We start from the raw sequence: 56,335 nt of genomic DNA on the forward strand, positions 1-56,335 counted from the left end.
GGCTCCCGGGCCCCCCGCCGGGGGCGGCCGTAATTGAGCGCCCGCCCGCTGGGGCCCGCAGCGACACGGCGGCCCATCGCGGCACTTCCAGCGGAGCGCTCAGTCAGTGATCGGGCGTCAGACTTCCAGATCCTCCTCGATCTTCTTCAGCTGGTGGCGGGCCATCGCGAGATTGGCCCGCTTGGCGTCCAGGACCAGGTAGAGGAAGAGCCCGTTGCCGCCGCGCCCGCTGATCAGACGGAGCAGGTGGTACTGGTCGGACAGGGTGATGAGGATGTCCTCGATCTGCGCCTTGAGCCCGAGGTGCTCCATGGTCCGCATCTTGGCGCGCACCACGTCGGTGTTGCCGGCGGCGGCGACGTTGAGGTCGAACCCCTTGCTTCCGCCCAGCGTGCCCAGCGCCATGCCGCTGGTGTAGTCGACGAGCGCGACTCCGTTCGCGCCCTCGATCGAGGCGAGACACTCTTTGAGGGTGGTTTCGGTGTTGGCCATGCTGTACTCCTCGGTTCCTCTCAACTTTCCGTGGTGGTGCGCGCGTTGGTGGTGGTTGGGCCGCGCGCCGATCTGGTCCGTACCGTGGGGGTCTTGGCAGCGTTGCGCACCGGCGGCTTGACGGGTGTCTTGGCGGACGTCCCGTCCGGCGTCGGGGCCTCCGTCTTGGCCTCGGTCTTGGCCGGTGCCTTGGCCGGTGCCTTGGCCGCCGCCTTGGTGGAGGCGGTCCGTGCCTGCCGCGCCTGTGCCTCGTGGGCGTCGACGAGCTCCCCGATGCGGGCGGCGGCCCGGCGGCCCTCCAGATGCAGCCGGCCGACGTTGACGCGGTCCTGCGCGAGCAGGGTCAGCACGGCGCTCTCACCGGCCGCGTACGTGGCGACGTAGCCGTACCGGCCGCGTACGAGCAGTTCGCGGAACTCGCCCTGGCCGGTCGTGTCCGCCATCCGCACCGCGACGCCGAGGGCGGCGGCGGTCAGCGCGGCCACCACCTCCGGCTCCACGCCGGGGGTGTCGTGGGCGAGGACGAGGCCGTCCACGCCGGCCGTGAGCGCGCCGGTCAGCTGGGGCACGCGGGCCCGCAGTCTGCGCAGTTCGTCGAGTATCTCGGGCGCGGAAGCCATCAGCTCGCTCCTCTCGGCCCGCGGTCGTTGCCGTTCAAAGGGCCTCCAGCGCATCCCTGAGCCTCTTCAGCAGGGTGATGTCGGGGTCGTTGACGCGGGGCAGGGTGATGCCCGGCGGGGGGTCGGGGGCGGGAGACGTGGGGGATGCGGGCAGTCCTGGGGCATCCGGGGCTCCTGGTCGCCCGTGACGGGGAGGGGACGGGGACGGGGATGGGGATGGGGATGGCGAGGGGGACGGGGGTGCGGTCTGCGGGTGGTGGTGGGGGAGCGGGGGCGGGAAGAGGGCGGTGAGCAGGCCGGCCGCGGCGAGGCGCCGGACGTCCACCAGGGTGTGGAAGGCCTGCCGGCCCAGCTCGCGGGCGATGTCGGACGCGGTGCGCACGCCGTCCGCCAGGGCCAGCACCGCGCTCTGCCGGGCGGTCGGGGCCGGCGCGGCGACGGTCTCGGCCCGGCGCAGCGGCGCGCCGTCGGTCAGCGGGTCCGGCCACAGCCGGTGCAGCAGCTCCCGGCGGCGCAGCGTCTCGCGCTCGACCGCGTCGACCGGGACCGGCCGCAGGGCGCCGAGCCAGTGTCCGGCGCCGTACCGGAAGTGGCCCGGGGTGCTGCTGGGGGCGAGCGCGAAGTAGGCCGCGTCGTACACCGCCTCCAGATGGCACAGCTCCAGCGCGCCGCGCGGGAGCCGGCCGGCGTCGAGCAGCAGACGGGCGACGCCGTAGTCCTCGTCGGCCCGGTCCACGGCGTCCTGCCAGACGGCGGGGGAGAGGGTGCCGTGGGACAGCAGCAGTACGTCGAGGCCGGGGGCGAGCGGGCTCTCGGCGTGCACCACCCGGCCCTCGGCGAGGTAGAGCGAGCCGCGCTCGCGCTCCAGGACGCCGGTCGCCCGCTCGGCCGCGAGCCGGGTCAGCATCGGCGACAGCCCGCCGCCGTCCCGGGCCCCCGACTTCTCCCGGATCGGCAGCCGGGGCGGCGGGGTCGTGCCCGGCGGAGTCGTTCTCACCGCGGTCACCCCAGCACCAGCCGGCCGGCCATCTCGCCCAGCCGGATCCGGGCCAGCGCGAGATTGCCGTCCGCCCGGCCCAGCCACACATGGAGGAACACACTGCTGTCGAAGGACGTCGGCACGAAGCGCAGCACGTGGTAGCTGTCCCGGTTGCTGATGATCAGATCCTCGACCGGGGGGTCGACGAGCCCCGCCCCGACGCCCCCGCCCGCTCCCTCCGCGCCGTCGACGTCGTCGGGGCCGACATAGCCGTCCGGGGTGAACGCGCGCTGCTCCGAGGTGAGCCGGGCGACCTCCGCGGCCTCGGCGGCGGCCGCCTCGTGGTCGCCGCCGGGGAACTCCCCGACCGCGCCCAGGGCGAGCCCGCTGGTCCAGTCGACCAGCGCGGCGCCCCGGGCGCCGGGCAGCCGCATGGCCTCCAGTAAGCACTCGTCGATTCCGGGCACCGTTGGCTCCCCTCCCGCCTGCGGTTCGGCTCAGTGATGAAGACGCTACGCAACGTATGCGCGAGGGGTGAGTCTTCTGGCATTTTCCAGCGGAACATGCGCGGCGGTGACTAGGGTGGGTCGGCTGTCCACGTTTCGGGCCCGCGGGGCCCGCGTCGGCGTCCCCGACGGGCCTGAGGTCTGCGGCGGCCCTGACGCCCCATGCGTCACTTCGTGTCACTTCAACACCGTGCCCACCGGCGTGCGTCAACGGCGTGCGCGGCGTGCCGGGGTGGTGGCGGCGACGGTGCGCGCCCCGCTGTGCTCTCTCGCGCCCTCTGCGCATCCGCAGCCGCGACTCGGCGCCCTCATGTATTGACTAGCTCTATTCAGGCAGTCAGGATGTGAATAAGGAAAGCAACAATCCGGCTAGGAGGCAGACCATGTCAGGACCCCGCCCCGTACGAGCGCCCCGCGGTACGGAACTGAGCGCCCTGGGATGGCAGCAGGAAGCCGCCCTGCGGATGCTGCAGAACAACCTGGACCCCGAGGTCGCCGAACACCCCGACAAGCTCGTCGTCTACGGCGGCACCGGCAAGGCGGCCCGGGACTGGCGCTCCTTCGACGCGATGGTCCGCACGCTGCGCACGCTGAAGCAGGACGAGACGATGCTCGTCCAGTCCGGCCGCCCGGTCGGCGTCATGCAGACCCACGAGTGGGCCCCGCGCGTCCTCATCGCCAACTCCAACCTCGTCGGCGACTGGGCCAACTGGGAGGAGTTCCGCCGCCTGGAGGCCCTCGGCCTCACCATGTACGGCCAGATGACCGCCGGTTCCTGGATCTACATCGGCACCCAGGGCATCCTCCAGGGCACCTACGAGACCTTCGCCGCCGTCGCCGCGAAGCTGCATTCAATCGGTAAAGGGGTCAACGGCACCCTCGCCGGGACGATCACCCTCACCGCCGGCCTCGGCGGCATGGGCGGCGCCCAGCCCCTCGCCGTGACGATGAACGACGGCGTCGCCATCTGCATCGACGTCGACCCGCGCGCCATCGAACGCCGCATCGAGCACCGCTACCTGGACGTCAAGGCCGACTCCCTGGAGCACGCCCTCCGACTCGCCGTCGAGGCCCGCGACCAGCGCAAGCCGCTCTCCATCGGCCTGCTGGGCAACGCCGCCGAGCTGCTCCCGCAGATGCTCGCCGAGGGCGCCCCCATCGACATCGTCACCGACCAGACCTCCGCGCACGACCCGCTGTCGTACCTGCCCGTCGGCATCGACTTCGACGACATGGCCGACGCTGCGGCCAAGGACCCGGCCGGCTTCACCACCCGCTCCCGCGAGTCCATGGCCCGGCACGTCGAGGCCATGGTCGGCTTCATGGACGCGGGCGCCGAGGTCTTCGACTACGGCAACTCCATCCGCGGCGAGGCCCAGCTCGCGGGCTACGACCGCGCGTTCGCCTTCCCCGGCTTCGTCCCCGCCTACATCCGCCCCCTCTTCTGCGAGGGCAAGGGCCCCTTCCGCTGGGCGGCCCTGTCCGGCGAGGCGTCCGACATCCACAAGACGGACCGCGAGCTGCTGAAGCTGTTCCCGGAGAACGAGTCGCTGCACCGCTGGATCAAGATGGCCGGCGAGCGCGTCCACTTCCAGGGCCTGCCGGCCCGCATCTGCTGGCTGGGCCAGGGCGAGCGCGACAAGGCGGGCGCCCTCTTCAACGACATGGTCGCCGACGGCACGCTCGCCGCGCCGCTCGCGATCGGCCGCGACCACCTCGACTGCGGCTCCGTCGCCTCCCCGTACCGCGAGACGGAGGCCATGCTCGACGGCTCCGACGCGATCGCCGACTGGCCGCTCCTCAACGCCATGGTGAACGTCGCCTCCGGCGCGTCCTGGGTCTCCATCCACCACGGCGGCGGCGTCGGCATGGGCCGCTCCATCCACGCCGGCCAGGTCTCGGTCGCCGACGGCACCAAGCTCGCGGGCGAGAAGATCCGCCGCGTCCTGACGAACGACCCCGGGATGGGCGTGATCCGGCACGTGGACGCCGGCTACGACATCGCGGAGCGCGTCGCGGACGAGAAGGGCGTGCGCGTCCCCATGCGCGAGGGTGACGACGCGTGAGCTTCCACAGCATGTGGGCGGAGCTGCTGCCGGTCGGCCGCAGCTCCGCCTCCGGCGGCTACCGGCGCTACGCCTGGACCGGGGCCGACGCCGACTGCCGCGCCTGGTTCAAGGACCAGGCGAAGGCGCGCGGACTGGCCTACGAGGTCGACCGCAACGGCAACCAGTGGGCCTGGCTCGGGGATCCGACGGCCGGGGACGCGGTCGTCACCGGGTCCCACCTCGACTCCGTGCCCGACGGCGGCGCCTTCGACGGCCCCCTCGGCGTGGTCTCCTCCTTCGCCGCCCTGGACGAACTGCGCGCCCGGCAGGCCGAGTTCAGCAGGCCGCTCGCCCTCGTCAACTTCGGCGACGAGGAGGGCGCCCGCTTCGGGCTCGCCTGCGTGGGCTCCCGGCTCACCGCCGGACAGCTCACCGTGGACCAGGCCCACAAGCTCACCGACGGCGACGGGGTCACCCTCCCGCGGGCCATGGAAGCCGCCGGGTTCGACCCCGACGCCATCGGCCCGGACCCGGAGCGGCTCGCCCGCATCGGCGCCTTCGTCGAACTCCACGTGGAGCAGGGGCGCGCGCTGGACCTCTCCGGCGACCGGGTCGGCATCGCGAGCGCCATCTGGCCGCACGGACGCTGGCGGTTCGACTTCCGCGGCGAGGCCAACCACGCCGGCACCACCCGCCTGGTGGACCGGCGCGACCCGATGCTGCCGTACGCCGAGACCGTGCTCGCCGCCCGCCGCGAGGCGCGGCTCGCGGGAGCCGTCGCCACCTTCGGCAAGATCTCCGTCGAGCCGAACGGCGTCAACGCCATCCCGTCCCTGGTGCGCGGCTGGCTCGACTCCCGGGCCGCCGACCAGGCCACCCTGGACACCGTCGTCGGCGGTGTGCAGGACGCGGCGCGCGACTACGCCGAGGTCCACGGCATCGACCTGGACATCGTCCGTGAGTCGTTCACGCCCGTCGTCGAGTTCGACCACGCCCTGCGCGACGAACTCGCCCGTATCCTCGGCAGGGAGCAGGAACCCGAGCTGAAGATCCCCGTCCTCGGCACCGGGGCCGGACACGACGCCGGCATCCTCTCCGGGGACATCCCCACCGCCATGCTGTTCGTGCGCAACCCGACCGGCGTCTCGCACTCCCCGGCCGAGTTCGCCGCCGAGGACGACTGCGTGGCCGGCGTGCACGCGCTCGCCGACGTACTGGAAGGACTGGCCTGCAGGTGACCTCCACGCAGCGGACACGGACGTACTGGCTGGAGCACGCCTGGCTCGACACCAACGTCGAGCCGGGCGTCGCCCTGGAGGTGGCGGACGGCCGCATCACCGCCGTCCGGACGGGCGTCGACGCCCCGCCGCCCGGCGCCGAGCCGCTGCGCGGGCTCACCCTCCCCGGGCTGGCGAACGCCCACTCGCACGCCTTCCACCGCGCCCTGCGCGGCACCGTCCAGGTCGGCTCCGGCACCTTCTGGACCTGGCGCGAGATCATGTACTCGATCGCCGACCGGCTGACCCCGGAGACCTACCACCAGCTGGCCCGCGCGGTGTACGCGGAGATGGCGCTGGCCGGCATCACGGCCGTCGGCGAGTTCCACTATCTGCACCACGCCCACGGCGGCACCCCCTACGCGGACCCCAACGCCATGGGCGAGGCCCTGATCGAAGCCGCCGCCGACGCCGGCATCCGCATCACCCTCCTCGACACCGCCTACCTCTCCTCCGGCTTCGGACAGGCCCCCAACGCCCACCAGCTGCGCTTCTCCGACGGCGACGCGGACGCCTGGGCCGAACGCTGTTCACTTCTCAAGGAACGGGATCACGCGACGATCGGGGCGGCGATCCACTCCGTACGGGCCGTGCCCGCCGACCAGTTGGAGACGGTGGCGCGCTGGGCCGAGGAGCGCCGCGCGCCGCTGCATGTGCACCTGTCCGAGCAGACCGCCGAGAACGACGCCTGCCGGCACGCCCACGGCCGCACGCCCACCCAGCTGCTCGCCGACCACGGCGTCCTCGGCCCGCGCACCACGGGCGTCCACAACACGCACCTCACCGACGAGGACATCGCCCTCCTCGGCCGCTCCGGCACCGGCACCTGCATGTGCCCGACGACCGAACGGGACCTCGCCGACGGCATCGGCCCGGCCGTGGCCCTCCAGGCCGCGGGCTCACCGCTCTCCCTCGGCTCCGACAGCCACGCCGTCATCGACCTCCTCGAAGAGGCCCGCGCGATGGAGCTGAACGAGCGCCTGCGCACCCGCACCCGCGGTCACTGGACGGCGGCCGCCCTGCTGCGCGCCGCCTCCGCCGACGGCCACGCGGCCCTCGGCAACCCGGACGCGGGCGACCTGGAGGCCGGCGCGGTCGCCGACTTCACGACGATCGCCCTCGACTCGGTCAGGACAGCGGGCCCGCTGCCCCGGCTCGGCGCCGAGACGGCCGTATTCGCGGCGACCGCGGCGGACGTCCGGCACACGATCGTCGCCGGACGGCACGTGGTGCGCGACGGGGTGCACACGCTCGTCCCGGATGTGCCGCAGGCTCTGGCGCGGGCCGTCGCGGCACTGCACAGCTGATCACCGCTTCCCTGATCACCGATTCCCGCCCGGCCACCCACGAGGACACCATGAGCAGCACCGGCACGACGACCGTCATCACCAACATCGCCACGCTGGTCACCAACGACCCCTCCTTCGGTGACGGTTCCCCTCTCGGACTGATCCGGGACGCGGCCGTCGTCATCGACGGCGACCGCGTCGCGTGGACCGGTGAATCAAGCAAAGCACCCGCCACTGACAATCGGGTCGACGCCGGCGGCCGGGCGGTCCTGCCGGGCTTCGTCGACTCCCACTCCCACCTCGTCTTCGCGGGCGACCGCACCGAGGAGTTCAACGCGAGGATGTCCGGCCGCGGCTACACCGCCGGCGGCATCCGCACGACGGTGGCGGCGACGCGCGCCGCGAGCGACGAGGAACTCGAGGCGAACGTCGTCCGTTTCCTCGCCGAGGCCCTCCGCCAGGGCACCACCACCTTCGAGACGAAGTCCGGCTACGGCCTCACCGTCGCCGACGAGGCCCGCGCCCTGCGCCTCGCGGCGCAGCACACCGACGAGGTCACCTACCTCGGCGCGCACATCGTCTCCCCCGACTACGCCGACGACCCGGCCGGATACGTGGCGCTGGTCACCGGCGAGATGCTCGACGCCTGCGCCCCGCACGCCCGCTGGATCGACGTCTTCTGCGAGAAGGGCGCGTTCGACGGCGACCAGGCCCGGGCGATCCTGACGGCGGGCCGGGCGAAGGGCCTGCACCCGCGCATCCACGCCAACCAGCTCTCCTACGGCCCCGGCGTGCAGCTGGCCGTCGAACTGGACGCGGCCAGCGCGGACCACTGCACCCACCTCACGGACGCCGACGTCGACGCGCTGGCCAGCGGCGCGACGGTCGCGACCCTCCTGCCCGGTGCGGAGTTCTCCACCCGCGCCCAGTGGCCCAACGCCCGCCGTCTGCTGGACGCGGGCGTCACCGTGGCCCTCTCCACGGACTGCAACCCGGGCTCGTCCTTCACGTCCTCCGTGCCGTTCTGCGTCGCGCTCGCGGTGCGGGACATGGGGATGACCCCGGACGAGGCGGTGTGGTCGGCGACGGCGGGCGGCGCGGCGGCCCTGCGCCGCACGGACGTGGGCCGGGTGACCCCCGGCGCCTACGCCGACCTGACCCTCCTCGAAGCCCCCAGCCACGTCCACCTGGCCTACCGCCCGGGCGTCCCCCTCGTCTCGGGCGTGTGGAAGCGCGGCCGCCGCGTCGTCTGAGCGGTGTCGGCCCCGGCCGCGGCGACCGACCGCCCCCACCCCGTCCCGACGAGCACCAGCACCGTGCTTCGAACCCGAGCCACCCGGCCGGTCCCCGCGAGCGCGATGTCGACGGCTGCCGCCCACACCGGCTCGGTGCCCAGCAGCAGACTGCCCCGTAACGGCGAGGTGGGGCGGACCACCCACTGTTGTGCGCCTGCTTCCAGTCGGGAAGTTCTTCACCTGCGCGGTGCCGTGGGGCATCAAGAGGCCGGTTCCTGGGTAGCCGCCGTCAGCGATCGTCATGGTCTTGCCGACGACGGCCTTCGCCCCGGATTCCTCCCGTGCTTTACAGTCGGCGCGGTTGCCGGGAAGGGGACGGCCGACCGCGACGACCATGCGGCTGTCCGCGTCGATGACAACCTGATGGTTGGTGGAGTACCGGTAATTCTTGGACTGTTCAGCCACCTTGTGGTCGCGGGTGGGTACCAGGGCTCCGTCCACGATGAGCACGGTGCATTTGCGGAACCTGATTCGGGGCTGGAGTGCGAGCAGAGGGCCGAGGTGGTCGACGATGCGGTCGGCTGACGACTTCGAGACCCCGAACAGCGGGCCGAGCTGGCGCAGCGTCAAGTTGGTTCGCCAGTACGCCGTGACCAGGAGTATTAGGTCCTCCAGCGGTAGGCCCCATGGCCGACCCCGGCGTGCGGCGTCAACTCCCTGCCGTCGCACCGAGGCCACCAACTTGCCGAACTGGCGCGGGTTCAGCCCGCTGAAGGGAACTATCCAGGACGGCACCGCTGCCGTGATCAGACCCGCCACGCGGTGATCATTCCAGCCCTCCCGCCGTCGCGGGTCCCGTTTCCTCGGCCCAACGTCGACTCCAGGCGTCCAGCGGACTCAGCGCCTCGACAAGGTCCTGGCCGAGCTGGGTGAGGCGGTAGCCATCGCCGTCCAGGGCGAGCAGGCGGGCGCCGGACAGCTCCTCGATCCGGGTACTGAGCACGCTGGAGGACATGCGCTCGCATCGGCGCTGCAATTCACGGAAGCCGGCCGGAGCTTGACTCAGTTCCCACAGGATCCGCATCGTCCAACGCCGTCCGAGCAGGTCGAGTGCGGCCATCACTGGACGACCGGATTCGGATCCCCGCACTGGCACACCCGGACGTGGCGCTCTGGCTTCCATACTCACTCCTTGCGCTTCGGTTCTCGAAGCATCATAGTGATTCGAAAATCGAAGCAGGAGATGCCGAGATGACACGCATCGAACCGCTCACCCCGCCCTACACCGCCGACGTCGACCGGGCGCTCCGCCGATGGATGCCGCCGGGTGTGCCGCACGAGCCACTCGCTCTGTTCCGCGTACTGCACCGCAACCCGGAGCTGGCCTCACGAATGTTCGCCCTCGGCGCCGGACTGCTGAGCCGTGGACTCCTCCCCGCTATAGACCGGGAGATCGTCATCGCCCGCGTGACCGCGCGATCCGCCTGCGCTTATGAATGGGGCGTCCACGCCGCGACCCTGGCGCCGCAGGCCGGACTCAGCCTGGAGCAACTCCGGGCAACTACCCAACCCGACGCGGCAGTCCGTGCTCCATGGTCGCCACGCCACACGGCACTGCTCCACGCGGTTGACGAACTGAACGACACAACCCAGCTCACACAGTCCGCCTGGGATGCCCTGCGCATGTACTACGAAGAGGCTCAATTACTTGAACTGCTCGTACTGATCGGCTGGTACCAAACCATCAGCTGTCTGGCCAACGGGCTCCTCCTGGAAGAGGAACCCTGGGGTACCCCGTTCCCCACACGGTGACTACGTTCCGCCCCCATCCACCACCGCGGCGCTGGTCGGCATCGGAGCCATGGCGATCACGACGCTGATAAGCCTCGCTCTCGCCCGCCGACGCTCGTCCGAGACCAACCCGTAAGTCAGATGCACTCATCCCCACACTGGAGGTTCCATGCCCAAGGGCTACTGGGTCAGCGCCTACCGCGCCATTTCAGACCCTGAGAAGCTGGCTGCTTACAACAAGCTGGCCGCTGCGGCCGTCAAGGCCGGGGGCGGCCGGGTCCTCGTCCGTGGCGGTCGGGTCGTGGCACATGACGCCGGAATCGCCGAGCGCACCGTCCTGATCGAGTTCGACAGCTTCGAGCAGGCCGTCGCGGCGCACGAGAGCGCGGCCTACCAGGAGGCGCTGGTCGTCCTCTCCGGCGGCGTCGAGCGCGATTTCCGCATCGTCGAAGGCATCGACTGACCGAGGTCCAGTCGGATCTTCACTGAAGTTCATTGCGGGACAAGCCTTGGGTTCGGGCTGTCCCGCCCATCCACGCCCCTGCAGTAGCCGCCGCGGCGCTCGGGGATCAGCCGCATGCCGCGCGTGTCGCCCGGCGCGAGGCCGATCGTTTTCGGCGCGCCCCCGATCTCGCTCGACGGCCGCAACGGCGGCCCTGAGGGCTCCGGGTCGACGGCGTACGTTCCCGGTTCCATGAGGGTGGGAAGGAGTTCTTCTCAGAGCGTGTGATCAGCATGCACGGGAAGCGCGACCTGCGACACGGGGGCGGTCGACACTGCGTCGCACCGCGCACATACGAACAAGGCCAAGCGGTGCGTCCTTTGTCAGAGGGACTTGGTGCGTATGGCATGCAGGAGGTGGGTGACGGGGGTGGGGGTGGCGGTGAGGACGGTGGTGGGGTCGTCGGATTCGCGGAGGTGGAGGGTGGCGGGGGTGGAGGCGAGTTCGAGGCAGGAGTCGCCGTCTCCGGGGCCCGAGTAGGACGACTTCAACCAGTTGTCCGGGGTGCCCATGGGGTGCCTCACAGCTCATTCGCCAGCTTTTGGATGAAGTCGCGGGACCGTTCGGCCTCAAGCGACACGGCTTCCACCTTACGGAAGAGCGTTCGATATGCGCTGAGCTGGGCTTCGGAGTCGATGAAGGCTGAGCCTTGAGGGCCATCGCGTACGACGGTGTCCAGCTTCGGCACGGGGCCTTCCGCATACGTCATGGCGTTCGCGGCACCGGTGAAGCCCTCCAGCGCGAACGGGATGACGCGTACGGTGATGTGGGCTGCTTCCGAGAGTTCGAGAAGGTGCCCGAACTGGGCTCGCGAGGCGGAGCGGTCGCCGACCATGATGCGCAGCGCCGCCTCGTGGACGACCGCCTCGTAGGAGCCTGAGAGCATCTCTTTGCGGCGCATACGGTGCTCGACGCGCAACTCCAGTTCCCCCGCTGGGAGTTCGGGAATCCGATCGGCGAAGACCGCGCGAGCGTAGTCCGCTGTCTGGAGCGGGCCGGGGACGAACAGGAACTGGGCCTCCCGCAGTGACGTGGCGTGGTGCTCCAGTTCCGCGAGGTCCAGGAACGGTGTGGGCAGCAGTCCTCGGTACTCCTCCCACCAGCCGCGCGTTCGGTCCGTCGCCCACGTGACCAGCGCGTCGACGAGTGTCTCGTCGGTACACGCGTACTGGGCCGCCATGCGCCGGAGTCGCTTCTCGCTCACGCCCGTCAGCCCGGCTTCGATCTGGCTGATCTGCGGGCCGCTGACTCCGAGCAGTGCCGCTGCTTCCCGGGAGGTCAGGCCGGCTGCCTCCCGGAGTCTGCGCAGTTCGGTCGCCAGGCGCATCTGACGTGCCGTCGGGTCCTGCCGCAATGCCATCGCGTGCCCCTCTCAACGCGCCCGTGGGCGCGACTCGTTCGGGGTCAGATTACGCGCTCCGCTTGCGAAACTTAAAAAGTTAGGTCTACCGTCGGTGATGAAACCTTCGCGTTGCGTAAGGGGAATCCCGCCACCTCCTGCCTACTTGGAGCTGACCCATGCCTGAAACCGTCCCCGTCCCCGACTCCTGGGAGTACTCCCTTTACATCCCCACCGATCCCAGAGCCGTCACCGTCTGCCGCCGCACCCTTCGGCTGATCCTCACCCTGCACGGGCTGGCCGACCTCGTCGACACCGCCGAGCTGCTCGCCTCCGAGCTGATCTCCAATGCCGTCCGGCACACCAAGGGACCCGCCTGTCTGCGGCTCCGGTTCCGGGACGGCGTCCTGCAGATCGGGGCCTGGGACGCCGACCCCGAACCGCCCGAACCGCCGCGGCGGCTGGAGGAGGTCGGGGACGCGGAAGGCGGGCGGGGCATGGGGTTGGTGCGGGCCTGCTCGGACCTCTGGCACTGGCAGCCGCTGTCCCGGTTCGGGCATCGGGGCAAGCTCGTCTGGTGCGAGTTGAAGGCCGCCTAGGCCTCGCCGCCTCGCCGCCCCGCCCAGGCCTGAGCGGTCATCAGGTCGACCCCGCCCGCCACCGTTGGTCCCCCGCGTCGTCCAGCGGGTTCAGGGACACGCCGCCGCTCGCGTCCGCCGTCAGTGCCGTCTCTCTCGCGATGGCCGGGCGGATCGTTCCGTCGGCGTCGACTGTGAAGCGCAGGTTGTCGCCGTGGTCGCCCGCCACCGACGCGCAGTCCCACACCCCCACGCCCTTGTCCACGGAACCCCGGCTGTCCAGGCAGAAGTCCTGGTCGGCCAAGGACTGGAAGACACCGCGCGCCGCGTCCACCCGCCACCGTTGGCTGGGGGAGGCGGAGCACGGCGCCGTCACCACGTCCGTGCCGTTGTCGAAGTCGCCCGCCACCTCCAGGCACCGCCCCGTGGCGACGTTCACCACCTGGGCGAACGTGCCGCCGGGCGCGTGCGTCGGGGAGGGCGTGGGGGTCGGGGTGGGTCTCGGCTTCGGCCCGGCCGGACTCGGGGACGCCGAGGGGGACGGACCGGCCGGCGTGGGCGAGGCCGAGACGGTCGCCGTGGCCGTCGTCGTCGCCGTGACCGTCACCTGCGGGGCGCTCGACGGGCCCGTCACCACCGCGCCCGCCGAGTTCTGCGCGTCGTCCGAAGGCCGGAGCAGGAGCACGGCCAGGACGGGTATCACCGCCACGCCCAGCGCCGCCGAGACCAGCACGACGCCTCGGGGCGCGCGGCGGGCGGCGGTCGGTTCCCCCGCCGTGGACGACTCCCGTTCCTCGCGCGCGTACGCGGCCCCGCCCCACGGCAACAGCCCCTCCGCCAGCGCCCCGCGAGGATCCTCACGCAGGGCGTGCTGCTCCTCGTAGGCCGTGGCGCAGTGCGGGCAGTGGGTGCGGTGGGCCTCCAGGTCGGGGCTGTGCCGCGCGCCCTGCGGGCGGACCGACTCCTCGATCAGCCGGCGGAAGTCCGCACAGCGCGGATCGTCGGAGGCGGCCAGGCGCAGCCGCAGCGCCGTCTGCGCCAGGGACTGGAGCGCGGGGGCCGTTCCGTAGGTGACGTCCTGGGTCGTCAGGCCGAGCAGACCGGCCGTGCGGCCGACGGGCTCGCGCTCCAACACGCCGTACCAGACCAGGCCTTGGGCGTCGGAGGGGAGGGAGCGGAACGCGGTGAGCAGCGGCGGCTTCGGGCCGCCGTGGGCCGCAGTGTTGAGGACCAGGAGAAGTCCGGCGTCCAGTCCGCCCGCCCGGTCGTCCGCGGCCCAGCTCGCCGCGACCTGTCCGGTGAGCAGCAGGAGCCGGTGCCGCCAGGGGCTGCCGGAGTCGTTGCCGCGGGCCGTCTCCCGGGCCGCGAGCGTGAACGCCTCCGCCGCCAGTCGCCGCGCGGCCGGCTCGCTCGTCGTGCACAGGCGGGCGTACGCCAGGACGGCCGGATGGTGGCGGGCGCGCAGCTCGCGCAGCGCCGGGTAGGCCGTGGCGGGGGCGGCGCGCAGCAGCTCGGTGAGGTGCGCGTCGGAATCCATGAGGTCGCCTCCGATGCTGACGTACCAGTCAGTCTGGGGTGGAGGCGACCTTAGTGGCGACCGGCGTCCCATGGGGAGGTTTCCGGGGGTAACCGGAGCGGGTGCGGGGGCGGCGCCCCGGGGCCGAGGGCGCCCGGGACGCCGCACCCGCGCCGTCCGCGTCCGTCCGCGTCCGTCATTCCTCCAGCGTCAGCCCGTTCCGCAGCCGCACCAGCGTCCGCGACAGCAGCCGCGAGACGTGCATCTGGGAGATGCCGAGTTCCTCGCCGATCTCCGACTGGGTCAGGCCGGCGACGAAGCGCAGGGAGAGGATCTGCCGGTCGCGGGACGGGAGTTCGGCGATCAGCGGCTTCAACGACTCGACGTACTCGATGCCTTCGAGGCCGTGGTCCTCGTAGCCGATGCGGTCGGCGAGGGCGCCTTCCGCGTCGTCGTCCTCCGGTTGGGCGTCCAGCGAGGAGGCCGTGTAGGCGTTCGACGCCGCCATGCCCTCGACGACCTCGTCGTGGGAGAGGTCGAGGCGCTCGGCCAGTTCCGCGACGGTGGGCGCGCGGTCCAGCTTCTGGGCCAGTTCGTCGCCCGCCCTGGCCAGGTCGAGCCGCAGCTCCTGGAGTCGGCGCGGGACGCGCACCGACCACGAGGTGTCACGGAAGAAGCGCTTGATCTCGCCGACGATGGTCGGCATCGCGAAGGTCGGGAACTCGACGCCGCGCGCCAGCTCGAAGCGGTCGATCGCCTTGATCAGGCCGATGGTGCCGACCTGCACGATGTCTTCCATCGGCTCGCTGCGGGAGCGGAAGCGGGAGGCGGCGAACCTGACCAGCGCGAGGTTCAGTTCGACCAGGGTGTTACGGACGTACGCGTAGTCGTGCGTGCCCTCTTCGAGGGACTCCAGGCGCGCGAACAGGGTCTTGGACAAGGCCCTCGCGTCGACCGGGCCGATCTCGTCGTACGGGGGGATCTCCGGAAGTCCGGCGAGGGCGTCGGTGGGGGCGACGTCCTGCACCGCGTTCTGTGCGATGGGTTCCAGATGTGCTTGTTCCGGAGGGGGTGTCGACGTCGCTCCGCGGGTAGGCGGTACATGCGGTGCATGCGGTGCATGCGGTGCGTCGAGCCGGGGTGACATGGATGTCCTCCATCGTTCTCGGCGTATGGCTGCCGAAGCCAGTGAGCGCACTACGGTGTGCGGCGCCTCCAAAGCCGGCCGTGGTTCGGTTACGTGTCCCTACTAGCCCTACCCGCTTTACTCGACCGATCGCAAGTGGCTTTTGTGGAGTTATGTCCGTTTGTGTGTGATTGTTCGGGTGTTGGGCGTGCGGGTCCAGGGCGTAGGGTTCGAGGGCGTCAGCAATCAGTTCTCGACCCCAGGAGAGAGACGGCATGGACCGCGGGACGGTCGGCAGCGCACAGTCTGGCCGGCTTCTGGTCGAGGTGCGGGAAGAGGGCTCCAGCGCCGTCGTGACTCCGGCGGGTGAGTTGGATCACCACACCGCCGATCTGTTGCGTGAGCCACTTGAGGAGTGCCTCTCCAAGGGGTTCAGCCGCCTCGTCGTCGACTGCACGCGCCTGGAGTTCTGCGACTCCACGGGGCTGAACGTGCTGCTCGGCGCCCGGCTGAAGGCGGAGGCGGCCGGCGGCGGGGTCCATCTGGCGGGGATGCTGCCCGTGGTGGCGCGCGTCTTCGAGATCACCGGCGCGGACGCGGTCTTCACCGTGCACGCCACGGTGCGGGATGCCTTGGCGGACGACGGCTGACCTTCACCGACTGTCGGCAAGGGGAGGGTGTTCCACCGGTTCCCCCGGGCAGGAGTCATCCTGGGCCCGAACATATCGGCGCGGTACTTCGTACAGAATCTGTAGAGACTCGACTTCTTAATTGTGAACCGGTGAATCGGTGAATCGGTGAGGTGAAGCGCTGATGAGCACCACCCGGCCTTACGGCGCTTCCGGGGCGTCCGGGTCGTCCGGCGGGCGTCAGGTACGGCGGCTGGACTTCGACGGCGCCGGCGGGGTCGTCCCGATGGCCCGTGACTTCGCCCGCCAGGCGCTGTACGCGTGGGGCTGGCTGCCCGCCGCGACCGCCGACCGGCGCGCCGCCGCGGAGGACGTGCTGCTCGTCGTCTCCGAACTCGTCACCAACGCGTGTCTGCACGCCGAGGGGCCGGACGCGATGGTCATCGGCTGCGACAACAAGGTGATCCGCGTCGAGGTCTCCGACCGCGGCACGGGCCAGCCCGCGCCCCGCACCCCGCACCGCGCGGGCCGCCCCGGCGGACACGGCATGTTCATCGTCCAACGCCTCTGCCTGGACTGGGGCGTCGTCCGCACGCCGGGCGTCGCGGGCAAAACAGTCTGGGCAGAACTGAGCGCCCCGTCCTGACGCCCCCCGAGGGCGCCCAGGCGCCCCCGAGGCGTCCCTGACGGTCGCCCCGAGTGCCCCCAGTTGTCGCCGCCGGTCGTCCCCTGGGCGTCCCCTAAGGTTGCCCCCGAGTGTCCTCCAAGCGGTCCGCTGGAAGTGCCGCGATGTGCCGTCGTTCTGCTGCGGCGCCGTCGTGGCTGGTGGCGCCCGCGCGGCGGAGCCGCAAATAGTGAGCGCCCCGCGCCCCTTCAGGGCGCGGCCGCACCGGAGTCGACTTCGCCCGACCCGCTTTGGCGTCCCCGAAAGGTCGTCCGCGAGTGTCTGCGAGGGGCCTCGGGTGTCGGCGGGGCGGCCTGGCGTCGTGTGCCGGATCGTCACAACTCCGGCGCAACTCCGGCGCGTACGTTCTCTTCCCTCCTCATCGCCTCGGGCGTACCTTGACGGCTCAATCTGATGCCTCGTCAGTAAGGGCGGGGCGGTGGGAGTGAGGGGACGGACCGTGTCGAACCGGAAGCGAACCGCCGCGCTCGCGACTGCCGCGGCCCTGGCCGCCTCGGCGGTGTGGATGGCCGCCCCGGTGGCCATGGCCGAGGTCGTGAACGTCAACTACGGCTGTGAGACGCCCATCGGCGCCAAGAGCGCCGTCTCGCCCATCGACATCAAGGGCGTCAAGAGCGGCAGCGGCTACAAGATCACCATGTCCTGGCAGAAAGGCGTCTCCTCCAGCCCCATCGAACTCGGCGCGGGCGCGATGAAGCCGAGCGCCACGATCAAGCTGGGCGGCGCCGACAGCGGCACCCTGACCGTCACCGGTCCCGCCAACCAGGCCGCGATCCCCGAGAACACGCCCATCAAGATCAACGACCTGAGCGGCACGTACACCCCGAAGGAGTCCGGCAAGGTCACCTTCACGGCCGGCGTGCTCACCATCAAGGCACTCGGCACGACGACGACCTGCACACCGTCCAACACCCCGGGCCCGTCCCTCACCCTCGACGTGACGGCGGCGGGCGGCGGCACGAGCAGCGACGGCGGATCGGACGACGACTCCGGCGGCGCGCTCCCGCAGACCGGGCCCGAGGACTCCGCGATCGCCCTCGGCACCCTCGGCGGCACGGTGCTGCTCGCGGGCGCGGCGGGCGCCCTGTGGCTGACCCGGCGGAGCCAGACGGCGCACGCCCGCCGCTGACCGGACCTTCGTGGAAGCGCTGGAGCCGCCGATGCCGTACGCCACCGCCGCCGTTGCCGCCCGTGCCCTGCTGGTTTCCCTGCCGCTGCTCTCGGCGGCCACCCCTGCCCCCGCGCCTTCTGACGGTTGGTCGGCCGCGCCCGCGGGCGGCGGACGGCCGTCGTTGTACGCGGAGGGCGCTCCCGGGGCGGTGATCGAGGACACGGTCGCCGTGACCAACCGCGGCACGCGGCCGCTCACCGTACGGCTGCGCGCCGCCGGCACCGGGATCGGCGGCCTGCGCGTCGCCTTCGCCGGACCGGCCGACGCGGCCCTCGCCGTCCCCGCCCGCACCCGAGCCGAGGTGCCCTTCACCGTGACCGTCCCGGCGGACGCCCGCCCCGGCGACCGCGCCGGCGAGATCGTCGTCCGGGACTCCACCGGCCGGGAGAGCGCCGTCCGGCTGCTGGTCCGGGTCGGCGGTCCGGAGCTGGCCGCGCTGACCGTCGAGCACGTGTCCGTGCGCGGCGACCGCATCACCTATGAGCTGGTCAACCGCGGGACGACGGCCCTCGTCCCGCGGCTGGCCGTCCACGCGGACGGCGTCCTCGGCGCCGTCCTCGACCGGGCCCCGCGCACCCTGCCCGTCCGACTGCCCCCGGGCCGCCGCCTGAAGCTCGACGAACCGTGGCCCGACCGCCCCGCCCTGGACGCCGTCACCGTGCGGCTGACGGTCACCGCCCCGGGTGCGGCCGAGGCCACCGGGCGGGCCTCCGCGCGGTTCGTGCCCCGGGGCGCGGCGACGGGCGCGGCGGCGGCCGGTGCGCTGTCGGCCGCGGCGGTCGTCGCGGCCGTACGAAGACGTCGTCGCCGCAAGCCGAGCCGAGGGGGAGCGCTGTCGTGAGAGGCAAGCCGCGGATGACGGCGCCGGCCCTGGCCGTGCTGCTCCTCCTGCTACTGCTGCCGTCGGCCGGTACGGCCCTCGCCGCCGACCAGCCGGTGGTCAAGCTCTCCGCGTCGCAGGCGGGCACGGGCGGTTCGCTCACCGTCAGCGGCAGCGGCTGGCGCCCGCGCACGCTGCTGATGCTGCTGCTCTGCGGGCAGGCGACCCCGGCCCGGGGCGTGATCGGCGGCACCAACTCCTGTGCCAACGCCGACGGACGCGCCGTCACCACCGACGCCGACGGCCGCTTCAGCCAGGCCCTGCCGGTGGCCGAGCCGCCGGCGCCGTGCCCCTGCGTGGTGCACGTGGCCACCGCGACCGGCGCGAAGGCGCAGGCCGACGCGGTGTTCCAGGTCGCCGGGCACCCGGTCGAGCCACTGCCCGAGCAGACGGCCGGCGGACGCCTCTCCGTGCTGAGCGACACCCGGCTCGACGGCTCCGACGGCCTCCTCACCTGGTTCGGGGCGCCGCCCGACCGCACGCTGGTCTTCACCGTCGGCAACGTCGGCACCGCGGCCGTGGAGAACCCCGTCTTCCAGGTCGGCACCGCCCACGGCGTGTTCTCCCCGCAGTGGGACGAGCGGCAGTGGCGCGGCACGATCGGCCCCGGCGAGAAGGCCCGCGTCGAACTGCCCGTCGAACTCGGCGCCGGCGCGCACGGCGACTACACCGTCTCCCTGAAGTACGGCGGGAAGGTCCTCGCCGAACAGCCCTGGGGCGTGGGCCGACCCTGGGGCGTGACCCTGTTCTGGATCCTGCTCTGCGTGGTGGTGCCGACGGCGCTCTTCCGCATCGGCATGGCGGTGGTCGACCGGGTACGCCCGCGCCACGCGGCCCGACGGCCCGCCCGCACACCCTGGCGCCGCAGCCGGACGTCGACACCGGCTCCGGCCCCGCCCACCCCCGCCCCGAACCCGCCCCTGCCCTGGTTCGCCCCAACCACCGACCCAACCACCGTTCCGGCCACCGTTCCGGGCACCGGCCCAACCACCGTTCCGGCCACCGGCGCGGGCACCGGCGCGGCCACCGGCGCGGGCAGCGGCGCGGGCAGCGGCGTGGGCAGCGGCCCAACCATCGGTCCGGCTGCCGGCGTGGGCAGCGGCCCATCCACCGGTCCGGCCACGGGCGCGGGCACCGGTCCGGCCAGCGGCGTGGGCGGCGGCCCATCCACCGGTCCGGCCACGGGCGCGGGCACCGGTCCGGCTGCCGGCGTGGGCGGCGGCCCATCCACCGGTCCGGCCACGGGCGCGGGCACCGGTCCGGCCAGCGGCGTGGGCAGCGGCCCATCCACCGGTCCGGCCACGGGTGCGGGCACCGGTCCGGCCAGTGGCGCGGCGGCCAGCGGCCCAACTACCGGTCCGGCCACGGGCGTGGGCAGCGGCCCATCCACCGGTCCGGCCACGGGCGCGGGCACCGGTCCGGCCAGCGGCCCAACTACCGGTCCGGCCACCGGCGCGGGCAGCGGTCCGGGCACCGGCCCAACTACCGGTCCGGCTACCGGCGTGGGCAGCGACCCAACCACCGGCCCAACCAGCGGCGCGGCCACCGGTTCGGCCATCGGTCCGGCCACCGGCGCGGGCACTGGTCCGGCCATCGGTCCGGGCACGGCCGCCGGTCCGGGCATGGCCGTGACGGGGCGGGTCTGCGCACCGCACGACGACCGATCGACGAGTCCGGAGAGTCCTGGGACCGACACGACTCCGACGACTCCCACGACTCCCGGCAGGAAGGGAAACACGTGAGTGAGAGAGCCGCACCACCCGACCGCGCGGCCGCGCGGAAGACCCGCAGGAGCGCGGCGGCCGCGGCCGCCGCCGTGATGCTCACCGGGGCGGCCGTCCTGCTGGGCGTGACCGCCGGGCCGGCGCAGGCCGCCGAGGTGGCCTACGCGACCAAGTGCATCCCGCCCGCGGGCATCGGCCTGCCCGACGTCAACGGCACCACCAAGGTCGAGATCACCGCGCCGGCCACGGCGAAGGTCGGCGACACCGTGGACATCGTGTGGAAGTTCACGCAGGCCGCGTCGAAGAACCCCGACATCATCGACCTGCCCGCGAACACGGTTCAGCCGTCCGGCACCCTCAAGGCGGCGGGCGCGCAGACCGCGGACATCGCGATGGTGGGGACGCGCACCAACCCGGCGATCCCCAAGGGCGCCGACATGGTGCTGTCCGACATGAAGGGCACGCTGAAACTGACGGCGGTCGGACAGGTGACGCTGACGCCGGGTGCGTACGTGGTCAACGCGCTGTCGACGGACACCAGCTGCGCGCCGACGGAGCCCGTCCAGCCTGCCGCGACCATCACCGTGACGGCCGCGAGCAGCGGTTCGGGCTCGGGTTCGCCGTCCGGGTCGTCGTCGCCGAGCGAGTCCCAGTCGCCCAGCGGCTCGGCGTCGCCGTCACCGTCGTCCTCGCCCAGCCCGTCCTCCTCGGCGAGCGACGACGGCCAGACCGACTTCACCGGCAAGGTCGTCGACATCCCCTACACCTGCGACTCGCCCCTCGGCGAGAAGAAGGCGACCTCGCCGATCCAGATCAACGCCAAGAAGAACAGCGGCAGTTACGACCTCACCGTGCAGTTCAAGAAGTCGGTGATGGACAGCCCTATCGACATCCCGGCCGGCAAGGTGAAGCCGACCATGCTGATCGTGCTCGGCGGTGCGGACACGGGCTCGGTGAAGGTGGAGGGCCCGCTGAACTCCGCGGCGATCCCGCAGGGTCAGCCGATCGAGATCCCCGACCTCGTCGGCACGTACAAGCCCGGCGCGACCGGTGAGTCCACGCTGTCCCCGGGCGTCCTGACGATCGAGGCCATGGGCACGGTCACCACCTGCACCCCGGACAAGACGGCCGTCTCCCTCACCCTGAACACGGACGAGCAGGCGAGCGGCGCGTCCGGCGGGAGCGGTTCGTCCTCGGGCGGATCCACCTCGACGAGCGGCGGCCTCGCGGAGACCGGCTCCGGCGACCACGGCACCCTCAAGGCCCTCGGCCTGGTCGCGGGCACAGCGATCCTGCTCGGCGGCGCGATCTTCACCTTCATGCCCCGAAAGAGTGCACGACGAGCCACCTAAGGGGCCCGGGGCTCTGACATTGTGCGGCTCCGCCGCGTGGGCGCGACCAGCCACAACGGGCCCGCAGTCACAAGCGAAACAGCGGAGGGCCGCTGTACCCCCGTGGGTACAGCGGCCCTCCGCTGAAAAGACAGACCGACGTCAGTGGACGTCGCCCATCAGCTCCTTCACCTTCTTGCGGTACATCCACACCGCCGCACCCGCGACGACGGCCAGCACGGCCTGCAGGGCCACGATCCCCGTCTTGTTGAGGTCGACGCCGGCGATGGCCAGCAGACCGGTCGTGGCGTCGCCGGCGGTGACCGCCAGGAACCACACGCCCATCATCTGCGAGGCGTACTTCGCGGGAGCCATCTTCGTGGTGACCGACAGACCCACCGGGGACACGGTCAGCTCACCGACGGTCTGCACGAAGTAGATCGCCGCCAGCCACAGCGCGGCCGCCTTGTGACCGCCCTCGGCGATCGACAGCGGGGCCAGGAAGAGGAAGAAGGACGCGCCGATCAGCACCAGGCCCATCGAGAACTTCGTCGCGGTGCTCGGCTCCTTGCCGCGCCGGGCCAGCGCCAGCCAGGCCCAGGCGAACAGCGGGGCCAGCGCCATGATCAGGACCGGGTTGACCGACTGGTACCAGGAGACCGGGAAGTCCCAGCCGAAGACGCTGTTCTCCGCCGAGGAGTCGGCGAACAGGGACAGCGTCGAGCCGCCCTGGTCGTAGATCATCCAGAACACGGCCGCGGCCACGAAGAACCAGACGTACGCGGTCAGCTTGGACTGCTCGGCGCGGTCCAGCTCCTTGTCCCGCTTCATCCGGGCGATGACGACGACCGGGATGACCAGACCGGCGACGGTGATCGGGACCAGCAGCCAGTTCAGCGTGTAGACGCCGGAGACGCCCACGACGGCGTAGAAGACGATCGCGACGGCCGCCCAGAACGCGGCCTTGCGCAGCGTCGTCGCCTTCTCCTGCGCGGACAGCGGCGTGGGGACGACGTCCGAGCGCGAGCTCAGGTGACGGCTGCCCAGCAGGAACTGCGCCAGGCCCAGCGCCATGCCGAGCGCGGCGAGCGCGAAGCCCAGGTGCCAGTTGACGTTCTCGCCGATGGTGCCGATGACCAGCGGGGCGGCGAACGCGCCCATGTTGATGCCGATGTAGAAGATCGTGAAGCCGCCGTCGCGGCGCGGGTCGTCGGGGCCGTCGTAGAGGTGGCCGACCATCGTCGAGATGTTGGCCTTCAGCAGGCCGGAGCCGACGGCGACCAGGCCGAGGCCCGCGTAGAAGGTGCCGGAGTTCGGCAGCGCGAGCGTCAGGTGGCCGAGCATGATGACCGCGCCGGCGACGGCGACGGTCTTGCGGGGGCCGAGCACCCGGTCCGCGAACCAGCCGCCGGGCAGGGCGAGCAGGTACACCAGGGACAGGTAGACCGAGTAGATCGCGGTCGCCGTCGAGGCGCTGAGGTGCAGGCCGCCGGGAGCGACCAGGTACAGGGGGAGCAGGGCTCGCATGCCGTAGTAGGAGAAGCGCTCCCACATCTCGGTCATGAAGAGAGTGGCCAGTCCGCGGGGGTGGCCGAAGAAGGTCTTCCCGGAGCCGGGGGTGTCCGGGCGGACCGAGTCCTTCGTCAGGCTGGACGCCATGTCGTTCCTTGCTGCTCGGGACGCGCTGCCGTGGAGCGTCGCGCGCCCGGTGGGGGGCGGCCGGCACGCAAAAAAAGAGACCCTCGGCGTCAAGCGGACCGCCAATGGTCCCTGCGTGCTACAAGCGTTGTTTCACCATACGACAGGACAACATCCGATATGGAAGGACTTGAGACACGGATCACAGGCGATCAAGGAACTCTGATCGGTGTTTTGAAGGTCTGCGCCAGGATGCCATCCCTGGACCGCAGGTCCGTACCAATCGGCTCCCACCGGTTTCGGGCCGGGAGCCGGCGGCTGTCCGGCATGTCCGTTGGTAAGAAACGGCGTGGGCGATCACACTTCGGCCCTTGCCCGCCGCGGACTACCATCAGCTCATGACCCGAGTACTGCTCGCCGAGGACGACGCGTCCATCTCGGAGCCCCTGGCTCGCGCACTGCGCCGGGAAGGCTACGAGGTCGAGGTGCGTGAGGACGGCCCCACCGCGCTCGACGCCGGAATGCAGGGCGGCGTCGACCTGGTCGTGCTGGACCTCGGTCTGCCCGGCATGGACGGCCTGGAGGTGGCCCGTCGGCTGCGCTCCGAGGGGCACGCCATTCCGATCCTCATCCTGACCGCGCGCGCCGACGAGGTGGACACCGTCGTCGGTCTGGACGCCGGCGCCGACGACTACGTCACCAAGCCCTTCCGGCTGGCCGAGCTGCTCGCCCGGGTCCGGGCCCTGCTGCGGCGCGGCGCGTCCGAGCCCGCGCAGCCGCCGGCCACCCACGGCGTGCGCATCGACGTCGAGTCGCACCGCGCCTGGATGGGCGAGGAGGAACTCCAGCTCACGGCCAAGGAGTTCGATCTGCTGCGGGTCCTGGTGCGGGACGCGGGGCGGGTCGTCACCCGTGACCAGCTGATGCGCGAGGTCTGGGACACCACGTGGTGGTCGTCGACCAAGACGCTCGACATGCACATCTCCTGGCTGCGCAAGAAGCTCGGCGACGACGCGGCGAACCCTCGCTACATCGCCACCGTGCGGGGTGTGGGCTTCCGCTTCGAGAAAAGCTGAACTCCCCCGGAGGGTCGGCCGACTCTGCGCGTCGCGTCGTCGGGTGCGGGCCGGTGGGGGCTTCTCGCGCAGTTCCCCGCGCCCCTGAGCCCGCGCCCCTGAGGGGGCTGGCCGAACCGGACTCGTAAAGTCACCGCCCCGGAGGGTGCCGTGCGTCGCCGTCTCATTCAGTCCACCCTCGCCGTCGTGCTCGTCGTCATCGCCGTGTTCGGGGTGTCCCTCGTCATCGTCGAGACGCGCACGATCAGCAACAGCGCGCAGGAGCGGGTGGACTCCGAGGCGCTGCGGCTGGCCAGCATCGTGGACAGCCGGCTGGTGGGCTCGGAGAACGTCACCGCCGACATACTGCGCGACCAGGTCACCCAGGACCGCTACGCCGAGATCCGGATCCCCGGCCGGACGGCCATCCAGGTCGGCGCCAAACCCGAGGGCGACGTCATCGAGGCACGGGCCACCGGCGAGGAGGGCGAGACCGTCCTGGTCCAGGAGCCGCGCTCCACGGTGACCCGGGAGGTCGGCCGCACCCTGCTGATCATCGGCCTGGTGGCCCTGCTCGCGGTGATCGCCGCCGTGCTGCTGGCCATCCGCCAGGCCAACCGCCTCGCCTCCCCGCTGACCGACCTCGCGGAGACCGCGGAACGCCTGGGCTCGGGCGATCCGCGCCCCCGGCACAAGCGGTACTCGGTCCCCGAGCTCGACCGGGTCGCCGACGTCCTCGACTCCTCGGCGGAGCGCATCGCCCGGATGCTCACCGCGGAGCGCCGGCTCGCCGCGGACGCCTCCCACCAGCTCCGCACCCCCCTCACCGCGCTGTCCATGCGCCTGGAGGAGATCACTCTCACCGACGACCCGGACACGGTGAAGGAGGAGGCGATGATCGCGTTGACCCAGGTGGAGCGGTTGACGGACGTCGTGGAACGCCTCCTGACCAACGCCCGGGACCCGCGCACCGGCTCGGCGGTCACCTTCGACCTCGACGAGGTCATCCAGCAGCAGCTCGCCGAGTGGCGGCCCGCCTACCGCGGGGTGGGCCGGGCCATCGTCAGCTCGGGGAAGCGTCATCTGCGGGCGGTGGGCACGCCCGGCGCGGTGGCCCAGGTTCTGGCCGCGCTGATCGAGAACTCCCTCATGCACGGCGGCGGCACGGTGGCGCTGCGCACCCGCGTCACCGGCAACCAGGCCGTGGTCGAGGTGACGGACGAGGGCTCCGGAGTGCCGGCCGACCTCGGGGCCCGGATCTTCGAGCGGGCCATCAGCGGCCGCAACTCCACGGGCATCGGCCTCGCCGTCGCCCGCGACCTCGCGGAGGCCGACGGCGGCCGCCTGGAGATGCTCCAGGCCCAGCCCCCCGTCTTCGGCCTGTTCCTGTCCCGCACGGCCCCGCAGAAGCGCGCCCAGGAAGACGACGGGCAGACGGTCAGGTAGGCAGCCGGTCAGGCAGGGGTCGGTCAGCTCACGCGCTGGGTCAGCTCACGCGCTGGGTCAGCTCACGCGCTGGGTCAGCTCACGCGCTGCGTGGCCTTGGACGGTGTGGCCTTGGGCTCCAGGAACGACTCCGCGCTGGCCACGGCCTCCTTCGCCGGCAGCGTGCGGAACACCCAGGTGCGGTACGACCAGAACCGGAACAGCGTCGCGACGCCGATGCCGACGAACTTGAAGATGTTGCTCTGCAGGGGGCTGTCCCACCCGAACCCGTAGGTCGCCGCGAACAGCAGCCCGTTCTCGATCACCAGGCCCACCGCGCTGAACAGCAGGAACAGCGTCAGTTCCTTCGTCCGCCCGCTCTTGTCGCGGTCACGGTAGGTGAAGTAGCGGAACCCGATGTAGTTGAACACGATGGCCACGACGGTGGCTATGACACTCGCCCGCACCACCTGCAGGTCGGTGACATGCCGTACGACGTTGAACACTCCGAGGTTGACCAGCAACCCCGCGCCGCCCACGGCTCCGAACTTGGCGAGCTCGCGGACGAGCCTCTTCAGCCCCGAGGAACCATGTGCCATGGTCGTACAGGCCCCCGTCCGGGTCCGGTTTCGTCAACCCAACCATGCTAACCACCACTCTTGTCGGTTTCCTGTGGTCCAGCTCACGGGCCCGTGACCAGCAGGGGAGATGCGGGGAAACACACGGTATGAGGGGGGAAAGGGCCGGGTAAGAGGCGCGGAATCCGGGCGCGGTGGCGCGGCCGATACCCTGGGGGCGTGACGTTCCCGGTAGTCGGCATGGTCGGCGGGGGCCAGCTCGCTCGTATGACACACGAAGCAGGCATCCCGCTCGGCATCAGGTTCAAGCTCCTCAGTGACACCCCACAGGATTCCGCGGCGCAGGTCGTGAGCGATGTCGTCATCGGCGACTACCGCGATCTCGACACGCTGCGTGCGTTCGCGCGCGGGTGCGATGTGATCACTTTCGATCACGAACATGTACCCACCGAGCACCTCAGGGCGCTGGAGGCGGACGGCATCCCCGTCCGCCCGGGTCCCGACGCGCTCGTGCACGCCCAGGACAAGGGGGTGATGCGCGCGAAGCTCGAAGCGATCGGCGTCCCGTGCCCCCGGCACCGGATCGTGACCGACCCGGCGGACGTCGCCGCGTTCGCCGCCGAGGGCGCAGGCTTCCCGGTGGTCCTCAAGACCGTCCGCGGCGGCTACGACGGTAAGGGCGTCTGGGTCGTCGACTCGGTCGAGGAGGCGGCGGACCCCTTCCGGGCCGGCGTCCCGGTGCTGGCGGAGGAGAAGGTCGACTACGTCCGCGAGCTCGCCGCCAGCGTCGTCCGCTCCCCGCACGGCCAGGCCGTCGCCTACCCGGTCGTCGAGTCGCAGCAGGTCAACGGCGTCTGCGACACGGTCATAGCCCCGGCCCCCGACCTGGACGAGACCCTCGCTCTGAAGGCCGAGGAGATGGCGCTGCGCATCGCCAAGGAACTGGGCGTGGTCGGCCACCTCGCGGTCGAGCTGTTCCAGACCCGCGACGGCCGCATCCTCGTCAACGAACTGGCCATGCGCCCGCACAACTCGGGCCACTGGACCCAGGACGGCGCGATCACCTCCCAGTTCGCCAACCATGTCCGCGCGGTCCTCGACCTGCCGCTGGGCGACCCGCGCCCGCGCGCGAAGTGGACGGTCATGGCCAACGTCCTGGGCGGCGACTACCCGGACATGTACTCCGCGTATCTGCACTGCATGGCCCGCGACCCCCAGCTGAAGATCCACATGTACGGCAAGGACGTGAAGCCCGGCCGCAAGGTGGGCCACGTCAACACCTACGGCGACGATCTGGACGACGTCGTCGAACGCGCTCGTCACGCAGCCGGTTACCTGAGAGGCACGATCACCGAATGAGCCCTGTTGCAGGCCCCGTCGTAGGCATCGTCATGGGGTCGGACTCCGACTGGCCCGTCATGGAGGCCGCCGCGCAGGCCCTCGACGAGTTCGAGATCGACTACGAGGTCGACGTCGTCTCCGCGCACCGCATGCCGCGCGAGATGGTCGCCTACGGCGAGCAGGCGGCCGAGCGGGGACTGAAGGTCGTCATCGCCGGCGCCGGGGGCGCCGCCCACCTGCCCGGCATGCTCGCCTCGGTGACCCCGCTGCCGGTCATCGGCGTGCCCGTGCCGCTGAAGTACCTGGACGGCATGGACTCGCTGCTGTCCATCGTGCAGATGCCGGCCGGCGTCCCCGTCGCCACCGTCTCGGTGGCCGGCGCGCGCAACGCGGGCCTGCTCGCCGTCCGCATCCTCGCCGCCCACGACCAGGACCTCCAGGCCCGGATGCGCGACTTCCAGCAGGAGCTGAACGACCAGGCCACCGAGAAGGGCAAGCGCCTGCGCGCCAAGGTCGAGGGCTCTGACGGCTTCGGCTTCGGGAAGTGACACGCGACGTGACACGCGAAACGACGGAGCCGACCTCCCTGGCCGCCGCCCGCGCACTCCTGCGCGAGTTCCCGGTCGTCGACGGCCACAACGACCTGCCCTGGGCGCTGCGCGCGCAGCCCGTCCGCTACGACCACGACGCCCGTGACATCGCCGCGCACCAGCACGGCCATCTGCACACCGACATCCCCCGGCTGCGCGAGGGCGGCGTCGGCGCGCAGTACTGGTCGGTGTTCGTGCGCTCGGACCTGCCGGACGCGGTGCCCGCGACGCTGGAGCAGATCGACTGCGTCCGCCAGCTCATCGCCCGCCACCCGCAGCACCTCAGGGCCGCGTTCACCGCCGCCGACCTGGAAGCCGCCCGCGCGGAGGGCCGGATCGCCTCGCTGATGGGCGCGGAGGGCGGCCACTCGATCGCCAACTCGCTCGGCACGCTGCGCGGCCTGTACGCGCTCGGCGTGCGCTACCTCACGCTCACCCACAACGACAACGTGGACTGGGCGGACTCCGCGACCGACGAGCCCCGGGTCGGCGGACTGTCCGCCTTCGGCCGCGAGGTCGTGCGCGAGATGAACCGCGAGGGCATGCTCGTCGACCTCTCGCACGTGGCCGCGACGACCATGCGGGACGCGCTGGACGCGACCGCCGCGCCGGTGATCTTCTCCCACTCCTCGTCGCGCGCGGTCTGCGACCACCCCCGCAACATCCCGGACGACGTCCTGGAGCGGATGGCCGCGGGCGGCGGCGTGGCCATGGTGACGTTCGTGCCGAAGTTCGTCCTCCAGGCGGCGGTCGACTGGACGGCCGCGGCCGACGACAACATGCGCGCCCACGGCTTCCACCCCCTCGCCACCACCCCGGACGCGATGAAGGTCCACCGGGCCTTCGAGGAGACCCACCCCCGCCCGATCGCCACCGTCGCCACGGTCGCCGACCACCTCGACCACATGCGCGAGGTCGCCGGCATCGACCATCTCGGCATCGGCGGCGACTACGACGGCACGGCCTTCACCCCCGACGGCCTCGACGACGTCTCCGGCTACCCCAACCTGATCGCGGAGCTGCTCGACCGTGGCTGGTCGAAGCCCGACCTCGCCAAGCTGACCTGGCAGAACGCGGTCCGGGTGCTCGGCGCGGCGGAGGACGTCGCCCGTGATCTGCGGGCGAGCCGCGCACCGTCCAACGCGACGATCGAGTCACTGGACGGCTGAGGGCCGTCGCGCATGGTGGACGGGCCGTCCGAGGGCGCCGGTTACCCCCGAACGCCCCGTCCACCAGGAAGCGCGCCGCCCGCCGTGCGACGGTGACCGTACTGCTGATCGACTGCTGATCGAACGTACGGAGACCGCCATGGCCGACCTCCAGGACGAGCTGCACACCCTTCCCGAGGCCGGCGCCCGCGACGACAAACGCGACGACGAACGCGAGGGCGAGGTGCAGGGGGCCGCCCCCTCGCTCCCGCCGGTCTCCCCCGTCCCCCCGCCCGAGCCGGAGACCACCGAGCTGGACCGCGCCCGTGCCCTCCTCGCCGCCCACCCCGTCGCCGACGGCTACAGCGGACTGCCCTGGGCCCTGCGCCATCTGCCCTGGTACGACCTCCAGCTCGGCGAGAGCGCCGTCGACACCGACGTGCCCCGGCTGCGCGAAGGCCACGTCGGCGCGCTGCTGTGGTCGCTGCACCTGCCCGACGGCCTCGCCGCCGACCGGGCCGTCGGCGCGACCCTGGAGCAGCTGGACCTCGTCCGGTCGGTGATCGACACGCACCCCGACGGGCTGCGGCTGGCCCGCACCGCCGGGCAGGTCATCGACGCCCGCAACTGCGGCCGGGTCGCCGTCGTCCTGGGCCCGGCCACGGCCGCCGCGCTCGACGACTCGCTCGGCATCCTGCGCGTCCTGCACTCCCTGGGGCTGCGCGTCCTGACCCTCTCCGGCACCACCTGGGCGAGCGAGGCGGGGCTGACCCGGTTCGGCGAGGAGGTCGTGCGCGAGATGAACCGGCTCGGCGTCCTGGCCGACCTCTCCGGCGCCTCCGACACCACCGTCAGCCGTGCGCTGACCCTCTCCAAGACGCCAGTGCTGTGCACCCGCTCCGCCGCCCGCGCCCTGCGCCCCCACCCCGACAACCTGCCCGACGCGCTGCTGGCCGAGCTCGGCGCGGCCAAGGGCCTGTGCCTGGTGCCGCTGACCGCCGAGCAGACCGGCCCGAGCGTGCGGGACGTGGCCGACCATCTCGACCACGTCCGCGCGATCGCCGGCCCCGGCTGCGTCGGCCTGTCCGGCACCTACGACTCGGGCGCCGCCCACCCGCAGGGCCTGGCCGACGCCTCCGGCTACCCGCACCTGATCGCCGAACTGCTCCACCGCGGCTGGCCCGACCCCGACATCGCCCTGCTGACCTGGGGAAACATTCAGCGCGTCCTCCGCACGGCAGACTTCGCCGCCCGAGCCGCCCAGGAACGCCGCACCCCCTCAACAGCCCACATCACCCACCTGGACGGCTAGCCCGAGCCCCAAAGGGGCGCGGGGAACTGCGCGACCGGCCACGATGGCGCGGCACCGAAACGACGGCACATCGCGCCGGCCGACGGCGGTGCGGCCGCGGCTGCGGCTGGGCACCGCCCTGAAGGGGCGCGGGGAACTGCGCGACCGGCCACGACGGCGCGGCACCGAAACGACGGCACATCGCGCCGGCCGACGGCGGTGCGGCCGCGGCCGCGGCTGGGCACCGCCCTGAAGGGGCGCGGGGAACTGCGCGACCGGCCACGACGGCGCGGCACCGAAACGACGGCCTATCCCTGCACCTCCAGCGGAGCGATCCGGCACAGGCAGAACGGATGCCCCGCCGGATCGGCGTACACCTGGAAGTCCTTCCTCTCCCGGTCCGTCAGGTCCAGCGGCCGCGCGCCCAGCGCCAGCACCCGCTCGTGCGCCGCGTCGATCTCCGCCCAGGTGGAGCCCGCGTCGAGGTCGAGGTGGAACTGCTGCCCGTTGCGGTCGGAGCGCGGCCACTCCGGCGGGGTGTACCGGGCCACCTCCTGGAAGCCCAGCCGGGGCCCGCCGGGCACCTGGAGGACGACCCAGTCCTCCTCCCCCTCCTCCCACTCGGGGGTGCCGCCCACGACCGCCGCGTAGAACGCGGCGAGCGCACGCGGATCGGGACAGTCGAGCACGACGTTGCGGAACCGGGCGACGGGTGCCATGGACCCTCCTGACTTCTCGGACACCGGCGGTTTCAGGACCTGCACAGTCAGGACCTGCACAGACAGAACGGATGCCCGGCCGGGTCCGCGTACACCCGCCAGCCGCGCGAGCGGTCCTCCGTGTCCAGCGGCGTCGCGCCCAGCGCCAGCACGCCCCGCTCGGCCGCGTCCAGGTCGTCGACGGTCAGGTCCAGATGGAACTGCTGCGAGTGCTCGGGCGCGGGCCACGCGGGCGGCACGAACCCGGGGGCGGCCTGGAAGGCCAGCGCCTGACCGCCGGGCACCTTCAGATCCACCCAGTCCCCGTCGTCGCTCTCGACGCTGCCGCCCAGCACCTCGGCGTAGAAACCGGCGAGCGCACGCGGGTCGGGACAGTCCAGGACGACGACACCCAGCTCGGCGAGAGCCATGACTCCTCCTCGGGTTACGGGTTACCTGATGCAGCCGTTAGCAGGTAACGGTTACTGCATGCTCCCGCATAGGAGGTAACGTCGCAAGCATGAATGAGCGATCGGCCGCCCCCGGGGAACTGGCCCTCGTGGAGTCGCTGGTGAACACGCTGGACCTGGAGTCGGGCGCCGACTCGCTGGACACGGCGGACGGCCGCGCGCGGTTCGGGCTCACCGACGAAGAGGACGAACTCGCGCGCGCCCGTGAGCTGCGCGAGTCCCTGCGCGTGGCCCTGCTCGCCCACGCGGGCCACGCACCGCACCGCGCGGTGACCCCGCTGGGCGAGCTGCTCGCGTCCGCCCCCCTGCTGGTGACCGTCGACGCGGACGACGGCTCCGCCCGCCTCACCCCCGCGGACGCGGCCCCGCTGCTCTCCCGGACGGCCGCCGCCGTGGCCGCCGCGCTGATCGCCGGCACCTGGCCCCGGCTGAAGGCCTGCGAGGCCGTGACCTGCCACTGGGCGTACTACGACCGCAGTCCGGCGGGCCGGGGCCGCTGGTGCTCGATGCAGGTGTGCGGGGCGCGCGCCAAGATGCGCCGCTACCGCGCGAAGTAGTTCACCACTCGCCGCACAGCTGCGTGGTGCAGAATGCAACAAGACGCCGGTTCGGCCGACTGAGCCTCGGCCGAACCGGCGTCGCCCTGCGCCCGCGACAGCGGCAGCAGCAGGTCGGGCGAAGTCGGCGACGGTTCGGCAGCGCTACGAAGGGGCGCGGGGCGCTGACATATGCGGCTCCGCCGCGATGGGGGTCCCCCCCGCTCGAGCGCAGCCGAGAGTGGGGGAGCGACCAGCCACGACGGCGCCGCAGCGGAACACCGACACATCGCGGCACCAGCGGAGCGCTTACGCGGTCGGGCGGCCCATCGCCCGGTACGTCCACCCGGCCTTGCGCCACAGCACGGGGTCGAGCGCGTTGCGCCCGTCGAGGATCAGCCGGTCCGTCGCGACCTCGCCCAGCGCCGCCGGGTCCAGCTCGCGGAACTCCTGCCACTCGGTCAGGTGCAGGACGGCCTCGGCGCCCCGCACGGCCTCCAGGGCCGAGTCGGCGTAGCCGAGGGTCGGGAAGACCCGGCGGGCGTTCGCCATCCCCTTCGGGTCGTACACCGTGACCTGTCCGCCCTGGAGATGGATCTGCCCGGCGACGTTGAGCGCGGGCGAGTCCCGGACGTCGTCCGAATCGGGCTTGAACGTGGCGCCCAGCACGGCGATCCGCTTGCCCAGGAAGGACCCGCCGCCCAGCGCCTGCCGGGCCAGCTCCACCATCTGACCGCGCTGGCGCATGTTGATCGAGTCGATCTCGCGCAGGAAGGTCAGCGCCTGGTCGGCCCCCAGCTCACCGGCGCGCGCCATGAACGCCCGGATGTCCTTGGGCAGACAGCCGCCGCCGAAGCCGATCCCGGCCCGCAGGAACTTCTTGCCGATCCGGTCGTCGTACCCGATCGCCTCCGCCAGCTTCGCCACGTCGCCGTCGGCGGCCTCGCACACCTCCGCCATGGCGTTGATGAAGGAGATCTTGGTGGCGAGGAAGGAGTTCGCGGAGGTCTTCACCAGCTCGGCGGTGGGGAAGTCGGTGACCACGAACGGCGACCCCTCCCCGACCGGCGTCTCGTACACCTGCCGCAGCAGCGCCTCGGCCCGCTCGCTGCGCACCCCGACCACGATCCGGTCCGGGTGCAGCGTGTCCTGGACCGCGAAGCCCTCCCGCAGGAACTCCGGGTTCCAGGCGAGCTCGGCGTCCTCCCCGGCGGGCGCCAGCTCGGCGATCGTCCGGGCCAGCCGCTCGGCGGAGCCCACGGGCACGGTCGACTTGCCGACGACGAGGGCCGGCCGCGTCAGATGCGGGGCGAGCGAGGCGATCGCGGACTCGACGTACGACATGTCGCACGCGTACTCGCCGTGCTTCTGCGGAGTGTTCACACAGACGAAGTGGACGTCGCCGAAGGCCCCCACCTCGGCCCAGTCCTGGGTGAACCGCAGCCGCCCGCTGGTCCCCTCGAACCCGGCGACGTGCCGGCGCAGCAGCTCCTCCAGCCCCGGCTCGTACATCGGGGTCTCGCCGCGCTCCAGCATCTCGATCTTCTCGCGCACGACGTCCAGAGCGAGCACCTCGAAGCCCAGCTCGGCCATGGCCGCGGCGTGCGTGGCGCCGAGATAGCCGGTGCCGATCACGGTGATCTTGAGGGCCATGGATGCTCCTGACGAGTGATGCCGACGCTGCGCGCCCGAGCATAGTCGGGGCATGTCGGGGCCCCTCACCGGGCAGATGTCGCTGGGGACGCCCCCCGCTTCGTCCTTGTTTTGTCCTTGTCGCCAAACTCACGTGCCACGCGGTCGGGAGGGCCCCTAAAATTTGAGTTACTTAACGGTAATTAGCGTCGTGACACCGCAGCGTATTTGGAGCGTGAGACACCTTGTCCGGATCGGCTGACTTCGACCTGTACCGTCCGTCCGAGGAGCACGACATGCTCCGCGACGCCATCCGCTCGCTGTCCGAGGCGAAGATCGCGCCGTACGCCGCCGCGGTGGACGAGGAGGCCCGCTTCCCGCAGGAGGCGCTGGACGCGCTGGTGGCGAGCGACCTGCACGCGGTGCACGTACCCGAGTCGTACGGCGGCACGGGCGCGGACGCCCTGGCGACGGTGATCGTCATCGAGGAGGTGGCCCGCGCCTGCGTGTCCTCCTCGCTCATCCCCGCGGTGAACAAGCTGGGCTCGCTCCCGGTGATCCTCTCCGGCTCCGAGGACCTGAAGAAGAAGTACCTGACGCCGCTGGCCAAGGGCGAGGCGATGTTCTCGTACGCCCTCTCCGAGCCGGACGCGGGCTCGGACGCGGGCGGCATGAAGACCAAGGCGGTCCGCGACGGCGACCACTGGATCCTCAACGGCGTGAAGCGCTGGATCACCAACGCCGGCGTCAGCGAGTACTACACGGTCATGGCCGTGACCGACCCCACCAAGCGCACCAAGGGCATCTCGGCCTTCGTCGTGGAGAAGTCCGACCCGGGGGTGTCCTTCGGCGCCCCGGAGAAGAAGCTCGGCATCAAGGGCTCCCCGACCCGCGAGGTCTACTTCGACAACGTGCGCATCCCGGCGGAGCGCATGATCGGCGAGGAGGGCACCGGCTTCGCGACCGCGATGAAGACCCTGGACCACACCCGCATCACCATCGCCGCCCAGGCGCTGGGCGTCGCCCAGGGCGCGTTCGACTACGCCAAGGGCTATGTCCAGGAGCGCAAGCAGTTCGGCAAGGCGATCGCCGACTTCCAGGGCATCCAGTTCATGCTGGCCGACATGGCCATGAAGATCGAGGCCGCCCGCGCCCTCACCTACCAGGCCGCGGCCGCCTCCGAACGCCTGGACGCCGACCTCACCTTCCAGGGCGCGGCCGCCAAGTGCTTCGCCTCGGACGTCGCCATGGAGGTCACCACGGACGCCGTCCAACTCCTCGGCGGCTACGGCTACACCCGCGACTACCCGGTGGAACGCATGATGCGCGACGCCAAGATCACCCAGATTTATGAGGGTACGAATCAAGTCCAGCGGATCGTGATGGCGAGGAACCTGCCGTAGGGCCGGGGCGGGCCGAGGGCGGGGCGGGCCGAGGGCCGCTCAGCGGCGCGGCCCGTCCCGCACGATCCGGCGGCCCACCGTGCGCCGTGCCTCGGAGAGCTCCGCGGCGATGCGGGCGTCCCGCTCGTCGTCCGTCGTCACCGCTGCCGGTACGGCCTCGACGGCGAGCAGGCAGGCGCGTCTGAGATGGGTCGGCGGGTGCGTCGTGTCCACGCTGTGGCCGTGCAGGGCGCCCGCCCGTCGACGGCGTTCGTACTCGGACTCCGGGACGGAGGCGACATGGGCGGCCAGCTGGTCCCACAGCGCATCCGCCCCCGCCTCTGCCCTCCGGACGCCCCGCGGTCCGCCCAGCGCGGCCAGGTTCGCCTCGCGGCGCAGGACGCCCTCCGCCGAGTCGGCGGCCAGCAAACGGTCCATGAGCTCCACGGCGGCCTCAGTGGACCCGGCCCGCGCGGCCACCCGGTCGGCGAGGTACTCGGACCGCTGCGCAGCACGCAGGGTCAGCCGGTCGAACACGACCAGGACGCCGGTGACGAGCCAGCGGGGCAGGACGAGCAGCAGGTTGGTGAAGAGCTCGACGGGCGTCTCGGCGGCCTTGGTGGGCACGAAGTAGTACCGCCAAGTCGTCAGCGATGCGTAGGCGTTCCCCAGGACCATGTGGTGCCGGATGTCGCCGTTGCCGTAGTGGCCGAGTTCGTGCCCCAGCAGGGCGATCCGCTGCCGCGGGGTGAGGATCTCCCAGAGCGGCAGTCCCAGTGTCAGCATCCGCCGTCCGCGCAGTCCGTAGGCCAGGACGCCGGCGTTCACCGAGTCGTCGATCACGACGGCGTGCACGCCGCGTGTGCCGGCGACCGCGGCGACCTCGTCGATCAGCGAGAACAGCGCGGGGGCGGCGTCGCGGTACAGCACGGGGGTGTCGCGGGGGAGCCGGGGCGGCCGGGGGCTCAGCGGCCAGGTCAGCACCAGCAGCAGCGCACCGAGCGCCATCAGAGGCCGGCCCCACCCTTCGACGAGCAGCCAGATCCCGCCGGCCGCCAGTGCCACCGTCAGGCCGTGCACGGTGAGTGCGATCACTGCGGCGAGGAGCGCGGGGGCGTCCCGGCGGGCCCGCAGCGTCCCGCCGGAGGTGACCTCGGCGAGCAGCTTCTCGCCGTGACGGCGGGCCAGGGCGCGCCGTATCCGGTCCAGCCGACCCGGCTCCTCCTGCCGCTCCTCCGGGTCCACGTTCCAGTCGCAGGCGGCGCACCAGACGGTGAACCTGCCGTCCCCCCGGATCACCGCCCCGCACCGCGGGCACGGCTGTGTCGTCTCCTGCGCGGTCACGCTCATCGATGCGCCCCCCCATCACGCCCCTCCCCAGAGGCTTCCTGCACATGACAGGGGTTAGCTGATCATGCGGGCAGCGCCGAACGAAAGCCGAAAACCCGGGGGTTCAGTCCGCCAGTCCCTCCGCCACCCGTCGCTCGCGCAGTTCCCTGATCTCGCGGCGGCGGGCCAGGCGGTGGGTGCGGCGGATCTGGGCCTCCTGGTAACGGCGTTCGTCGCGCTCCGTCTCCGGGACGACCGGGGGGACCGGGCGGGGCTTGCCGTCGGCGTCGACGGCGGCGAAGACCAGATAGGCCGAGCCGACCTGGGTGGCCGGGGCGGACTCGTTCCAGCGCTCGGCCAGCACCCGGACGCCGACCTCCATCGAGGTCCGGCCGGTCCAGTTCACCTGGGCCTTCACATGCACGAGGTCGCCGACCCGGACCGGCTCCAGGAACGCCATCTCGTCCATGGACGCGGTGACGGCGGGCCCGCCGGAATGCCGGCCGGCCACGGCGCCCGCCGCGTCGTCGACGAGCTTCATGATCACGCCACCGTGCACCGTGCCCAGCAGGTTGGTGTCGTTGTGGCCCATGATGTGGCTGAGCGTGGTGCGGGACGCGGATGTGGGCTTGCCCGGGATGTCCGGAGTGCTGCCCGAGTCCACTGCGGTGACCTGGTCTGTCATGTCCTCCACCTTATGCCGAGGGAGACGACCCGGGACTTTGTGTCAGCTTGGCCACAGCCGCGCTGTGATTTTCCGACGCCCCTGTCAGCGACACAGCAGCGACCTGCACACTGGTCCGCATGAACGATTGGCCCGAGGGATGGTCCGACAACGACCGCGGCAACCGGTACGGAAGCGGCAGCGCGAGCGCACAGCCCGAGAGCGCCCGCGTCATGCGGCAGGTCCGCCGTGGCCCGGCGGCCCCGCCTAGCAGCGCCGGCGTCCCGCCGCAGCCGTCGTACGTCAACGGTCAGGGACACGGCGACTACACGAACGCCCAGCAGACCGGGTACGACAGCGGCTACAGCTCGGGCCAGGTCTACGGCGGCGACCCCGGCGGGCCGGGCGGACCGGCCGGCCCTGGGGGCCATGACACCCGCGGCCCGCGCCCCGCGCCCAACTGGCGCCGCCGTATCAAGTGGACGGCGATCTCGGTCGTGACCGTGCTGGTCGTGACGGGCGTCGGCACGTACTTCTGGGCCGACTCCAAGCTCCAGCGCGACGTCGACCTCTCGAAGGTCATCGACCGGCCCGAGGCGGGCGAGGGCACGAACTACCTCATCGTCGGCTCCGACAGCCGTGAGGGCATGTCCGCCGAGGAGAAGAAGGAACTGCACACCGGTTCCGCCGAGGGCAAGCGCACGGACTCGATGATGATCCTGCACACCGGCTCCAACGGCGACACCCTGATCTCGCTGCCCCGCGACTCCGACGTGGAGATCCCGTCGTTCGTCGGCTCCGAGTCCGGCAAGACGTACAAGGGCACCGGCCGGCACACCAAGCTCAACGCCGCCTACGCCGAGGACGGCCCCGAACTGCTGGTGCGCACGGTCGAGTTCAACACCGGCCTGCGCATCGACCACTACGTGGAGATCGGCTTCGCAGGCTTCGCGAACATCGTCGACTCGGTCGGCGGCGTCGAGATAGACATCCCGCAGGACATCAAGGACACCAAGTCCGGCGCCGACCTCAAGAAGGGCAAGCAGACGCTGAACGGCGAGGAGGCCCTCGCGTTCGTCCGCACCCGGTACGCGCTCGCGGGCTCCGACCTCGACCGCACGAAGAACCAGCAGAAGTTCCTCGCGGCCCTCGCCAACCAGGTCGCCACCCCGGGTACGGTCCTCAACCCGTTCAAGCTGTACCCGACCATGGGCTCGGGCCTGGAGTCCCTGATCGTCGACAAGGACATGGGCCTGTACGACCTGGCGTCCATGTTCTTCGCGATGAAGGGCGTCAACAGCGGCGACGGCAAGTCGATGAACATGCCGATCTCCGGCTCGACCGGCAGCAACCTCGTCTGGGACAAGGCGAAGGTGAAGACCCTCGTCAGCCAGCTGAAGAACGACGAGAAGGTCACCGTCTCGGGCAACTGAACGGGCGGACATGACGAGGGGCACCCCGGTCCGGGGTGCCCCTCGTCACGCGTGGGCGGTGCTCACATCGTGGCGCCGGCCATCGTGCGGCACATCTCGGCGCAGCGGCGACAGGACTCCGCGCAGCGCATCATCTGCGGATCGTCCGGCATGGCCATACACGCCTCCGCGCACATCTCGCACGCCTTGGCGCACATCGCGCACATCTCGGCCGACAGGGCCGAGCGCCGCATCATCATGTCGGCGCACATACGGGTCGTCTCGGCGCAGTCCAGCAGCGCGCGCATGATCTGCATCTGGGCCTGGCCGCCGCCCATCTGCATGCAGGAGCTCATGGTCTCCTCGCACATGCTGTGGCAGGACATGCACGCCTCGACGCAGTCCTGCATCTGCTTGCTCATGGCGTTCATCGTTCCGGGCTGGGTCATGGCTCCTCCAGGGGGTGCGGGGGCCCGGGGCGGGCCCGAGGCCGCTCTTCCGTCTTCCGTCCTACGCCCTACGACGCACCCCCGCCATCGGAGAGCCGCCCGGCGCCCTCCCGGGAACCAAGAAGCGTGGCGCGCGAAGTCGGCAGCGGCTCGGCAGCGCCCCAAAGGGGCGCGGGGAACTGCGCGACCAGCCACGACGGCGCCGCAGCGCCACGACGGCGCCGCAGCGTCACGACGGCGCCGCAGCGTCACGACGGCGCCGCAGCGTCACGACGGCGCCGCAGCGTCACGACGGCGCCGCAGCGTCACGACGGCACATTGCGGCACCCCCAGCGGAGCTACGGGCAGCCGACCTCGTCCCCGCGCACCACTCCGAACTCGCCCTGCTCCGCGTCCACCGCCCGTACCGTGCGCACCTCGCGGAAGTCCGCGCCCGCGATCACCTTCAGCGTCGCCCCGAGCCCCTTGACCGCGCGCAGCTCGCTGCCCGGCAGGGCGGTCGCGAGGGACTTCGCGGAGCGGTCCCAGCGGGGGTCGTAGGCGACGACCGTGCGCCGGGCGGCGGGGTCGGCCGAGCTGACCGGCTGCCGGGTCGTGCGGAAGCCCACCGCGGCCAGCGCCGTGTCCACCCGTCTGCCGAGGCCGGCCGTGCGCGTGCCGTTCTCCACCTGGACCCGGATCTGCTGCGGGGCCACGTCCACCCGCGCGACCCGGCCGTCGAGCGCGCGGGCGGTCGCGGCCAGGGGCTTGTCGTCGCGCAGGGCCCGGAAGAGGCGCTGCGACTTCACCGGGTCCCACTTCAGCGTCGAGCCGATGCCCTTCACGACGTATCCCATCTGGCCGATGGGGACGGTGGTGAACTCGGAGGACGAAGGGGAGAAGGTGCGCATCGCCCGGCCGAGGTCGAGCAGTTCGTCGGCGCCGAAGCCCCGGTCCGCGCGCACCGAGCCGAGCACCGCCCGGGTCACGTCCCGGAACCGCAGCGGGTTCAGCAGGATCCCGGAGGAGGTGGCGCGGTCCACCAGGGCCGCCAGGAAGCGCTGTTGGCGTTTCATCCTGCCCAGGTCGGAGGAGCCGTCCGCGTGCCGGGAGCGCACGTACTGCAACGCCTCGCCGCCCATGAGCGTGTGCGCGCCCGGCGCCAGGTCCAGGCCCGTGTACGAGTCCTTCAGCGGCTTGGCGGTGCAGATCTTCACGCCGCCGAGGACGTCCACCGTCTTCATGAAGCTGGTGAAGTCGACCTCCAGATAGTGGTCGATCTTCACATGCGTCATGTGCTCGACCGTGCGGACGGTCAGCTGCGGGCCGCCCTCGGCGTACGCGGCGTTGATCTTCAGCGGGTGGCCGTGGTGCCGCTTGCCGGTGACCTGGTCGGTGTGCGGGGGAGTCTCGGCGTAGGAGTCGCGCGGCAGGCTGACCACGCTGGCCCGCTCCCGGTCCTCCGAGATGTGCACGATCATGATCGTGTCGGTGCAGTGGCAGGGGGCCCCGCCCAGGCGGTACCGCCGGCGTTCCGCCTCCGTGATCCGGTCGCGGCCGTCGGTGCCGACCAGCAGGACGTTCATGCCGTGGCCGGCCTGCGGACGGTTCTTCATGTCCTTGAAGGGGTCGACCCGGGCGATGTCCGCGTCGAGGCTGCTGATCACCGAGTGACCGATGCCGGCGGCGGCGAGCAGCACCACCGAGAGCGTGGTCGCCGCCCGGACGGCCCAGCGGGGGCGTCGGCGGCGAACGGGGGAACGCGGCACGCGGCGCCGAGGGTGCGGGCGGCGCGGGGACCGGAGCGGGGTGGTGGGCATGGGGGGCACCTCCGGGCGGCGACCGTGGGGCGGGGGAAGCCGTTCGCACAGTAGGGCCATACGATCTGCCGACCGGTGCAGCCGCACCCGGCGGGGCGGGCCGTGTCCCCCGTTCGCGGTAACGTGAGCGTCCTATGAACGCCAAGCCCGACGTGCAGCTCCCCGCCGTGTCTGTGATCATGCCCGTCCTCAACGAGGAACGGCATCTGCGCGGAGCCGTCCAAGCGATCCTCGCGCAGGAGTACCCCGGCGAGATGGAGGTCGTGATCGCCATCGGTCCGTCCAGGGACCGTACGGAAGAGATCGCGGCCGAGCTCGTGTCCGAAACTGCGTCCCATAAGAACAAGCGCGTGCACACGGTCCCCAACCCCACCGGCCGCACGCCCGCCGCGCTCAACGCCGCGATCAAGGCCTCGCGCCATCCGATCGTCGTCCGCGTGGACGGGCACGGCATGCTCTCGCCGAACTACATCGCCACCGCGGTGCGGCTCCTGGAGGAGACCGGCGCGCAGAACGTCGGCGGCATCATGCACGCCGAGGGCGAGAACGACTGGGAGCACGCGGTCGCCGCGGCCATGACCTCGAAGATCGGGGTCGGCAACGCCGCCTTCCACACGGGAGGGCAGGCCGGCCCGGCCGAGACCGTGTACCTGGGCGTCTTCCGGCGCGAGGCGCTGGAGCAACAGGGCGGCTACAACGAGGAGTTCATCCGCGCCCAGGACTGGGAGCTGAACTTCCGGATCCGCGAGGCCGGCGGGCTGATCTGGTTCTCGCCCGAGCTGAAGGTGTCCTACCGGCCGCGGCCGAGCGTGCGCGCGCTCGCCAAGCAGTACAAGGACTACGGCCGTTGGCGGCACGTCGTGGCCCGCTACCACGAGGGCTCCATCAACCTGCGCTACCTCGCCCCGCCGACCGCGGTGTGCCTGATCGCGGCCGGTCTCGTGGCGGGCGCCGTGCTCACCCCGCTGGGCTTCGTGATCCCCGGCGGCTACCTCGCGGCGATAGTCGCCGGATCGCTGCCGGCGGGCAAGGGGCTGCCGGCGAAGGCCCGGCTGCAGATCCCCGTCGCCCTCGCCACCATGCACATGAGCTGGGGCTTCGGCTTCCTGACCAGCCCGAAGTCGCTGGCCAGGAAGGTCATCGCCTCGCGCCGCCCCGCGGTCCTCAGCGACGCGCGCTGAGGACCCCGCTGCAGGAATCGGCCCCGGACCCGGACTACCAGGTGTAGTTCGGGTCCACGTGCATGCACTGACTGGTGTCGGAGGCGTTGATCGCCCCGGCGGTGTCGGGCGTCGTGTCGTCCGGCACCGCCACCTTGTACGTGGTCCCCGACCGCCAGTCGGCGCCCACGACGACCATGACCCCGGAGACGTCGGTGGACTTCTTCACCTGGCTCGCCGGGATGCCGAGGGCCTTCGCGACGGCCTCGGCGTCGCCCTGGAGGTCGGCGCTCGGGTAGCGGACCACCGTCTTCGCCTCGGCGGTGGCCGCCGAGGTGTCCGCGACGGCCTCGTCGAAGCCCTTGCCCGCCAGCAGCCCCTTCACGGCGGTCGCCCGCCCGCGCACCGGGGCCAGCGTGTCCGTGGAGGTGCCGTTGTGCACCTGCACCGCGATCTCGTCGTTCGCGGCGGCCGGATCCGCGACGACCGTCGGCGTCGGGCTGGCGGTGGGCTTCTTGACGTCCTTGCCGTCCAGCGCGATGTCGTCGCGCACCAGCCGGAACAGCTGTGTGGCGTCGTCCGTCGGGACCACCCGGCTGCCCTGGTAGCGGTTCGGCATGGTCGTCATCGTGATGCGGTCGGTGGGCACCTTCTGCAGCTCGCCCGCCAGGTCGTACATCTTCGTGATGGTGTCCAGGCCGTCGTCGACGGTGATCGCTTTGGTGGCCGCCTCGGCGAGCTTGCGCAGCTTGTTGGGGTTGGTCAGCTTGGCGTTGGCGCGCAGCTCGCGGACCATCGAGTTCATGTACATGTGCTGCGCCTTGGCGCGGGCGAGGTCGGTGTCGTCCTCGAAGCCGTAGCGGGTGCGCAGCCACTGCAGGGCCTGCTTGCCCTTGATGGAGGTGGTGCCCTTCTCCAGCCTCAGGCCGGAGCCCTTGCCGCTGTAGGTGTGCGAGTAGACGTTGGCGTCCACGCAGACCGGGACGCCGCCTATCGCGTCCGCCATGGACACCACACCCGAGAAGTCGATCATCATGAAGTGGTCGATGTGGATGTCGGTGAGCTTCTCCCAGGTGGCCACCGTGCAGCCGGGCCCGCCGCGCCCGAGCGACACGTTCGTCATCTCGTTCGTCAGCGCCTGGTAGGTGGTCCCGTCGTCGGGGTCCGTGCACTTGGGTATGTCCAGGAGCGTGTCGCGCGGCATGCTCACCACCGACATGTTGCTGCGGTCCGCCGATATGTGCAGCAGCATCTGGACGTCCGCCAGCGGGGGACCGCCGAAGGTGTCCTTGGCGCCGCCGAGCTTCTGGTTGGCCGCGCTGTCACGGGCGTCCGAACCGATCAGCAGGATGTTCAGCGCCGTCTGCCCGGCTTCGTTGGCCTCCGGCACCGCGGCCCGGTCCTTGGCGTCGCCGATGTTCAGGTCGTCGCTCTTGATGTTCGAGTTGAGGTGTTCGTAGTAGAGGTATCCGGCCCCCGCGCCGCCGAGTATCACCACCGCGAGCACGGTCGCGGACCAGCGCAACGCGCGTCGACGACGGCGTTTGCGGTCGGTGCCACGACGCCCACCGCGCCCGTCCCCGCCGCTGCCGCCGCCCGCGCCGGATTCCCCGGTCGCCCCGGAGGTCCCGGCCGTCCCGGCGGTCCCGGCCGTCCCGGCGGTCCCGGACTTCCGGGCCGCTGAGACGTCTCCTTCGACGTCCCCCTCGACGTCCCCTTCGGGCGCGTCCTGATCCTGCCGGCCCCGCGCAGTCGGTGACACCGTGTCGTCGACCGCGGGAACCTCCCCCCGCACCCCACTGCTCCCCGCCATTCCCCTGCCCCTCCCCGCCGTGCGCCTGACACGGGCCCGTCCCGCGTCCAGTCAGACGCACGACGGGCCCGAAGGGTTACCTACTTGGCGCACTCGACCTTGTCCGCCGTGGACTTCTCGACCGTGTCCGGCACGGTGACCGGGGCGGTGAGCGAGACGCCCGCGCCCTTGAAGTCCTTGCCCAGCGTCAAGGTCATGGTCGGCAGACCCTGGGAGTTGGTGACGCTCTTGCCCGGCTTCAGGGCGGTGCCCGCCAGCCCCATGATGGCGGCGAGCTTGCGTGCCTGTGCGGCCTGGTCGGGCGCGTACTCGAGCGTCGTCTTGCTCAGCTCCGCGGGCGCGTTGCCGGCGTTCTCGGACTTCGTCACGCCCTCATCATTCTGCAGCCAGTTAAGAGTCTCCTGTGCGCTGCCGGCGGGAGCGCCGCCGTTCATGACCTGCACCCGCACCTCGGAGGCGGCGGACTGGGTGCCCTTGAGACGGGCCGCCGCGGCCGCGGCCGCCGCGTCCTTCGACGCCGCCGCCTGCTGCTGCACCTCGGTGAACGAGACGTCGTCCTTGATCATCTGGAAGACGGTGGGCGCGGTCGACTCGTTCACCACGACGGTGGCCTTGACCTTCTCGGTCGGGTTGTCGACCACCGGCACCGTGGTGAAGGTCAGGTTCTTGACGTTGAGCTTGCCCAGCTCGAGCCCGAGGTCCTTCAGCTTGTCGATGGTGTCCAGCTGGGAGTCGACGGTCAGCGCCTTCGTGCCCGCCTCGGCCAGCTTTATCATCTTGGTCGGGCTGGTGAGCGTGTCGTTCGACTTCAGCTTGCGCATCAGGGCGCTCAGGAACTGCTGCTGGAGCGCGATCCGGCTGAGGTCGCCGCCGAAGCCCACCGAGTGCCGGGTGCGCACGAAGGCCAGCGCCTCCTCGCCCTGGATGGTGTGCGTGCCCTTCGACAGCTTCAGATGCGAGTCCTCGTCGTCGATGTCCTTGGCCAGGCACACCTCGACCCCGCCGACCGCCGTGGTCAGCGTCTTCACCGCGTTGAAGTCGGCGACCATGAAATTGTCCGCCTGGATCCCGGTCAGCTCGGTGACCGTGCGCACGGTGCAGCTCGGCGTCCGGCCGTCCTGCCCGAGGCTGGTGTTGAACCGGACGTCGTCCGTGCCCGGGATGACCTTGGTGGTGCCGTCCTCCTGCTGGGTCTCGCAGTCCGGAATGTCCACGATCAGGTCGCGCGGAATGCTCAGCGCGGTCGCGTTCGTCCGGTCCTTGGAGACGTGCAGCAGGATCGTGGTGTCCGCATGGCCCACGCTGCCCGAGTCGCCGTAGCCCTCGTTGCCGGAGCCGGTGCGCTTGTCGGTGCCGATCACCAGCAGGTTGATCGCCTTGTCCTTGCTGAAGCCACCGGTGCTCGCGCCGTCGTCGGAGACGGACGTGATGTTGTCGTTCAGGTGCTCCAGATACAGGTAGGCCGCACCGGCCGTACCCACCAGGACGAAGGCCATGATCCCGCCGGTCCACAGCAGTATCTTCTTCGCCTTCGACTTCTTCTTCACCGGCCGGCGCCCACGCCGGTTCGACGCGGCCTCCTCCGCGGGCGCGCCCCGTCGCCGACGCTGCCCGGGCACCTGCTCGGACGACGAGGACGACGAGGACGGCGACGCCGCGGCCGTCGAGGACGGTGAGGGCGAAGAAGGGAACGGCGAAGCGGGGGACGGCGAATCCCGCCCCCGAGCCGAGCCACCGCTCCCGGTCGTACCGGAGTCAGATCTACGAGGCCCGGGCACCGACGACTGCGGTGCGGAAGGACTCAGTCGCAGTTCGTATTCGCCGGTGTTCGGATTGAGCACCCACTGGTCTGCGGGATCGATGTTGTCCGCCCGCCCACGGCCTTGCGCGTCCACGGTTGTCCGAATCCTCCGTCGGGGCCACGCGGCGCCTTTTCCCCCTCTAAAGGCGCTCGGGTCTCGGTCACTCGGTGCGCGACCCCAGGAAGGACCTCGCGGCCGGGTGCACCGGATCGCTCACACTATCCGCCAAGTTCGACGCGAAGCGACGGCCGTGACAAATTCCACGCCCCTACAACCGGGCAATCCATCGCATTTCCTGGAACTCCAGTTCACCGGAAGGGCAGGGCTTGGCAAGCGCTTTACCCGCAGCTGTCCTCGGCGGCCGTGTTTCCGCGGAACGTGGGAGCGGGCGGAGTGGGCGAAAACACTCCGGAAGCCGCACGCCACACCACCCCCGGCCGGTACGGCCCGTGACCGCCCGACTCCGCAGGCGACGAGTTCGTGGGAACTTCCTGAGAAACCACGACCGGCGTGTCGGTCCGCAGCCGTTCGAAGAGTTTCTCCGCCTCGGCCTCGACGAGTTGGTCGCGATTCGCGTTGTGGACGTACGACTCCCGTGGAACGGTCAGGAATTGCACATGTTCGGTGGGAATGTCGCGAAGACCGCGCACGAGTTCGTACAGCCCGCGCAGACTCGCCAGCGCCGGGTCGGTGGTGAGAGAGGACGTGGCCGCGTCCAGCACCGGATACAGCTTCACCGGATTCAGCAGGACGTCATTGCTCTGCACCTTGTTGACGAGCGCTCCGAGAAACCGTTGCTGCCGGTCCATCCGGTCGGTGTCACTGCCGTTCCCCAGCGACTTGCGGGCCCGCACATACCCGAGCGCCTGCTCCCCGTCGAGCGTGACCTTCCCGGCGGGCAGCCGCAGCCCGGCGTCCTTGTCGCTGATCGCCTCCTCGAGACAGACCTCGACTCCGTCAACGGCGTCGACGACATCCTTGAACCCGCTGAAGTCGACGACGACATGGTGATCGATCCGCACCCCGGTCAGTTTCTCCACGGTCCGGATGGTGCAGGCCGAACCCCCGGTCTGAAAGGCGTAGTTGAACATCGCGAACATCGGCTCGGTCCGCTTCCCGTCCGCCCGCAGACACCCCGGCACGTTCACCATCAGATCGCGCGGCAGGGAGACGGCGGTGGCGCTGCGCCGCCCGGCGGCCAGATGCAACAGGATCGTCGTGTCCGACCGCTCGGTCCCGGAGTCCCGCCCGTATTTCTCGTTCCCGTCCCCGGACCGCGAGTCCGACCCGACGAGCAGGATGTTCTGCGCGTCCTTCACCAACGACGTCGGCCGCTCCTTCGCATACCGGGCAAGCTCGGCCGCGGCGGCTTCGTCGGGCGTGATGTTCCCGTCGAGCTTCACATAGACGACCCACCCGGCCACCCCCACGCCCAGGACGACCACCCCCACCGCCCCCACCCCGTACCGCACCCACCGCCGCCGACGCCGCCGCACCAGCCCCCGCCCATCGGCGGACGCCCCCATCCCGGGCCCGAGGGACCCACCGGAACCCGCCGAGAACATCACGCCCGATCACCCCTCCCGCCGCACCAGCGCGCAGAGCCACTCCTACGACCATCCCGCGAACCGCTCCACGGGGGTGGCTGGGCATAAGCCGAACGGGTGAGGACGCCTGGCCGGCGGGTGTGTGTACTCGGCGCGCGGGGCGGGCGTGATTCTGGGGCGCGCGGCACCTGCTCGGTGGGGGGCGCGTGTATTCAGTGCGCGGGGCGGGCGGCGCCTGCTCGGCGGGGGCGTGTGTATTCAGTGCGTGGGGAGTGCGGTGCCTTGTGGGCGGGGGTGCGTGTATTCAGTCCGTGGGGCGGGCGGCGCCTGCTCGGCGGGGGCGCGTGTATTCAGCCCGTGGGACGCGCGGTGCCTTGTGGGCGGGGGCGCGTGTACTCAGCCCGTCCGGCGTTTGAGGACGAGGCCCGTTCAGGGCCGAAGCGGGGGCCTGGGGGTGGCAGCCCCCAGCAACGTCGCCACGGACCGACGTCCAGACTCAACCCACGCCCACATTCACCAACCGCCCCAAAAACACCCCGTACCTACCGAGCCGTCGCAGACACCCGCTCGCTCACGACCCGCCGAGCCACAACCTCCTCGCCCGCCTCCTCGAGATGCCGGCACAACACCACCGACCCCCCACTCGCCAACGGCGCGTACAACCCCGCGCTCAACCCGTCCCACGTGTCGTACGGCAACCCCGACAGCAGCCGCGACCCGGGCCCGGTCAACCCCAGCCCCGCCGCCTCCGCCCGCGCGCGCTCCACGATCTCGGCGCCGGTGTACTCCGCCCCGGCCACGATCAGCGCGGGCGCCTCCGCGTCGACGGGAACGTATGCCGCGAAACGGTCCCCGAAACTCGGGACGTTCACCGCGTAGTCGTCGTACCCGTCCGGAGGCCCCGGCACGAACCGCCGCCCGAGCGGCGCGAGCGACAACGCGTACCGCTCGCCCCGGCACGCCAGCCCCGCCTCGAACTCCCCGGGCCCGGCCACCACGAAGTCCGCCTTCGACGGATCCCCGGCCACATCCGCGACGACCCCCACCGAGGAACACGCCAGCAGCCACACCGCCGTCTGCCAGTGCGCGGGCAGCAGCAGGGCGACCCGGTCGCCGGGCTCGGCGGACAGTCCGTCCTGGAGGAGGTTCGCGGTCTTGGCCACCCAGTTGGCGAAGGTGGCGACGGACAATTCGACCCGCTCGCCCGTGGCGTCGTCGTAGAAGGTCACCAGGGGGCGCGCGGGGTCCGCGGCCAGCGCGGAACGCAGCAGGTCGGCAGGGGTGCGATCGGTGGCAGTCACCCACAGAAGCGTACGCGCCGCCCGCGCCGCCCCACCGCGCGCGGGGCCTTTCCGGAGCCACCGGTTCGGCGCAACGCACCCCGACGGCACGTCAATTCCCCGATGGACAGAAATGTATGACTATGTCCAGGATCAGTGGCATGCGTGGATTGCTAGCTACCTCGATCGGCGTCACGTGCGCGGCAGCTCTCGCGCTCCCGCTGACGCCGCCCGCCGACGCGGCGACGGTGCGACAGGCATCGGCCACGGAGGCGGCGCCCACCGGGACGAAGAGGGCCACGAGCCCCGACACCCCGACCACCTCGACTCTCCCCGACCGCTCCGGGCTCCCCGGGCTCCCCGAGCTTCCCGACCTCCCGGGCAGCACCCAGTCGCTGCCCCTGACCCCCCTCACCGGCGACCGGGCCCTCGGCGGCACCGGCGCCGACCAGGGCCTGCCCCGGCGGGACGTACGTCACTTCTCCCTCCTGGGCGTCGTCTGGGACGACCCGACGGCCGAACTCCACGGCCGCGTCCAGGTCCGCACCCGCCCGGCCGACAGCGCGGCCTGGTCCGACTGGCAGGACGTCGAGGCCCACAACGCCGACCACGGAGCCGACCCCGAGACGTCCGAGAGCGCCTCGGGCCGGGTCCGCGGCGCGACGGCCCCGCTGTGGGTCGGCGACTCCGACGGCGTCGAGATCCGCGTCCATCCGGACACCGAACGCCGCACGGAGGAGACGGGACGCGGGACCCGCACCCGCTCGGTCGCCGCCCCGCTCCCCTCCGGCCTGCGCCTGGAACTGGTCGACCCGGGGGCAGCCACCCCCGCACACGTCCCGGCCGGCCCACCGCGCACCGGCGCGGCACCCCCCGAGACCGCGCCGCTGGACCCACCGGACCCGGCAACGGACAACACACCACAGAACGCAACCGACCCGGAATCGGCGTCAGGACCATCCGCAACGACAGAACTGCCCGCGGGAGCGCCCGCAGAACTGCCCGCGGGAATGTCCGAGGGAATGCCCGCAGAACTGCCCGCAGAACTGCCCGCAGAACTGCCCGAGGGAATGCCCGAGGGTCTGCCCGAGGGAATGTCCGCCGAGACGAAGGCCGCCTCCGCAGCCAACACCCCCCTCGCCCCGCTCGGCGCGACGGAGATCCCCGCCCTGGACCGCCCGGGCACCGAACGCGAGCTCTTCACCCTGCGCGCGGCCGAGCTGACGGAGGCCCAGCGGGCGAAGCCGTACATCGGCCCGCGCCCGAGCATCGTCACCCGGCGCGGTTGGGGAGCGGACGAGAACCTGCGTGAGAAGAACTTCGCGTACACGACGAAGGTCAAGGCGGCGTTCGTGCACCACACGGCGTCGGGCAACAGCTACAAGTGCTCCCAGGCGGCGTCCGTCATCCGCGGTATCTACCGCTACCACGTCAGGAGCATGGGCTGGCGCGACATCGGCTACAACTTCCTCGTCGACAAGTGCGGGAAGATCTACGAGGGTCGCGCCGGGGGAGTGGCGAAGCCGGTGCTCGGCGCCCACACCCTGGGTTTCAACAGCAACAGCATGGGGATCGCCGTCCTCGGCACGTTCACCTCCGCCAAGCCGAACTCGGCCACGGTCAACGCCGTCGCCCGGCTGACGGCGTGGAAACTCGGCCTCTTCGGGGCGAATCCGAAAGGAAAGACATACCTGAAGTCCGCGGGTGGCAATCTCTACGCCAAGGGGAAGAACGTACGGCTGAACGTGATCTCCGGCCATCGGGACGGGTTCGCCACGGAGTGCCCCGGCAAGCAGCTCTACGGCAAACTCGGTTCGGCCCGCTCGACCTCGGCGGGCTACCAGGGCCGCTGACCGGACGGCAACGCTCGCGAGCTCCGGGGTCAGGGCGAGACCCCGGAGCTCACCTCGTCCGCGTCCGCAAGAGGGTCCACGCGAGGTCTGCATACACTGTCCGGCCGAAAGACGCACGGTTCGGAGTTCGGCCGGTCCCGGCAGGAAGCAGAGACGAAGGTGACTGAAGCGATCCTCCTGGTCGGCGGCAAGGGCACCCGACTGCGCCCGCTCACGGTGCACACGCCCAAGCCGATGGTCAGGGCGGCGGGGGTGCCGTTCCTCACGCACCAGCTGGCGCGGGCGAGAGCGGCGGGCGTGGAGCACATCGTCCTCGCGACGAGCTATCTGGCGGAGGTCTTCGAACCGTACTTCGGCGACGGCTCGGCGCTCGGCCTGCACCTCGAGTACGTGACGGAGGACGAGCCCCTCGGCACCGGCGGCGCGATCCGCAACGCGGCGTCCCGCCTCACCTCGGCCCCGGACGATCCGGTCCTGGTCTTCAACGGCGACATTCTCACCGGCCTGGACATCGGACGCCTGGTGGCGACGCACCAGGCGAAGTCGGCGGACGTCTCCCTCCACCTCACCCAGGTGACGGACCCGAGGGCGTACGGCTTGGTCCCCACGGACGAGACGGGCAGGGTCCTGGCGTTCCTCGAAAAGCCGCAGACCCCGGAGGAGATCGTCACCGACCAGATCAACGCGGGGGCGTACGTCTTCCGCCGCTCGGTCATCGACACCATCCCGCCGGGCCGCCCGGTGTCGGTGGAGCGCGAGACGTTCCCCGGCCTCCTCGCGGCCGGAGCCCACCTCCAGGGCATGGTCGACTCGACGTACTGGCTCGACCTGGGCACCCCGGCGGCCTTCGTCCGCGGCTCGGCGGACCTGGTCCTCGGCCGGGCCCCGTCCCCCGCGGTCCCCGGCCGCTGCGGCGACCGCCTGGTCCTCCCGACGGCCAGGGTCGCCCCCGACGCGAAACTGACGGGCGGCACGGTGGTGGGCGAGGGCGCGTCCGTGGCACGGGGCGTGAGGGTCTTCGGCTCGACGATCCTCCCCGGCGCGGTCATCGAACCGGGCGCCGTCATCACCGACTCCCTCATCGGCGCCCGCGCCCGAGTCGGCGAACGCTCCATCCTCACCGGCACGGTCATCGGAGACGGAGCGGTCATAGGCCCCGACAACGAACTCCGAGAGGGCGCAAGAATCTGGTGCGACACCACAATCCCCCCAGGAGCAGTCCGCTTCTCCTCGGACCAGTAACCAACGGGGGCACGTGTCGAGCCCGGCTGAGGACATTCCAGCCCGTCCAGGGGTACCTGTCGAGCGCGGGTGAGGACATCTCAGCCCGTCCGGCGTTTGAGGACGAGGCCGTCCAGGCCGAACGGGGGTCCAGGGGGCAGCGCCCCCTGGGACGGGGGCCATCACAACCCCCTGATGTCCCCCACAGACATCCGCGGCGCCCGCCGCTTAGGCACCTGCCCACTCAACGAGATCAGCCGAGCCGCCCGATGCCGCTGCCCCGCATACGGCTCCAGCAACTCCAGCATCACCGAGTCGTCCGCATCCCGATTCCCCGCCAACGCCCACCCCACGATCCCCGGCAGATGCAGATCCCCCACGGTCACCGCGTCCGCCGCCCCATGGCTGCGCTGCACGACCTCCGCCGAGGTCCAGGGCCCGATCCCCGGCACGACCTCCAGCCGAGCCTGCGCAGCCTCCGTCGTCATCCCGACGGCTTCCTCCAGCCGCCGTGCCACCCGCACGGCCCGAAGAATCGTCGACGCCCGCTTGTCGTCGACCCCGGCCCGATGCCACTCCCACGACGGGATCAGCGCCCACGTCCGAGGCGAGGGCATCACCCACAGCCGCCCGTCCGCCGCGGGCCCCGGCGCCGGCTCCCCGAACTTCCGCACCAGCAACCGCCACGCGCGATAGGCCTCGTCGGTGGTGACCTTCTGTTCCAGCACGGACGGAATCAACGACTCCAGCACCAGCCCGGTCCGCGTCAGCCGCAACCCCGGCCGCCGATGCCGGGCGGTGGCCACCACCCGGTGCCGTGGCACGAAGGCTTCCGGCGCATCCGAGGCCCCGAGCAGCTCGGGCAACTGCTCCAACAGCCAGTCGGCCCCCGGTCCCCAGGCCTCCCCGCGCACCGCGCCTCCGGCCGCCGCGGCCGAGACCCGCAGCGTCCCCGGCCCGGCCGGGGTGAGACTGGCCCGCCACACGGACCCGTCCGGCATCGCCCGGAACGTCGGATCACCCGGCCCCCGCCGAAGCGGCCCGAGCACCAGCCCGAGATCGAGAGGCCCCGGCGGAATCCACTCCCGCACCCGCCCCGCAACGGCGACCTGCCGAGGCACCCCGGACGCCACACCGGCGGGCACCTCGACCTGCCCACCGCGCACGGTCGTACGCGTGGCCCGAGGAGAAAACCGTCCTGCCACAGGAGTCCCTTACTTGCTTTCAAGGGGCGCGGGGAACTGCGCGACAAGCCCCTACGAACCTTCAGTCACCCACGCACCCCGCCCTGAGGGCAACCGTAGACACCCGCCCCCCAGCGGAGCGTCACCGTGTCACCGCACAACGACAAAGTCCCCCACCTCCCGCCCCGCCCGAGCCCGAGGTTCCTCCGCCGCGTGCCCGACCGCCACCGCCCCCATCGGATCCCACCCCTGCGGCAAGGCCAGCACCTCCCGCACCACGTCCCGGCAGAACATCGTCGACGACACCCACGCGGACCCGAGCCGCTCCCCGGCCAGCGCGACCAGGAAGTTCTGCACCCCGGCCCCGGCGGCGACCACGAACATCTCCCGCTCGGCCGCATCCCGCCGCGCGTCCCCATAGGTGTGCGAACCGTCCATCACCAGACAGGGCACCACCAGATACGGCGCGTTGCGCAGCACATCCCCTCGCCGCACCCGCTTCGCGATCGACTCCTCGGACTTCCCGTCCCGCCGCAGATCCGCGATCCACGCGTCCCGCATGGCGTCCAGCAGCCGAACCCGCGACGGTGCCGACTCCAGCAGCACGAACCGCCACGGCGTGGTGTGATGCGGCGCCGGCGCGGTGACGGCCGCCGCCACCGCGCGCCGCACGGCCCCGGGATCGACCGGCTCGTCCGTGAAGGCTCGCACGGTCCGCCGCTGGGTGACCGCCAGCCGCACCGCCTCGGACGTCCCGAGCCGGAACATGTCGTCGCGCGCCCCCCGCACCATGACCCGAGCCCCGCTCTCGGCGAGTCCTACGTCTCCGCTCTCTCCGCTCCCCTCGTCATCCTCGGCGACGACGACCTGCCCCAGCCCCCGCACCACGGCCACCGGCAGCCCGGCGGCCTTCCCCTTCACGAGATCCCCGGCCGCCGCGAGCTCGTCCGCCGTGGCGACGACCGTCGCGCTCAGCGGATTGCCGTACGCGTCCGTGCCCCCGCGCAGATCGTCCAGCACCCGCACCCCGGCCGCGCCGATCGCCACGTCCGTGAGCCCCGCGCGCCAGGGCCGCCCGAAGGTGTCGGTGACGATGACCCCGACGTCGACGCCGAGCGCGCCCCGCAGCCCCTCCCGGATCGCGCGCGCCGAGGCGTCCGGATCCTCGGGCAGCAACAGCACTGTCCCCGAAGGGGTGTTGGAGGCATCGACCCCGGCGGCGGCCATGATCAGCCCCTGCCGGTTCTCGACGATCCGCAGCATCCCGCGCCGGGCCACGACCCGTACCGTCTCGGCGTCGATCGCGGCCTCCCGGTCGGCCGCGCGGACGACCCGCCCCTCGGCCTTGGACACGATCTTCGAGGTGACGAGCAGGACGTCCCCGTCGACGAGCCCCGGCTCGGCGGCGGCGATCAGCTTGACCAGGTCGTCCCCGGCCTGCACCTCGGGCAGTCCGCCCAGGGCCCAGACCCGGTAACCGTTCTCGGCAGGCCCGTTGGTCTCGCTCATGCCCCCCGCACCTCCTCGGCCAGCGTCAGCGCCTCCTGGGCCATCCGCGTGGTCGCGTCGAGGTCGCTCATCATCAGCGGGACGGCCCGGCAGCGGATCCCGGCCGTCTCCACCCGCTCCACGACGCCCGCGTCCACGGTGTCGACGAGCCAGCCGTCGAGCAGCCCCGAGCCGTAGTGCTCGGCCACCGCCGCGGCCGTCGACTCCACGCCGACCGCCGCGAGCACCTTGTCGGCCATGCCGCGCACCGGCGCGTCCCCGACGATGGGGGAGAGGCCCACCACCGGCACGCCGGCCTCGGCGATCGCCTCGCGGATACCGGGCACGGCGAGAATCGTGCCGACGGAGACGATCGGATTCGACGGCGGGAAGAGGATCACGTCCGCCTCCGCGATCGCCTCCAGCACCCCCGGCGCCGGCTTCGCCTGCTCGGCGCCGACCGGCACGACCGCCTCGGCCGGCACCGACGCCCGCAGCCGCACCCAGTACTCCTGGAAGTGCACGGCCTTGCGCTCGCCGTCCTCCTCGACCGCGACATGGGTCTCCACCCGGTCGTCGGTCATGGGGATCAACCGCACCCCCGGCTTCCACCGGTCGCAGAGCGCCTCGGTGACCGCGCTCAGCGGATACCCGGCGCCGATCATCTGCGTCCGCACGATGTGCGTCGCGAAGTCCCGGTCGCCCAGCCCGAACCAGCCGGGCCCGGCGCCGTAGGCCGCGAGCTCCTCCTTCAGATGGAAGGTCTCCTCGGCCCGCCCCCAGCCCTGCTCCTCGTTGATGCCGCCGCCGAGCGTGTACATCACCGTGTCGAGATCCGGGCAGACCTTCAGCCCGAAGAGGTGGATGTCGTCGCCGGTGTTGCCGATGACCGTGATGTCCGCGTCCGGCGCGGCCTGCTTCAGACCGCGCAGGAAGCGGGCACCGCCGATGCCGCCTGCCAGAACCACAATGCGCATGGGAGCCAGTCTCGCAGGCGCCGCCGACAACCCGTCCGCCGGTTGTGGACAACCACCCACCTGTGGAAAACCCGCCCACCCGTACGAGCGCCCATGAGCGGACGGCGACCGCCGAAGGCGGGCCCTACGCGCCGACGACGTCCACCTCGTCGTACGCGCCGAGGGCCGCGCAGGCCGTTCGGGCCGTGTGCATGGGCATCTCGGTCAGTCCCGGGAAGTACACGTGCAGGCTCACCGCCGGCTCCAGCGCGTCGTTGACGACCTCGTGCACGTACCCCTCCCCGAACACTCGCTGGGCCCCCGCCGCCAGCACGCGCGTGCCGCGCTCCGTGCGCTCGGTCAGCTCGCCGTCCAGGACGGTGAACACTCCGGAGGAGGGGCCGTGGTCGTGCGGCCCGCTGCCCTGGCCGGGCACCCAGGACAGCAGCCACACCTCGTAGCCGGGGCCCGTGCGCAGCCGGTGGTACCAGCGGGTCGTCGCGTCGTAGCGGACCAGGTGCTCCCACCGGTCGCGGTCGGCGGCGATGGAGCGGGCCAGGCCGACGAACTCGGCGACGGTGGCCGGATGCTCGCGCGGTGCCTGGAGGAGGTGCGGGACTTCGAGGATGTCGCCGGCGATCTGCAGGTCGCTGTCGCTGTTCATGGGTGTGGTGGTTCCTCAGTGATGAAGAAGGTCAGAGGGAACGAGAGACCGGGTCGAAGAAGCGGTCCCGCCCGGGTCACGGGTACGGGCGACTCGGCCGTCAGCCGGAGCGGGTGGGCTCAACAGCTGCAACAGCGACAACAGCTACAGCGAGCGCGGGCAGCACCGTGGGACCCGGCGGAGCCGGTCGAGGTGAGTGCCAAGTTCGCGAG

General features: G+C 71.7%; 50 protein-coding genes and 2 pseudogenes. 25 read left to right on the top strand and 27 right to left on the bottom strand.

Annotated features, from left to right (window positions below; translation table 11 throughout):
• Nucleotides 1-117 precede the first annotated feature (117 nt).
• From ACWCPF_RS38855 to ACWCPF_RS38870, 4 genes are read right to left on the bottom strand one after another with little or no spacing between them, the layout of a single operon-like run.
• The gene (locus ACWCPF_RS38855; RefSeq protein WP_451049853.1) at nt 118-492 is read right to left on the bottom strand and encodes a hypothetical protein; all 375 of its coding nucleotides are present in this window, start codon (nt 490-492) and stop codon (nt 118-120) included.
• 20 nt (nt 493-512) lie between these two features.
• A complete protein-coding gene (locus tag ACWCPF_RS38860) occupies nt 513-1,112 on the bottom strand; it encodes a roadblock/LC7 domain-containing protein (RefSeq protein WP_451049854.1) in 600 nt (199 codons plus the stop codon).
• Nucleotides 1,113-1,146: 34 nt separating this feature from the next.
• Nucleotides 1,147-2,118 (bottom strand): transcriptional regulator, encoded by a 972-nt coding sequence (locus ACWCPF_RS38865; protein WP_451049855.1) that lies wholly within the window; start codon nt 2,116-2,118, stop codon nt 1,147-1,149.
• A complete protein-coding gene (locus tag ACWCPF_RS38870; RefSeq protein ID WP_451049856.1) occupies nt 2,115-2,558 on the bottom strand; it encodes a hypothetical protein in 444 nt (147 codons plus the stop codon). The genes ACWCPF_RS38865 and ACWCPF_RS38870 overlap by 4 nt, the downstream gene beginning before the upstream one ends.
• 422 nt (nt 2,559-2,980) lie before the next feature.
• Here ACWCPF_RS38870 and hutU point away from each other — a divergent pair, with 422 nt between their 5' ends.
• The 4 genes from hutU to hutI are packed head-to-tail and all read left to right on the top strand — an operon-like array spanning nt 2,981 to nt 8,464.
• Entirely contained in the window at nt 2,981-4,663 is a 1,683-nt protein-coding gene (hutU, locus tag ACWCPF_RS38875) for a urocanate hydratase (RefSeq protein ID WP_451049857.1), read from the top strand.
• Nucleotides 4,660-5,883, top strand: coding sequence for an allantoate amidohydrolase (locus ACWCPF_RS38880; protein ID WP_451049858.1), 1,224 nt, complete (start codon nt 4,660-4,662; stop codon nt 5,881-5,883). The genes hutU and ACWCPF_RS38880 overlap by 4 nt, the downstream gene beginning before the upstream one ends.
• Nucleotides 5,880-7,229 (top strand): formimidoylglutamate deiminase, encoded by a 1,350-nt coding sequence (locus ACWCPF_RS38885; RefSeq protein ID WP_451049859.1) that lies wholly within the window; start codon nt 5,880-5,882, stop codon nt 7,227-7,229. The genes ACWCPF_RS38880 and ACWCPF_RS38885 overlap by 4 nt, the downstream gene beginning before the upstream one ends.
• 50 nt (nt 7,230-7,279) lie before the next feature.
• Complete coding sequence (gene hutI / locus ACWCPF_RS38890) at nt 7,280-8,464, top strand: imidazolonepropionase (protein ID WP_451049860.1); 1,185 nt, start codon at nt 7,280-7,282, stop codon at nt 8,462-8,464.
• A gap of 187 nt (nt 8,465-8,651) precedes the next feature.
• Here hutI and ACWCPF_RS38895 read toward each other — a convergent pair.
• Nucleotides 8,652-9,265, bottom strand: a pseudogene (locus tag ACWCPF_RS38895) (transposase family protein); the annotation flags it as partial.
• Between the two features lie 7 nt (nt 9,266-9,272).
• Complete coding sequence (locus tag ACWCPF_RS38900; RefSeq protein WP_451049861.1) at nt 9,273-9,629, bottom strand: winged helix-turn-helix transcriptional regulator; 357 nt, start codon at nt 9,627-9,629, stop codon at nt 9,273-9,275.
• A 68-nt stretch (nt 9,630-9,697) separates the two neighbouring features.
• Here ACWCPF_RS38900 and ACWCPF_RS38905 point away from each other — a divergent pair, with 68 nt between their 5' ends.
• Together ACWCPF_RS38905 and ACWCPF_RS38910 are read left to right on the top strand one after the other, a co-directional pair.
• Nucleotides 9,698-10,258, top strand: a complete 561-nt coding sequence (locus ACWCPF_RS38905; protein WP_451049862.1) for a carboxymuconolactone decarboxylase family protein — start codon at nt 9,698-9,700, stop codon at nt 10,256-10,258.
• A gap of 148 nt (nt 10,259-10,406) precedes the next feature.
• Nucleotides 10,407-10,700, top strand: coding sequence for a DUF1330 domain-containing protein (locus ACWCPF_RS38910; RefSeq protein ID WP_451049863.1), 294 nt, complete (start codon nt 10,407-10,409; stop codon nt 10,698-10,700).
• Between the two features lie 362 nt (nt 10,701-11,062).
• On the opposite strand, the gene ACWCPF_RS38915 is transcribed toward ACWCPF_RS38910, so the two are convergent.
• Nucleotides 11,063-11,251 (bottom strand): DUF397 domain-containing protein, encoded by a 189-nt coding sequence (locus ACWCPF_RS38915; protein ID WP_451049864.1) that lies wholly within the window; start codon nt 11,249-11,251, stop codon nt 11,063-11,065.
• 8 nt (nt 11,252-11,259) lie between these two features.
• Nucleotides 11,260-12,099, bottom strand: a complete 840-nt coding sequence (locus ACWCPF_RS38920; RefSeq protein ID WP_451049865.1) for a helix-turn-helix domain-containing protein — start codon at nt 12,097-12,099, stop codon at nt 11,260-11,262.
• 158 nt (nt 12,100-12,257) lie between these two features.
• On the opposite strand from ACWCPF_RS38920, the gene ACWCPF_RS38925 reads away from it, so the two are divergent.
• Nucleotides 12,258-12,677 carry an ATP-binding protein gene (locus tag ACWCPF_RS38925; protein ID WP_451049866.1) on the top strand — a complete coding sequence of 140 codons (420 nt, stop codon included), beginning with the start codon at nt 12,258-12,260 and terminating at the stop codon, nt 12,675-12,677.
• Nucleotides 12,678-12,717: 40 nt separating this feature from the next.
• On the opposite strand, the gene ACWCPF_RS38930 is transcribed toward ACWCPF_RS38925, so the two are convergent.
• Together ACWCPF_RS38930 and ACWCPF_RS38935 are read right to left on the bottom strand one after the other, a co-directional pair.
• A complete protein-coding gene (locus ACWCPF_RS38930; RefSeq protein WP_451049867.1) occupies nt 12,718-14,193 on the bottom strand; it encodes a ricin-type beta-trefoil lectin domain protein in 1,476 nt (491 codons plus the stop codon).
• Between the two features lie 175 nt (nt 14,194-14,368).
• Nucleotides 14,369-15,319 (bottom strand): RNA polymerase sigma factor SigF, encoded by a 951-nt coding sequence (locus ACWCPF_RS38935; protein ID WP_451049868.1) that lies wholly within the window; start codon nt 15,317-15,319, stop codon nt 14,369-14,371.
• A 254-nt stretch (nt 15,320-15,573) separates the two neighbouring features.
• Here ACWCPF_RS38935 and ACWCPF_RS38940 point away from each other — a divergent pair, with 254 nt between their 5' ends.
• The 6 genes and pseudogenes from ACWCPF_RS38940 to ACWCPF_RS38965 all read left to right on the top strand — a co-directional run bounded on the left by ACWCPF_RS38940 (nt 15,574) and on the right by ACWCPF_RS38965 (nt 21,739).
• Complete coding sequence (locus ACWCPF_RS38940) at nt 15,574-15,948, top strand: STAS domain-containing protein (RefSeq protein ID WP_451049869.1); 375 nt, start codon at nt 15,574-15,576, stop codon at nt 15,946-15,948.
• A gap of 163 nt (nt 15,949-16,111) precedes the next feature.
• On the top strand, nt 16,112-16,573 hold the full coding sequence (locus ACWCPF_RS38945; protein ID WP_451049870.1) for an ATP-binding protein: 462 nt from the start codon (nt 16,112-16,114) through the stop codon (nt 16,571-16,573).
• A 478-nt stretch (nt 16,574-17,051) separates the two neighbouring features.
• Entirely contained in the window at nt 17,052-17,741 is a 690-nt protein-coding gene (locus ACWCPF_RS38950; protein ID WP_451049871.1) for an LPXTG cell wall anchor domain-containing protein, read from the top strand.
• Nucleotides 17,742-17,772: 31 nt separating this feature from the next.
• Nucleotides 17,773-18,624, top strand: coding sequence for a COG1470 family protein (locus tag ACWCPF_RS38955; RefSeq protein WP_451049872.1), 852 nt, complete (start codon nt 17,773-17,775; stop codon nt 18,622-18,624).
• A gap of 14 nt (nt 18,625-18,638) precedes the next feature.
• Nucleotides 18,639-19,496, top strand: a pseudogene (locus tag ACWCPF_RS38960) (hypothetical protein); the annotation flags it as partial.
• Between the two features lie 986 nt (nt 19,497-20,482).
• On the top strand, nt 20,483-21,739 hold the full coding sequence (locus tag ACWCPF_RS38965) for a hypothetical protein (protein ID WP_451049913.1): 1,257 nt from the start codon (nt 20,483-20,485) through the stop codon (nt 21,737-21,739).
• A 141-nt stretch (nt 21,740-21,880) separates the two neighbouring features.
• Here the strand turns inward: ACWCPF_RS38965 and ACWCPF_RS38970 are convergent, their stop codons facing one another.
• Nucleotides 21,881-23,377 carry an oligopeptide:H+ symporter gene (locus tag ACWCPF_RS38970; RefSeq protein WP_451049873.1) on the bottom strand — a complete coding sequence of 499 codons (1,497 nt, stop codon included), beginning with the start codon at nt 23,375-23,377 and terminating at the stop codon, nt 21,881-21,883.
• A gap of 377 nt (nt 23,378-23,754) precedes the next feature.
• On the opposite strand from ACWCPF_RS38970, the gene ACWCPF_RS38975 reads away from it, so the two are divergent.
• Nucleotides 23,755-24,432 carry a response regulator transcription factor gene (locus ACWCPF_RS38975; protein WP_351918238.1) on the top strand — a complete coding sequence of 226 codons (678 nt, stop codon included), beginning with the start codon at nt 23,755-23,757 and terminating at the stop codon, nt 24,430-24,432.
• Nucleotides 24,433-24,582: 150 nt separating this feature from the next.
• Complete coding sequence (locus ACWCPF_RS38980; protein ID WP_451049874.1) at nt 24,583-25,857, top strand: ATP-binding protein; 1,275 nt, start codon at nt 24,583-24,585, stop codon at nt 25,855-25,857.
• A gap of 74 nt (nt 25,858-25,931) precedes the next feature.
• Here the strand turns inward: ACWCPF_RS38980 and ACWCPF_RS38985 are convergent, their stop codons facing one another.
• Nucleotides 25,932-26,435, bottom strand: a complete 504-nt coding sequence (locus ACWCPF_RS38985; protein WP_451049875.1) for a GtrA family protein — start codon at nt 26,433-26,435, stop codon at nt 25,932-25,934.
• 198 nt (nt 26,436-26,633) lie between these two features.
• Between ACWCPF_RS38985 and ACWCPF_RS38990 the strand changes: the two genes are divergently transcribed.
• The 4 genes from ACWCPF_RS38990 to ACWCPF_RS39005 all read left to right on the top strand — a co-directional run bounded on the left by ACWCPF_RS38990 (nt 26,634) and on the right by ACWCPF_RS39005 (nt 30,805).
• On the top strand, nt 26,634-27,773 hold the full coding sequence (locus tag ACWCPF_RS38990) for a 5-(carboxyamino)imidazole ribonucleotide synthase (RefSeq protein ID WP_451049876.1): 1,140 nt from the start codon (nt 26,634-26,636) through the stop codon (nt 27,771-27,773).
• Complete coding sequence (gene purE / locus ACWCPF_RS38995) at nt 27,770-28,303, top strand: 5-(carboxyamino)imidazole ribonucleotide mutase (RefSeq protein WP_451049877.1); 534 nt, start codon at nt 27,770-27,772, stop codon at nt 28,301-28,303. Before ACWCPF_RS38990 ends, purE begins: the two co-directional genes overlap by 4 nt.
• Before the next feature lie 8 nt (nt 28,304-28,311).
• Complete coding sequence (locus ACWCPF_RS39000) at nt 28,312-29,514, top strand: dipeptidase (RefSeq protein WP_451049878.1); 1,203 nt, start codon at nt 28,312-28,314, stop codon at nt 29,512-29,514.
• A 139-nt stretch (nt 29,515-29,653) separates the two neighbouring features.
• The gene (locus tag ACWCPF_RS39005; protein ID WP_451049879.1) at nt 29,654-30,805 is read left to right on the top strand and encodes a dipeptidase; all 1,152 of its coding nucleotides are present in this window, start codon (nt 29,654-29,656) and stop codon (nt 30,803-30,805) included.
• Nucleotides 30,806-31,092: 287 nt separating this feature from the next.
• Here the strand turns inward: ACWCPF_RS39005 and ACWCPF_RS39010 are convergent, their stop codons facing one another.
• Nucleotides 31,093-31,503, bottom strand: a complete 411-nt coding sequence (locus tag ACWCPF_RS39010; RefSeq protein ID WP_451049880.1) for a VOC family protein — start codon at nt 31,501-31,503, stop codon at nt 31,093-31,095.
• Between the two features lie 47 nt (nt 31,504-31,550).
• Nucleotides 31,551-31,913, bottom strand: a complete 363-nt coding sequence (locus tag ACWCPF_RS39015; RefSeq protein ID WP_451049881.1) for a VOC family protein — start codon at nt 31,911-31,913, stop codon at nt 31,551-31,553.
• 89 nt (nt 31,914-32,002) lie between these two features.
• Here ACWCPF_RS39015 and ACWCPF_RS39020 point away from each other — a divergent pair, with 89 nt between their 5' ends.
• Nucleotides 32,003-32,509 carry a CGNR zinc finger domain-containing protein gene (locus tag ACWCPF_RS39020; RefSeq protein ID WP_451049882.1) on the top strand — a complete coding sequence of 169 codons (507 nt, stop codon included), beginning with the start codon at nt 32,003-32,005 and terminating at the stop codon, nt 32,507-32,509.
• Between the two features lie 288 nt (nt 32,510-32,797).
• Here the strand turns inward: ACWCPF_RS39020 and ACWCPF_RS39025 are convergent, their stop codons facing one another.
• Nucleotides 32,798-34,141, bottom strand: a complete 1,344-nt coding sequence (locus ACWCPF_RS39025) for a UDP-glucose dehydrogenase family protein (RefSeq protein ID WP_451049883.1) — start codon at nt 34,139-34,141, stop codon at nt 32,798-32,800.
• A gap of 224 nt (nt 34,142-34,365) precedes the next feature.
• Here ACWCPF_RS39025 and ACWCPF_RS39030 point away from each other — a divergent pair, with 224 nt between their 5' ends.
• Complete coding sequence (locus ACWCPF_RS39030; RefSeq protein WP_451049884.1) at nt 34,366-35,523, top strand: acyl-CoA dehydrogenase family protein; 1,158 nt, start codon at nt 34,366-34,368, stop codon at nt 35,521-35,523.
• 39 nt (nt 35,524-35,562) lie between these two features.
• On the opposite strand, the gene ACWCPF_RS39035 is transcribed toward ACWCPF_RS39030, so the two are convergent.
• On the bottom strand, nt 35,563-36,852 hold the full coding sequence (locus tag ACWCPF_RS39035; protein ID WP_451049885.1) for a M48 family metalloprotease: 1,290 nt from the start codon (nt 36,850-36,852) through the stop codon (nt 35,563-35,565).
• 103 nt (nt 36,853-36,955) lie between these two features.
• Nucleotides 36,956-37,516 carry an acyl-CoA thioesterase gene (locus ACWCPF_RS39040; RefSeq protein ID WP_451049886.1) on the bottom strand — a complete coding sequence of 187 codons (561 nt, stop codon included), beginning with the start codon at nt 37,514-37,516 and terminating at the stop codon, nt 36,956-36,958.
• Between the two features lie 119 nt (nt 37,517-37,635).
• Between ACWCPF_RS39040 and ACWCPF_RS39045 the strand changes: the two genes are divergently transcribed.
• Nucleotides 37,636-38,928, top strand: coding sequence for an LCP family protein (locus ACWCPF_RS39045; protein ID WP_451049887.1), 1,293 nt, complete (start codon nt 37,636-37,638; stop codon nt 38,926-38,928).
• A gap of 62 nt (nt 38,929-38,990) precedes the next feature.
• Here ACWCPF_RS39045 and ACWCPF_RS39050 read toward each other — a convergent pair whose 3' ends face one another.
• Nucleotides 38,991-39,356, bottom strand: a complete 366-nt coding sequence (locus ACWCPF_RS39050; protein ID WP_451049888.1) for a four-helix bundle copper-binding protein — start codon at nt 39,354-39,356, stop codon at nt 38,991-38,993.
• Between the two features lie 338 nt (nt 39,357-39,694).
• The gene (locus ACWCPF_RS39055; RefSeq protein ID WP_451049889.1) at nt 39,695-41,155 is read right to left on the bottom strand and encodes an LCP family protein; all 1,461 of its coding nucleotides are present in this window, start codon (nt 41,153-41,155) and stop codon (nt 39,695-39,697) included.
• A 134-nt stretch (nt 41,156-41,289) separates the two neighbouring features.
• Here ACWCPF_RS39055 and ACWCPF_RS39060 point away from each other — a divergent pair, with 134 nt between their 5' ends.
• A complete protein-coding gene (locus tag ACWCPF_RS39060) occupies nt 41,290-42,336 on the top strand; it encodes a glycosyltransferase family 2 protein (RefSeq protein WP_451049890.1) in 1,047 nt (348 codons plus the stop codon).
• 34 nt (nt 42,337-42,370) lie between these two features.
• Here ACWCPF_RS39060 and ACWCPF_RS39065 read toward each other — a convergent pair whose 3' ends face one another.
• The 4 genes from ACWCPF_RS39065 to ACWCPF_RS39080 all read right to left on the bottom strand — a co-directional run bounded on the left by ACWCPF_RS39065 (nt 42,371) and on the right by ACWCPF_RS39080 (nt 48,778).
• Nucleotides 42,371-44,128 (bottom strand): LCP family protein, encoded by a 1,758-nt coding sequence (locus ACWCPF_RS39065; protein ID WP_451049891.1) that lies wholly within the window; start codon nt 44,126-44,128, stop codon nt 42,371-42,373.
• A gap of 80 nt (nt 44,129-44,208) precedes the next feature.
• Nucleotides 44,209-46,023 (bottom strand): LCP family protein, encoded by a 1,815-nt coding sequence (locus ACWCPF_RS39070; protein WP_451049892.1) that lies wholly within the window; start codon nt 46,021-46,023, stop codon nt 44,209-44,211.
• A 245-nt stretch (nt 46,024-46,268) separates the two neighbouring features.
• Nucleotides 46,269-47,456 carry an LCP family protein gene (locus ACWCPF_RS39075; RefSeq protein ID WP_451049893.1) on the bottom strand — a complete coding sequence of 396 codons (1,188 nt, stop codon included), beginning with the start codon at nt 47,454-47,456 and terminating at the stop codon, nt 46,269-46,271.
• Between the two features lie 563 nt (nt 47,457-48,019).
• The gene (locus tag ACWCPF_RS39080; protein ID WP_451049894.1) at nt 48,020-48,778 is read right to left on the bottom strand and encodes a TIGR03089 family protein; all 759 of its coding nucleotides are present in this window, start codon (nt 48,776-48,778) and stop codon (nt 48,020-48,022) included.
• A gap of 140 nt (nt 48,779-48,918) precedes the next feature.
• Here ACWCPF_RS39080 and ACWCPF_RS39085 point away from each other — a divergent pair, with 140 nt between their 5' ends.
• Nucleotides 48,919-50,610 carry an N-acetylmuramoyl-L-alanine amidase gene (locus ACWCPF_RS39085; protein ID WP_451049895.1) on the top strand — a complete coding sequence of 564 codons (1,692 nt, stop codon included), beginning with the start codon at nt 48,919-48,921 and terminating at the stop codon, nt 50,608-50,610.
• A 159-nt stretch (nt 50,611-50,769) separates the two neighbouring features.
• On the top strand, nt 50,770-51,852 hold the full coding sequence (locus ACWCPF_RS39090; RefSeq protein WP_451049896.1) for a sugar phosphate nucleotidyltransferase: 1,083 nt from the start codon (nt 50,770-50,772) through the stop codon (nt 51,850-51,852).
• Nucleotides 51,853-52,013: 161 nt separating this feature from the next.
• On the opposite strand, the gene ACWCPF_RS39095 is transcribed toward ACWCPF_RS39090, so the two are convergent.
• The 4 genes from ACWCPF_RS39095 to ACWCPF_RS39110 form a co-directional block, all read right to left on the bottom strand.
• Nucleotides 52,014-53,036, bottom strand: coding sequence for a DNA-3-methyladenine glycosylase family protein (locus ACWCPF_RS39095; protein ID WP_451049897.1), 1,023 nt, complete (start codon nt 53,034-53,036; stop codon nt 52,014-52,016).
• A 129-nt stretch (nt 53,037-53,165) separates the two neighbouring features.
• Nucleotides 53,166-54,524, bottom strand: coding sequence for a coenzyme F420-0:L-glutamate ligase (locus ACWCPF_RS39100; protein WP_451049898.1), 1,359 nt, complete (start codon nt 54,522-54,524; stop codon nt 53,166-53,168).
• On the bottom strand, nt 54,521-55,480 hold the full coding sequence (cofD, locus tag ACWCPF_RS39105; RefSeq protein WP_451049899.1) for a 2-phospho-L-lactate transferase: 960 nt from the start codon (nt 55,478-55,480) through the stop codon (nt 54,521-54,523). Before cofD ends, ACWCPF_RS39100 begins: the two co-directional genes overlap by 4 nt.
• A gap of 124 nt (nt 55,481-55,604) precedes the next feature.
• Nucleotides 55,605-56,123: a cysteine dioxygenase gene (locus ACWCPF_RS39110; RefSeq protein WP_451049900.1), complete on the bottom strand. Its 519-nt coding sequence runs from the start codon at nt 56,121-56,123 to the stop codon at nt 55,605-55,607.
• Between the last annotated feature and the right edge of the window lie 212 nt (nt 56,124-56,335).

The sequence above is a fragment of the Streptomyces sp. NPDC001858 genome (assembly GCF_053594615.1).

Coding starts and splice junctions, on each gene's coding strand:
- ACWCPF_RS39075 (WP_451049893.1), bottom strand. CDS start 47,456: ATGGGGGCGTCCGCCGATGGGCGGGGGCTGGTGCGGCGGCGTCGGCGG.
- ACWCPF_RS39005 (WP_451049879.1), top strand. CDS start 29,654: ATGGCCGACCTCCAGGACGAGCTGCACACCCTTCCCGAGGCCGGCGCC.
- ACWCPF_RS38925 (WP_451049866.1), top strand. CDS start 12,258: ATGCCTGAAACCGTCCCCGTCCCCGACTCCTGGGAGTACTCCCTTTAC.
- ACWCPF_RS38860 (WP_451049854.1), bottom strand. CDS start 1,112: ATGGCTTCCGCGCCCGAGATACTCGACGAACTGCGCAGACTGCGGGCC.
- ACWCPF_RS39050 (WP_451049888.1), bottom strand. CDS start 39,356: ATGACCCAGCCCGGAACGATGAACGCCATGAGCAAGCAGATGCAGGAC.
- ACWCPF_RS39040 (WP_451049886.1), bottom strand. CDS start 37,516: ATGACAGACCAGGTCACCGCAGTGGACTCGGGCAGCACTCCGGACATC.
- ACWCPF_RS39110 (WP_451049900.1), bottom strand. CDS start 56,123: ATGAACAGCGACAGCGACCTGCAGATCGCCGGCGACATCCTCGAAGTC.
- ACWCPF_RS39085 (WP_451049895.1), top strand. CDS start 48,919: ATGCGTGGATTGCTAGCTACCTCGATCGGCGTCACGTGCGCGGCAGCT.
- ACWCPF_RS38985 (WP_451049875.1), bottom strand. CDS start 26,435: ATGGCACATGGTTCCTCGGGGCTGAAGAGGCTCGTCCGCGAGCTCGCC.
- ACWCPF_RS39020 (WP_451049882.1), top strand. CDS start 32,003: ATGAATGAGCGATCGGCCGCCCCCGGGGAACTGGCCCTCGTGGAGTCG.
- ACWCPF_RS38920 (WP_451049865.1), bottom strand. CDS start 12,099: ATGGCATTGCGGCAGGACCCGACGGCACGTCAGATGCGCCTGGCGACC.
- ACWCPF_RS38910 (WP_451049863.1), top strand. CDS start 10,407: ATGCCCAAGGGCTACTGGGTCAGCGCCTACCGCGCCATTTCAGACCCT.
- ACWCPF_RS38915 (WP_451049864.1), bottom strand. CDS start 11,251: ATGGGCACCCCGGACAACTGGTTGAAGTCGTCCTACTCGGGCCCCGGA.
- ACWCPF_RS38905 (WP_451049862.1), top strand. CDS start 9,698: ATGACACGCATCGAACCGCTCACCCCGCCCTACACCGCCGACGTCGAC.
- hutI (WP_451049860.1), top strand. CDS start 7,280: ATGAGCAGCACCGGCACGACGACCGTCATCACCAACATCGCCACGCTG.
- ACWCPF_RS38975 (WP_351918238.1), top strand. CDS start 23,755: ATGACCCGAGTACTGCTCGCCGAGGACGACGCGTCCATCTCGGAGCCC.
- ACWCPF_RS38940 (WP_451049869.1), top strand. CDS start 15,574: ATGGACCGCGGGACGGTCGGCAGCGCACAGTCTGGCCGGCTTCTGGTC.
- ACWCPF_RS38935 (WP_451049868.1), bottom strand. CDS start 15,319: ATGTCACCCCGGCTCGACGCACCGCATGCACCGCATGCACCGCATGTA.
- ACWCPF_RS38930 (WP_451049867.1), bottom strand. CDS start 14,193: ATGGATTCCGACGCGCACCTCACCGAGCTGCTGCGCGCCGCCCCCGCC.
- ACWCPF_RS39035 (WP_451049885.1), bottom strand. CDS start 36,852: ATGAGCGTGACCGCGCAGGAGACGACACAGCCGTGCCCGCGGTGCGGG.
- ACWCPF_RS39065 (WP_451049891.1), bottom strand. CDS start 44,128: ATGGCGGGGAGCAGTGGGGTGCGGGGGGAGGTTCCCGCGGTCGACGAC.
- ACWCPF_RS39010 (WP_451049880.1), bottom strand. CDS start 31,503: ATGGCACCCGTCGCCCGGTTCCGCAACGTCGTGCTCGACTGTCCCGAT.
- hutU (WP_451049857.1), top strand. CDS start 2,981: ATGTCAGGACCCCGCCCCGTACGAGCGCCCCGCGGTACGGAACTGAGC.
- ACWCPF_RS39015 (WP_451049881.1), bottom strand. CDS start 31,913: ATGGCTCTCGCCGAGCTGGGTGTCGTCGTCCTGGACTGTCCCGACCCG.
- ACWCPF_RS39060 (WP_451049890.1), top strand. CDS start 41,290: ATGAACGCCAAGCCCGACGTGCAGCTCCCCGCCGTGTCTGTGATCATG.
- ACWCPF_RS39055 (WP_451049889.1), bottom strand. CDS start 41,155: ATGCCCACCACCCCGCTCCGGTCCCCGCGCCGCCCGCACCCTCGGCGC.
- ACWCPF_RS39100 (WP_451049898.1), bottom strand. CDS start 54,524: ATGAGCGAGACCAACGGGCCTGCCGAGAACGGTTACCGGGTCTGGGCC.
- ACWCPF_RS38965 (WP_451049913.1), top strand. CDS start 20,483: ATGCTCACCGGGGCGGCCGTCCTGCTGGGCGTGACCGCCGGGCCGGCG.
- ACWCPF_RS38855 (WP_451049853.1), bottom strand. CDS start 492: ATGGCCAACACCGAAACCACCCTCAAAGAGTGTCTCGCCTCGATCGAG.
- cofD (WP_451049899.1), bottom strand. CDS start 55,480: ATGCGCATTGTGGTTCTGGCAGGCGGCATCGGCGGTGCCCGCTTCCTG.
- ACWCPF_RS38945 (WP_451049870.1), top strand. CDS start 16,112: ATGAGCACCACCCGGCCTTACGGCGCTTCCGGGGCGTCCGGGTCGTCC.
- ACWCPF_RS38900 (WP_451049861.1), bottom strand. CDS start 9,629: ATGGAAGCCAGAGCGCCACGTCCGGGTGTGCCAGTGCGGGGATCCGAA.
- purE (WP_451049877.1), top strand. CDS start 27,770: ATGAGCCCTGTTGCAGGCCCCGTCGTAGGCATCGTCATGGGGTCGGAC.
- ACWCPF_RS38955 (WP_451049872.1), top strand. CDS start 17,773: ATGCCGTACGCCACCGCCGCCGTTGCCGCCCGTGCCCTGCTGGTTTCC.
- ACWCPF_RS39045 (WP_451049887.1), top strand. CDS start 37,636: ATGAACGATTGGCCCGAGGGATGGTCCGACAACGACCGCGGCAACCGG.
- ACWCPF_RS39025 (WP_451049883.1), bottom strand. CDS start 34,141: ATGGCCCTCAAGATCACCGTGATCGGCACCGGCTATCTCGGCGCCACG.
- ACWCPF_RS38970 (WP_451049873.1), bottom strand. CDS start 23,377: ATGGCGTCCAGCCTGACGAAGGACTCGGTCCGCCCGGACACCCCCGGC.